Source organism: Pseudonocardia endophytica (assembly GCF_004339565.1).
In the GTDB taxonomy this organism is placed as follows: domain Bacteria; phylum Actinomycetota; class Actinomycetes; order Mycobacteriales; family Pseudonocardiaceae; genus Pseudonocardia; species Pseudonocardia endophytica.
On record NZ_SMFZ01000001.1, the window covers coordinates 2,642,836 to 2,698,601 of the forward strand.

Annotated in this window: 58 protein-coding genes and 1 tRNA gene (1 of these 59 running past the window's edge); 29 read left to right on the forward strand and 30 right to left on the reverse strand. The window is 73.0% G+C overall.

Translation table 11 applies throughout. The annotated features are described in order from the left end of the window. Positions 1–63: the end of an RNA-binding domain-containing protein gene (locus EV378_RS11945; RefSeq protein ID WP_132423971.1), read on the forward strand. It extends 1,674 nt beyond the left edge of the window; only the last 63 of its 1,737 coding nucleotides appear in the window; its start codon lies beyond the left edge, outside the window; the stop codon is at positions 61–63. A 10-nt stretch (positions 64–73) separates the two neighbouring features. Here the strand turns inward: EV378_RS11945 and ychF are convergent, their stop codons facing one another. Genes ychF through EV378_RS11960 form a run of 3 tightly spaced genes read right to left on the reverse strand, consistent with a single transcriptional unit; the run spans position 74 to position 3,025 of the window. Next, entirely contained in the window at positions 74–1,147 is a 1,074-nt protein-coding gene (ychF, locus tag EV378_RS11950; protein WP_132423974.1) for a redox-regulated ATPase YchF, read from the reverse strand. A gap of 25 nt (positions 1,148–1,172) precedes the next feature. Next, on the reverse strand, positions 1,173–1,835 hold the full coding sequence (locus EV378_RS11955) for a response regulator transcription factor (protein ID WP_132423977.1): 663 nt from the start codon (positions 1,833–1,835) through the stop codon (positions 1,173–1,175). Next, positions 1,832–3,025 carry a sensor histidine kinase gene (locus EV378_RS11960; RefSeq protein WP_243653403.1) on the reverse strand — a complete coding sequence of 398 codons (1,194 nt, stop codon included), beginning with the start codon at positions 3,023–3,025 and terminating at the stop codon, positions 1,832–1,834. Before EV378_RS11960 ends, EV378_RS11955 begins: the two co-directional genes overlap by 4 nt. Positions 3,026–3,579: 554 nt before the next feature. Here EV378_RS11960 and EV378_RS35310 point away from each other — a divergent pair. Continuing rightward, on the forward strand, positions 3,580–4,026 hold the full coding sequence (locus tag EV378_RS35310; RefSeq protein WP_165922251.1) for a hypothetical protein: 447 nt from the start codon (positions 3,580–3,582) through the stop codon (positions 4,024–4,026). 1 nt (position 4,027) lies between these two features. Here the strand turns inward: EV378_RS35310 and EV378_RS11970 are convergent, their stop codons facing one another. Then, a complete protein-coding gene (locus EV378_RS11970) occupies positions 4,028–4,804 on the reverse strand; it encodes an enoyl-CoA hydratase/isomerase family protein (protein ID WP_132423986.1) in 777 nt (258 codons plus the stop codon). 123 nt (positions 4,805–4,927) lie between these two features. On the opposite strand from EV378_RS11970, the gene EV378_RS11975 reads away from it, so the two are divergent. The 5 genes from EV378_RS11975 to EV378_RS11995 all read left to right on the forward strand — a co-directional run bounded on the left by EV378_RS11975 (position 4,928) and on the right by EV378_RS11995 (position 9,854). Next, positions 4,928–5,866, forward strand: a complete 939-nt coding sequence (locus EV378_RS11975; protein WP_207908641.1) for a DNA-3-methyladenine glycosylase family protein — start codon at positions 4,928–4,930, stop codon at positions 5,864–5,866. After that, positions 5,863–6,399 carry a methylated-DNA--[protein]-cysteine S-methyltransferase gene (locus EV378_RS11980; RefSeq protein ID WP_132423989.1) on the forward strand — a complete coding sequence of 179 codons (537 nt, stop codon included), beginning with the start codon at positions 5,863–5,865 and terminating at the stop codon, positions 6,397–6,399. The genes EV378_RS11975 and EV378_RS11980 overlap by 4 nt, the downstream gene beginning before the upstream one ends. A gap of 57 nt (positions 6,400–6,456) precedes the next feature. After that, positions 6,457–8,082, forward strand: a complete 1,626-nt coding sequence (locus EV378_RS11985; protein ID WP_243653404.1) for a DNA recombination protein RmuC — start codon at positions 6,457–6,459, stop codon at positions 8,080–8,082. Beyond that, positions 8,079–9,119 (forward strand): DUF6542 domain-containing protein, encoded by a 1,041-nt coding sequence (locus EV378_RS11990; RefSeq protein ID WP_132423995.1) that lies wholly within the window; start codon positions 8,079–8,081, stop codon positions 9,117–9,119. The genes EV378_RS11985 and EV378_RS11990 overlap by 4 nt, the downstream gene beginning before the upstream one ends. A gap of 174 nt (positions 9,120–9,293) precedes the next feature. Then, positions 9,294–9,854 (forward strand): L,D-transpeptidase, encoded by a 561-nt coding sequence (locus EV378_RS11995; RefSeq protein WP_132423998.1) that lies wholly within the window; start codon positions 9,294–9,296, stop codon positions 9,852–9,854. A 92-nt stretch (positions 9,855–9,946) separates the two neighbouring features. Here the strand turns inward: EV378_RS11995 and EV378_RS12000 are convergent, their stop codons facing one another. Next, positions 9,947–10,918, reverse strand: coding sequence for a 4-hydroxy-3-methylbut-2-enyl diphosphate reductase (locus EV378_RS12000; protein ID WP_132424001.1), 972 nt, complete (start codon positions 10,916–10,918; stop codon positions 9,947–9,949). A gap of 96 nt (positions 10,919–11,014) precedes the next feature. Between EV378_RS12000 and EV378_RS12005 the strand changes: the two genes are divergently transcribed. Genes EV378_RS12005 through EV378_RS12015 form a run of 3 tightly spaced genes read left to right on the forward strand, consistent with a single transcriptional unit; the run spans position 11,015 to position 13,265 of the window. Further along, a complete protein-coding gene (locus EV378_RS12005) occupies positions 11,015–11,566 on the forward strand; it encodes a lipid droplet-associated protein (protein ID WP_132424004.1) in 552 nt (183 codons plus the stop codon). Then, entirely contained in the window at positions 11,563–13,032 is a 1,470-nt protein-coding gene (xseA, locus tag EV378_RS12010; protein ID WP_165922252.1) for an exodeoxyribonuclease VII large subunit, read from the forward strand. Before EV378_RS12005 ends, xseA begins: the two co-directional genes overlap by 4 nt. Beyond that, positions 13,029–13,265 carry an exodeoxyribonuclease VII small subunit gene (locus EV378_RS12015; protein ID WP_132424007.1) on the forward strand — a complete coding sequence of 79 codons (237 nt, stop codon included), beginning with the start codon at positions 13,029–13,031 and terminating at the stop codon, positions 13,263–13,265. The genes xseA and EV378_RS12015 overlap by 4 nt, the downstream gene beginning before the upstream one ends. A gap of 204 nt (positions 13,266–13,469) precedes the next feature. Here EV378_RS12015 and EV378_RS12020 read toward each other — a convergent pair whose 3' ends face one another. Further along, complete coding sequence (locus tag EV378_RS12020) at positions 13,470–14,264, reverse strand: DUF4245 domain-containing protein (protein ID WP_165922253.1); 795 nt, start codon at positions 14,262–14,264, stop codon at positions 13,470–13,472. A 185-nt stretch (positions 14,265–14,449) separates the two neighbouring features. On the opposite strand from EV378_RS12020, the gene glpX reads away from it, so the two are divergent. From glpX to EV378_RS12040, 4 genes are all read left to right on the forward strand, one after another. Further along, positions 14,450–15,436 carry a class II fructose-bisphosphatase gene (gene glpX, locus EV378_RS12025; protein WP_424511238.1) on the forward strand — a complete coding sequence of 329 codons (987 nt, stop codon included), beginning with the start codon at positions 14,450–14,452 and terminating at the stop codon, positions 15,434–15,436. A 16-nt stretch (positions 15,437–15,452) separates the two neighbouring features. Then, positions 15,453–16,859: a class II fumarate hydratase gene (locus EV378_RS12030; RefSeq protein WP_132424016.1), complete on the forward strand. Its 1,407-nt coding sequence runs from the start codon at positions 15,453–15,455 to the stop codon at positions 16,857–16,859. 136 nt (positions 16,860–16,995) lie between these two features. Continuing rightward, positions 16,996–18,261: an EAL domain-containing protein gene (locus EV378_RS12035; RefSeq protein WP_165922254.1), complete on the forward strand. Its 1,266-nt coding sequence runs from the start codon at positions 16,996–16,998 to the stop codon at positions 18,259–18,261. A gap of 46 nt (positions 18,262–18,307) precedes the next feature. Continuing rightward, the gene (locus EV378_RS12040) at positions 18,308–19,867 is read left to right on the forward strand and encodes an ATP-dependent DNA ligase (RefSeq protein ID WP_132424022.1); all 1,560 of its coding nucleotides are present in this window, start codon (positions 18,308–18,310) and stop codon (positions 19,865–19,867) included. A 290-nt stretch (positions 19,868–20,157) separates the two neighbouring features. On the opposite strand, the gene EV378_RS12045 is transcribed toward EV378_RS12040, so the two are convergent. Further along, complete coding sequence (locus tag EV378_RS12045) at positions 20,158–20,913, reverse strand: GntR family transcriptional regulator (RefSeq protein WP_165922255.1); 756 nt, start codon at positions 20,911–20,913, stop codon at positions 20,158–20,160. A 127-nt stretch (positions 20,914–21,040) separates the two neighbouring features. Here EV378_RS12045 and EV378_RS12050 point away from each other — a divergent pair, with 127 nt between their 5' ends. Next, positions 21,041–22,480 (forward strand): GuaB1 family IMP dehydrogenase-related protein, encoded by a 1,440-nt coding sequence (locus EV378_RS12050; protein WP_132424028.1) that lies wholly within the window; start codon positions 21,041–21,043, stop codon positions 22,478–22,480. Between the two features lie 189 nt (positions 22,481–22,669). Here the strand turns inward: EV378_RS12050 and EV378_RS12055 are convergent, their stop codons facing one another. From EV378_RS12055 to EV378_RS12065, 3 genes are all read right to left on the reverse strand, one after another. Next, positions 22,670–24,574 (reverse strand): DICT sensory domain-containing protein, encoded by a 1,905-nt coding sequence (locus tag EV378_RS12055; protein WP_165922256.1) that lies wholly within the window; start codon positions 24,572–24,574, stop codon positions 22,670–22,672. A gap of 241 nt (positions 24,575–24,815) precedes the next feature. Then, a complete protein-coding gene (locus EV378_RS12060; RefSeq protein ID WP_132424033.1) occupies positions 24,816–26,180 on the reverse strand; it encodes an RNA 5'-3' helicase PhoH2 in 1,365 nt (454 codons plus the stop codon). Between the two features lie 396 nt (positions 26,181–26,576). Continuing rightward, positions 26,577–27,779, reverse strand: a complete 1,203-nt coding sequence (locus EV378_RS12065; RefSeq protein ID WP_132424036.1) for a DUF885 domain-containing protein — start codon at positions 27,777–27,779, stop codon at positions 26,577–26,579. Between the two features lie 246 nt (positions 27,780–28,025). Between EV378_RS12065 and EV378_RS12070 the strand changes: the two genes are divergently transcribed. Continuing rightward, positions 28,026–28,373 carry a hypothetical protein gene (locus EV378_RS12070; protein WP_132424039.1) on the forward strand — a complete coding sequence of 116 codons (348 nt, stop codon included), beginning with the start codon at positions 28,026–28,028 and terminating at the stop codon, positions 28,371–28,373. Between the two features lie 77 nt (positions 28,374–28,450). Here EV378_RS12070 and EV378_RS12075 read toward each other — a convergent pair whose 3' ends face one another. Further along, positions 28,451–29,212: an isoprenyl transferase gene (locus EV378_RS12075; protein ID WP_165922366.1), complete on the reverse strand. Its 762-nt coding sequence runs from the start codon at positions 29,210–29,212 to the stop codon at positions 28,451–28,453. Between the two features lie 116 nt (positions 29,213–29,328). Here EV378_RS12075 and trhA point away from each other — a divergent pair, with 116 nt between their 5' ends. Beyond that, positions 29,329–29,997, forward strand: a complete 669-nt coding sequence (gene trhA / locus EV378_RS12080; RefSeq protein WP_207908642.1) for a PAQR family membrane homeostasis protein TrhA — start codon at positions 29,329–29,331, stop codon at positions 29,995–29,997. Here the strand turns inward: trhA and EV378_RS12085 are convergent, their stop codons facing one another. The 3 genes from EV378_RS12085 to mca form a co-directional block, all read right to left on the reverse strand. Next, the gene (locus EV378_RS12085; protein WP_243653406.1) at positions 29,998–30,600 is read right to left on the reverse strand and encodes a hypothetical protein; all 603 of its coding nucleotides are present in this window, start codon (positions 30,598–30,600) and stop codon (positions 29,998–30,000) included. A gap of 206 nt (positions 30,601–30,806) precedes the next feature. Further along, positions 30,807–31,082, reverse strand: coding sequence for a hypothetical protein (locus EV378_RS12090; protein ID WP_207908643.1), 276 nt, complete (start codon positions 31,080–31,082; stop codon positions 30,807–30,809). Positions 31,083–31,172: 90 nt separating this feature from the next. Beyond that, complete coding sequence (mca, locus tag EV378_RS12095; RefSeq protein WP_132424045.1) at positions 31,173–32,090, reverse strand: mycothiol conjugate amidase Mca; 918 nt, start codon at positions 32,088–32,090, stop codon at positions 31,173–31,175. A gap of 479 nt (positions 32,091–32,569) precedes the next feature. Between mca and greA the strand changes: the two genes are divergently transcribed. Together greA and EV378_RS12105 are read left to right on the forward strand one after the other, a co-directional pair. Beyond that, positions 32,570–33,058 (forward strand): transcription elongation factor GreA, encoded by a 489-nt coding sequence (gene greA / locus EV378_RS12100; protein ID WP_207908644.1) that lies wholly within the window; start codon positions 32,570–32,572, stop codon positions 33,056–33,058. A gap of 109 nt (positions 33,059–33,167) precedes the next feature. Next, the gene (locus EV378_RS12105) at positions 33,168–33,401 is read left to right on the forward strand and encodes a hypothetical protein (RefSeq protein ID WP_132424051.1); all 234 of its coding nucleotides are present in this window, start codon (positions 33,168–33,170) and stop codon (positions 33,399–33,401) included. A 46-nt stretch (positions 33,402–33,447) separates the two neighbouring features. Here EV378_RS12105 and EV378_RS12110 read toward each other — a convergent pair whose 3' ends face one another. Genes EV378_RS12110 through EV378_RS12120 form a run of 3 tightly spaced genes read right to left on the reverse strand, consistent with a single transcriptional unit; the run spans position 33,448 to position 36,467 of the window. Further along, positions 33,448–34,593 carry a cystathionine gamma-synthase gene (locus EV378_RS12110; RefSeq protein WP_132424054.1) on the reverse strand — a complete coding sequence of 382 codons (1,146 nt, stop codon included), beginning with the start codon at positions 34,591–34,593 and terminating at the stop codon, positions 33,448–33,450. 28 nt (positions 34,594–34,621) lie between these two features. Continuing rightward, positions 34,622–35,989 carry a cystathionine beta-synthase gene (locus EV378_RS12115; protein ID WP_132424056.1) on the reverse strand — a complete coding sequence of 456 codons (1,368 nt, stop codon included), beginning with the start codon at positions 35,987–35,989 and terminating at the stop codon, positions 34,622–34,624. 28 nt (positions 35,990–36,017) lie between these two features. Beyond that, positions 36,018–36,467 carry a pyridoxamine 5'-phosphate oxidase family protein gene (locus tag EV378_RS12120; RefSeq protein ID WP_132424058.1) on the reverse strand — a complete coding sequence of 150 codons (450 nt, stop codon included), beginning with the start codon at positions 36,465–36,467 and terminating at the stop codon, positions 36,018–36,020. Positions 36,468–36,567: 100 nt separating this feature from the next. Here EV378_RS12120 and EV378_RS12125 point away from each other — a divergent pair, with 100 nt between their 5' ends. Continuing rightward, the gene (locus tag EV378_RS12125) at positions 36,568–37,788 is read left to right on the forward strand and encodes an acetyl-CoA C-acetyltransferase (protein WP_132424060.1); all 1,221 of its coding nucleotides are present in this window, start codon (positions 36,568–36,570) and stop codon (positions 37,786–37,788) included. Positions 37,789–37,959: 171 nt separating this feature from the next. On the opposite strand, the gene EV378_RS12130 is transcribed toward EV378_RS12125, so the two are convergent. After that, positions 37,960–38,400, reverse strand: coding sequence for a hypothetical protein (locus tag EV378_RS12130; RefSeq protein WP_132424062.1), 441 nt, complete (start codon positions 38,398–38,400; stop codon positions 37,960–37,962). A gap of 59 nt (positions 38,401–38,459) precedes the next feature. Then, positions 38,460–39,881: an MFS transporter gene (locus tag EV378_RS12135; RefSeq protein WP_132424064.1), complete on the reverse strand. Its 1,422-nt coding sequence runs from the start codon at positions 39,879–39,881 to the stop codon at positions 38,460–38,462. 359 nt (positions 39,882–40,240) lie between these two features. Between EV378_RS12135 and EV378_RS36735 the strand changes: the two genes are divergently transcribed. Beyond that, positions 40,241–40,366 carry a hypothetical protein gene (locus EV378_RS36735; protein ID WP_279389621.1) on the forward strand — a complete coding sequence of 42 codons (126 nt, stop codon included), beginning with the start codon at positions 40,241–40,243 and terminating at the stop codon, positions 40,364–40,366. A 72-nt stretch (positions 40,367–40,438) separates the two neighbouring features. Here EV378_RS36735 and EV378_RS12140 read toward each other — a convergent pair whose 3' ends face one another. The 3 genes from EV378_RS12140 to EV378_RS12150 all read right to left on the reverse strand — a co-directional run bounded on the left by EV378_RS12140 (position 40,439) and on the right by EV378_RS12150 (position 42,115). Then, positions 40,439–41,248, reverse strand: coding sequence for a Bax inhibitor-1/YccA family protein (locus EV378_RS12140; RefSeq protein ID WP_132424066.1), 810 nt, complete (start codon positions 41,246–41,248; stop codon positions 40,439–40,441). A 145-nt stretch (positions 41,249–41,393) separates the two neighbouring features. Next, positions 41,394–41,735: a hypothetical protein gene (locus tag EV378_RS12145; RefSeq protein ID WP_132424068.1), complete on the reverse strand. Its 342-nt coding sequence runs from the start codon at positions 41,733–41,735 to the stop codon at positions 41,394–41,396. A gap of 98 nt (positions 41,736–41,833) precedes the next feature. Continuing rightward, positions 41,834–42,115: a hypothetical protein gene (locus tag EV378_RS12150; RefSeq protein WP_132424070.1), complete on the reverse strand. Its 282-nt coding sequence runs from the start codon at positions 42,113–42,115 to the stop codon at positions 41,834–41,836. A 197-nt stretch (positions 42,116–42,312) separates the two neighbouring features. Here EV378_RS12150 and EV378_RS12155 point away from each other — a divergent pair, with 197 nt between their 5' ends. Both EV378_RS12155 and EV378_RS12160 read left to right on the forward strand, forming a co-directional pair. Beyond that, positions 42,313–42,546, forward strand: coding sequence for a DUF397 domain-containing protein (locus tag EV378_RS12155; protein WP_132424072.1), 234 nt, complete (start codon positions 42,313–42,315; stop codon positions 42,544–42,546). Positions 42,547–42,604: 58 nt separating this feature from the next. Then, positions 42,605–43,483, forward strand: coding sequence for a helix-turn-helix domain-containing protein (locus EV378_RS12160; RefSeq protein WP_132424074.1), 879 nt, complete (start codon positions 42,605–42,607; stop codon positions 43,481–43,483). 1 nt (position 43,484) lies between these two features. Here the strand turns inward: EV378_RS12160 and EV378_RS12165 are convergent, their stop codons facing one another. After that, entirely contained in the window at positions 43,485–44,546 is a 1,062-nt protein-coding gene (locus EV378_RS12165) for an NAD(P)H-dependent flavin oxidoreductase (RefSeq protein ID WP_243653407.1), read from the reverse strand. A 60-nt stretch (positions 44,547–44,606) separates the two neighbouring features. Between EV378_RS12165 and prcB the strand changes: the two genes are divergently transcribed. The 4 genes from prcB to EV378_RS12185 all read left to right on the forward strand — a co-directional run bounded on the left by prcB (position 44,607) and on the right by EV378_RS12185 (position 47,319). Beyond that, positions 44,607–45,410 carry a proteasome subunit beta gene (gene prcB / locus EV378_RS12170; protein WP_132424076.1) on the forward strand — a complete coding sequence of 268 codons (804 nt, stop codon included), beginning with the start codon at positions 44,607–44,609 and terminating at the stop codon, positions 45,408–45,410. Between the two features lie 145 nt (positions 45,411–45,555). Next, on the forward strand, positions 45,556–46,539 hold the full coding sequence (locus EV378_RS12175; protein WP_132424079.1) for a helix-turn-helix transcriptional regulator: 984 nt from the start codon (positions 45,556–45,558) through the stop codon (positions 46,537–46,539). 51 nt (positions 46,540–46,590) lie between these two features. Continuing rightward, the gene (locus EV378_RS12180) at positions 46,591–47,073 is read left to right on the forward strand and encodes a hypothetical protein (RefSeq protein WP_132424082.1); all 483 of its coding nucleotides are present in this window, start codon (positions 46,591–46,593) and stop codon (positions 47,071–47,073) included. Between the two features lie 21 nt (positions 47,074–47,094). Beyond that, positions 47,095–47,319: a hypothetical protein gene (locus EV378_RS12185; protein WP_132424085.1), complete on the forward strand. Its 225-nt coding sequence runs from the start codon at positions 47,095–47,097 to the stop codon at positions 47,317–47,319. Between the two features lie 149 nt (positions 47,320–47,468). Here the strand turns inward: EV378_RS12185 and EV378_RS12190 are convergent, their stop codons facing one another. From EV378_RS12190 to EV378_RS12205, 4 genes are all read right to left on the reverse strand, one after another. Beyond that, positions 47,469–47,675, reverse strand: a complete 207-nt coding sequence (locus EV378_RS12190) for a hypothetical protein (RefSeq protein WP_132424088.1) — start codon at positions 47,673–47,675, stop codon at positions 47,469–47,471. 344 nt (positions 47,676–48,019) lie between these two features. Continuing rightward, a complete protein-coding gene (locus tag EV378_RS12195; RefSeq protein ID WP_243653408.1) occupies positions 48,020–48,664 on the reverse strand; it encodes a VOC family protein in 645 nt (214 codons plus the stop codon). A gap of 541 nt (positions 48,665–49,205) precedes the next feature. Beyond that, complete coding sequence (locus tag EV378_RS12200) at positions 49,206–49,595, reverse strand: pyridoxamine 5'-phosphate oxidase family protein (protein WP_132424094.1); 390 nt, start codon at positions 49,593–49,595, stop codon at positions 49,206–49,208. Between the two features lie 137 nt (positions 49,596–49,732). Next, positions 49,733–51,112: a transposase gene (locus EV378_RS12205; RefSeq protein WP_132430147.1), complete on the reverse strand. Its 1,380-nt coding sequence runs from the start codon at positions 51,110–51,112 to the stop codon at positions 49,733–49,735. Positions 51,113–51,394: 282 nt separating this feature from the next. On the opposite strand from EV378_RS12205, the gene EV378_RS12210 reads away from it, so the two are divergent. Continuing rightward, positions 51,395–52,267 carry a CPBP family intramembrane glutamic endopeptidase gene (locus tag EV378_RS12210; RefSeq protein ID WP_132424100.1) on the forward strand — a complete coding sequence of 291 codons (873 nt, stop codon included), beginning with the start codon at positions 51,395–51,397 and terminating at the stop codon, positions 52,265–52,267. Between the two features lie 257 nt (positions 52,268–52,524). Here the strand turns inward: EV378_RS12210 and EV378_RS12215 are convergent. Continuing rightward, positions 52,525–52,597 (reverse strand) — tRNA-Leu (locus EV378_RS12215). Positions 52,598–52,666: 69 nt separating this feature from the next. Between EV378_RS12215 and EV378_RS12220 the strand changes: the two genes are divergently transcribed. Then, positions 52,667–53,497, forward strand: a complete 831-nt coding sequence (locus EV378_RS12220) for a class I SAM-dependent methyltransferase (RefSeq protein ID WP_132424103.1) — start codon at positions 52,667–52,669, stop codon at positions 53,495–53,497. Positions 53,498–53,554: 57 nt separating this feature from the next. Here EV378_RS12220 and EV378_RS12225 read toward each other — a convergent pair whose 3' ends face one another. Together EV378_RS12225 and EV378_RS12230 are read right to left on the reverse strand one after the other, a co-directional pair. Beyond that, positions 53,555–54,280 (reverse strand): uracil-DNA glycosylase, encoded by a 726-nt coding sequence (locus EV378_RS12225; RefSeq protein ID WP_132424106.1) that lies wholly within the window; start codon positions 54,278–54,280, stop codon positions 53,555–53,557. Then, complete coding sequence (locus tag EV378_RS12230) at positions 54,277–55,230, reverse strand: Ppx/GppA phosphatase family protein (RefSeq protein ID WP_132424109.1); 954 nt, start codon at positions 55,228–55,230, stop codon at positions 54,277–54,279. Before EV378_RS12230 ends, EV378_RS12225 begins: the two co-directional genes overlap by 4 nt. Positions 55,231–55,766: the final 536 nt, after the last annotated feature.

Sequence of the window (55,766 nt, forward strand, 5' to 3'; positions counted from 1 at the left end):
GGCCCGAAGGTCAAGTACGGACCCGGCTCTCAGTTCCCCGCTCGCCGGCCACGACGACGGTGAGACCGTCGATCTATACGTTGAAGCGGAACTCGACCACGTCGCCGTCGTGCATGACGTAGTCCTTGCCCTCCATCCGCACCTTGCCAGCGGCCTTGGCGGCGTTCATCGATCCGGCCGTCATGAGGTCGTCGTAGGAGACGATCTCGGCCTTGATGAAGCCCCGCTCGAAGTCGGTGTGGATCACGCCGGCGGCCTGCGGTGCGGTGGCGCCCCGCGGGATCGTCCACGCGCGGGACTCCTTGGGTCCCGCGGTGAGGTAGGTCTGCAGACCGAGCGTCGTGAAACCGGCGCGGGCCAGTGCGGCCAGGCCCGGCTCGTCCTGGCCGATCGACTCCAGCAGCTCGCGGGCGGACTCGTCGTCGAGCTCCAGAAGCTCCGCCTCGACCTTCGCGTCCAGGAACACCGCCTGCGCGGGCGCGACCAGCTCGGTCAGCTCCCTGCGCTTCGCATCGTCGGACAGGATCGCCTCGTCGGCGTTGAAGACGTAGAGGAACGGCTTCGTCGTGAGCAGCGTGAGCTCGCGGATCAACGTCGTGTCGGTGCCCGCCGAGAACAGCGTTGCGCCCTTGTCGAGGATCTTCTGCGCCTCCTGCGCGGCCTCCAGCACCGGACGCTTGTCCTTGTGCGTGCGGGCCTCCTTCTCCAGCCGTGGGAGCGCGCGCTCGAGCGTCTGCAGGTCGGCCAGCACCAGCTCGGTGGCGATCGTCTCGATGTCCGACGCGGCGTCGATGCGGCCGTCGACGTGCACCACGTCGTCGTCGGTGAACACGCGCACGACCTGGCAGATCGCGTCCGACTCGCGGATGTTCGCCAGGAACTTGTTGCCCAGGCCCGCACCCTCGGACGCGCCCTTGACGATGCCGGCGATGTCGACGAACGACACGGTGGCCGGGATGATCTTGGCCGAGGAGAACATCTCGGCCAGCTTCTCCAGGCGCGGGTCCGGCAGTGGCACGACACCGACGTTCGGCTCGATCGTCGCGAACGGGTAGTTCGCGGCGAGCACGTCGTTGCGGGTCAGCGCGTTGAACAGGGTCGACTTGCCGACGTTGGGCAGCCCGACAATGCCGAGGGTGAGGGACACGGGCGTCCAGGGTAGTCGCTCGCGCTCACCGTCCCGGTTCCAGGCGGTAGCCGGTGCCGCGGACCGTCGCGATCCGGCCCGCGCCGAGCTTGCGACGCAGGTAGCGGACGTAGACGTCGACGACGTTCGACGACGCCCCCGCGTCCGACCAGGCCAGACGCAGCAGCTGGTCGCGGGACAGCACCTGGCCCGGATGCCGGAGCAGGACCTCGGCGAGCGCGAACTCGCGCGCGGACAGCTCGACGGTGTCCCCGTGCACCGTCACGTGCCGGGTCCGCGGGTCCAGCTCCAGGCCGTGGAACGACAGCGTGTCGGCCGCCGCCGGACGCGCCCGCTCCAGCCGCAGCCGGACCCTGGCCAGCAGCTCGGCGAACTCGAACGGCTTGGCCATGTAGTCGTCAGCGCCGCCCTCCAGGCCGGCGACGGTGTCGTGCACGCTGTCCCGCGCCGTCAGGATGATCACCGGAAGGGTGCTGCCCGCCGCGCGCAGCCGTCGGAGCACCGCGAAGCCGTCCTCACCCGGCAGGCCGATGTCGAGTACCAGCAGGTCGAACCCACCGGTGACCGCGTGGTCGTACACGGCGGGACCGTCCGCGACGACGGTGACGTCGAACCCGTTGGCGGACAGTCCCTTCTTCAGGAACGACCCGATCCGCGGCTCGTCCTCGGCGACCAGGATCCGGTTCACGGACCCTCCACCGGGAGCTCGAGCGTGAACGTCGCGCCGTGGCCGGGCGTGCTCTCCAGCAGCACCCGGCCGCCGTGCGATGTGGCGATCGCCTCCACGATGGACAGTCCAAGGCCCGCCCCCTCCGAGCGAGGCCCGTACTCGCCGCGGGCGAACCGGCGGAACACCCTGGCCCGCTCGGCCGGATCGACCCCGGGGCCGTCGTCGGCGACCCAGAGCCGCAGACGGCCGTCCTCGAGCTCCGAGCCGAGCGCGATCCGGCCGTCCGTGCGGGTGTAGCGCGTGGCGTTGTCCGCCAGCGCGACGACCGCCTGCGTGATCCGCTGGCGGTCCATCCGGACGCGCACCGCGGCGACCGCCTCCAGCTGCCAGTCCCGCTCGGCCAGGCGGGTCAGCTTCCCGAACAGGTCGCGGGTGAACGTCGCGGCGTCGACGGTCTCGATCTGCAGCAACGACGGCTGCTCCGCCCTGGTGAGCGACAGCATGTCGGACACCAGCCGGTTCATCCGGTCCAGCTCGTCGTCGACGAGCTCGACGGTCTCGCGCACGTCGGCGGGATCGTTCGGGTCGACGACGTCGAGGTGCCCCCGCACGATCGTGATCGGGGTGCGCAGCTCGTGCCCGGCGTCGTCGACGAACCGGCGTTGCGACTGCGCCCCGCTCTGCACCCGGTCCAGCATCGCGTTGAGCGTCCCGGCGAGCGCGGCGATCTCGTCCGTCGGCCCGTCGCGCTGCGGGACGCGACGGGAGAGGTCGGTGCCGGTGATCGTCCGGGCGGTCGCCGCGACGTCGGCCAGCGGACGCAGGATCCGGCCGGCCACCAGATACGCCGCACCGGCGGCGAGCAACGCCGTACCGAAGCCGACCAGCAGCATCAGCCGGGCGGCCTCGTTGGCGAACGCGCGCTCCTGCTCGGTGAAGTACCCCACGACGATCACGCCCCGCCGCGGGTCGCCGGCCAGGTCCACCGGCAGCGCGGCCCAGCGGATCTCGCCGGCCGCGGTCTCGTAGCTCCCCCGGCTCGTCGTCGTCAGCGACCCGACGAGTGCGGTGAACCGGTCGTCCTCGCGCGGCAGCACCGTCGACTGCCGGCGCGACTCCCAGCGGAACCGCCCGTCCAGGTAGCCGAGGAACGTCTCGTTCGGGCGGGCGGGGTTGGCCGCGATCACCGAGCGCAGGATCTCGTCCACCGAGTGGTACGGGTCGCCGGTCGTGGGGTTGATCCCGGTGTCGGTGACCCTGGCGAACTCCTCGATCTCGGACGCGAGCGCGGTGTCGATCCGCTTGTCCGTCTCGTCGACCAGCAGCGCCCAGGTCAGGAACGTGACGACGGTGAGCGACCCCAGTACGAGCAGCAGGACCCAGCCGATGATCCGGGTGCGGGCCGTCGTGCGGCGCAGGAGGCGCTGCGCCCGGACCGGATCCTGCCGACCGTCACCCGACCCTGTCGCGGCGACGGCCGTGGCCGGTTCCGCGTGCTCGGTGGTGATGCGGGACTCCGTTCGACGCCGGGCTCCGGCCCGTCCGGCCGTTTCTTCATGATCGCGTACTTCGGCCGGTCCAGGCAGCGGCCCACATCACGTCCCTCGGACGGCCACCCGTCACTAGCCCGACCGGCCTAGGGCATACTGCTGCCACTCGCCGGAGTGACGGATCGTGAGCGACGACCCGACGCCGCTGTCACCCGGCAGGACGAGAGCCGAGCACGTCCGGGCGCACGTGCCGGGGGCGATCGAGGGGGAGCATGCGAGTTCCGGGAATCCACGTCCTGCTGACCGCCGGGGTCGTCGCGGTGACCTCGATCGGCACCGTGGCCGCGTTCTCGCTGACCGGCTCGAGCGAGGCGGAGCAGCGCCTGCCCGCGGTCGCGCCGCCCCCCGCCGTCGCCGCGCCGCTCGAGCCCGCACCGCTGCCGCCCGCCCCGCCGGCTCCGGCGTCGCCCGCTCCCGTGGTCGAGCAGGAGACCTCTGCCCCGGAGCCGACCCGGGACGCGACCCCGGAGCGCGACCGTTCCGACGACGGGGACCGCCCGACCCGCGAGCGCCGCCCGGACCCGCCGAAGGACAAGGGCGACGACAAACCCGGCAAGTCGACGGTCAAGCCGGACCGGAACGGCACGGACGAACAGAAGCTCGCCTACGCCTGCCAGGCGGGCTTCCTGCACGGCGACATCTGCAAGCGCTACACCTGACTCACCGGCCCCGGTAGACGGGGTCGCGCTTCTCGGCGAACGCGGTCGCCCCCTCGACCGCGTCGTCGGACCGCATCACGCCGATGAAGTGACCGAACTCGGTCCGCATCGCGGTGCGCTCGTCGGTCCCGATCCCGGCCAGCACGGACGCACGGGCGGCCCGGACGGCGAGCGGCCCGCGCGCGGCGATCACCTGCGCGAGCCGCACGGCCTCGGCCCGCAGGGACTCCAGCGGGACCACCCGGTTGACCAGCCCGACCCGGTGCGCCTCGGAGGCGTCGATCGGCTCGCCGGACAGGATCATCTCCATGGCGAGGCCCAGCGGCACGGCGCGCGGCAGGCGGACCGTCCCGCCCGCGCCCGGGATGATCGCCCACTTCGTCTCGGCCAGCCCGATCGTCGCGTTCGGCGACGCGAGCCGGATGTCGCAGGCCAGCGCCATCTCGCAGCCGCCGGCCAGTGCGTGACCGTTGATCGCGCCGATCATCGGCTTGGCCCGCTCGGTCGCGGTGAAGCCGCCGAAGTTCCACGGCGGCTCCTCCCCCGCCCGCACCCGGTCACGGAACGCGGGGATCAGCTTCTTCAGGTCGGCGCCCGCGGAGAACACGGTGTCCCCCGCCCCGGTCAGCACGGCGACACGCAGATCCCCGTCGGCCTCGAACTCCGCCACCGCGGCACCGAGCGCGTCCTGGTGCTCCGGGTCCAGCGCGTTGCGCGCCTCCGGGCGGTTGATCGTGATGACGGCGACGGGCCCGTCGCGTTCGACGTCGATCGGCATCGTTGCTCCCTGGGATCGGATCCGACGCGGATCCTCGCACCGACCACCGACGGAAACCGGCCGTCAGGGACGCCGGACGCGCGCGGACGGAAGAATGTCGGTGGCCGGTGGGACAGTCGTCACGTGCCCGACCACGACACCGGAGCGGTGAGCCTGCGGCTCGCCCACCGGTCCCCCTTCGACCCGCACGGGCTGCTGGAGTTCTTCGCCGCCCGCGCGGTCGACGGTGTGGAGAGCATCGCCCCGGACGGGTACCGCAGGACGTTGCGGCTGCCGCACGGGCCCGCGTCCGTGCACCTGGGACTGACGGGCGCCGGGAGCGCGGGCGGCGCCGTCGACGCGACGCTGCGGCTGGCCGACCCACGAGACCTCGAGCCGGCCGTCGCCGTTCTGCGGCGGCTCCTGGACCTGGACACCGACCCGGAGGCCGTCGACGCCGTGCTCGGAGCGGACCCGGCGCTGGCGCCGTGCGTGGCCGCGACGCCCGGTGTGCGGGTCGCCGGATCGGTGGACGCGGCGGAGACGGCTGTCCGGACCGTGCTCGGCCAGCAGGTCTCGGTCGCGGCCGCGCGCACGGCGGCGGCCCGGATGACGGCCGTGCTCGGAGAGCGGATGCCACCGGAGCTGTGCCCCGCGGAGAGTGACCCGCACCTGTTGTTCCCGGACGCCGCCACCGTGGCCGCGCGCGGGCGCGAGGTCCTCGCCGGGCCCGCGCGGCGGATCTCCACTGTCGTCGGCCTGTGCGAACGGCTCGCCTCGGGCGAGCTCGTGCTCGACGCCGGACGGGACCCCTGCGAGCTGCGCGGGGAGCTGGCCGCGCTGCCCGGCCTCGGGCCGTGGAGCGCCGGCTATCTCGCGATGCGCGTGCTCGGTGACCCGGACGAGCTCCTCGCCTCCGACCTGGCCGTGCGCCGGGGCGCGGAGGCACTCGGACTTCCCGGCGACGCGGCGGGCCTCGAGGCCCGCGCCGCGCGCTGGGCGCCGTGGCGGTCGTACGCCGCCACCCACCTGTGGAGAGCCGCCGCGAGCGCTCCCACCCCCACCCGTCGGAGGACGGCATGACCATTGAAACCACTGACATCACCGACACCACCACCGGCCGCTGGGCGGTCCGGGACACCCCGTTCGGCCCGTTCACGGCCGTCGTCGACGGCGACGGTGCGGTACTGGCCTCGGGCTGGACCGACGGCCCGGACGAGCTGACCGGCCTGATCCACGCCTCGCTGCGGCCGGCCGCGTTCGCCGAGGGGGACATCGGCCCGGTCGCCGAGGCGATCGACCGGTACCACCGCGGTGACCTGCACGCGATCGACGACGTGCGGGTCCGCCAGGTCTCCGGCGAGTTCCTGACCCATGCCTGGGACGTGCTCCGCACCGTGCCGGCGGGCGCCCCGGTGACCTATACCGAGTACGCGGCGAAGGCGGGCCGCCCGAAGGCCGTCCGGGGCGCCGCCTCGGCCTGTGCCCGGAACGCGGCGGCGCTGTTCGTACCGTGCCACCGCGTGCTGCGCACCGACGGCTCGCTCGGCGGGTTCCGCTGGGGCCTGGACGTCAAGCGGCGATTGCTCGAGCACGAGTCCGCCGGGCGCTCCTGACCCGCCACGGTCGGGTCGCCGACGGAAACTGTCGGTGCCCGGGTGCACCCTGCCGGGGTGGAACTCACAAGCGTGTTGTTCGGTCTGCTGACCGGCGTGGTGCTCGGGGCCGGGGCGGCCTGGCTGGTCGCCTCGGCCCGGTACCGGGCCGAGCTGGCCGAGGCGGCCCGCTCGGCGGCGAACACGTCGGCCACCACGCGGGCCGACGCGGCGGGCCTGCGGGCCGAGCGCACCGGGCTGCTCGAGCGGATCGAGGACCTGCACGAGCAGCTCGAGCGGGCCACCGAGCGGGCCCGGCGCGGCGAGTCGGAGGCCGCGGCGAACGGGGCCGCGCTGCACGCCGAGCGGGAGGCCCGCGCGGAGCGGGAGAGGGCCCTGTCCCGTCGCGAGGCCGAGCTGCGGGACGCGTTCGCGTCGCTGTCCCAGGAGGCGCTGGCACGCAACAACGAGCAGTTCGTCGCGCTCGCCGAAGGCCGGATCAAGGAGGTGACCGCGTCGCTGGCGGCCCGCGCCGAGGGTGACGAGCAGGCCAGGGCGCAGCGGGTCGAGGCGTTGCTGGACCCGCTGACCGCGACGCTCGGCCGGGTCGAGGGCCAGTTGAAGTCGGTGGAGAAGGACCGGGAGTCCGCCTACGCCGGGCTGCGCGAACAGGTCCGTGCGATGGCGGACAGCTCGGACCGTCTCGGTGCCGAGACCCGGTCGCTGGTCAACGCCCTGCGCGCACCGCAGGTCCGCGGCCGGTGGGGCGAGATGCAGCTCGAGCGGGTCGCGGAGATGGCCGGCATGGTCGAGCACTGCGACTTCACGACCCAGGTCAGCGCGTCCGGCGAGGACGGCGGCGTCCGGCCGGACATGGTCGTGCGGCTGGCCGGCGGCAAGCAGATCGTGGTGGACGCGAAGGTCCCGTTCGCCGCCTACCTGGAGGCCGTCGAGAGCCGGGACGAGGCCACCCGGGCCGACCGGCTCACCGCGCACGCCCGCCAGCTCCGCACGCACGTCGACCAGCTGGCCGGCAAGGCCTACTGGGAGGCGTTCGAGCCGAGCCCCGAGTTCGTCGTGCTGTTCGTGCCGGGTGACCCGTTCCTGGAGGCGGCGCTGCAGGCCGATGCGGGCCTGCTGGAGTACGCGTTCGGCCGCAACGTCGTGCTCGCCACGCCGACCACGCTGATCGCGCTGCTGCGGACGGTGGCCTACGGCTGGAAGCAGGAGGTGCTGGCGCGCAACGCAGCGCAGGTGCACCGCCTCGGCCGCGAGCTGCACGGGCGGCTGGCCACGATGGGCACGCACGTCGCGCGGCTCGGCAAGAGCCTCGAGTCCGCTGTGGACAGCTACAACCGCACGGTGTCCTCGCTGGAGGCGCGGGTGCTGGTCAGTGCGCGCAAGCTGACCGAGCTGCACGTCGCCGACGGCGACCTGGAACCGCTCTCGACGGTCGACGGCACCCCTCGGGCCGTGTCGGCGCCGGAGCTGGTCGCCTCCGCGGCCGACTCGCTCGTGTCGTTCGACGACCTCGGCCGCGGCTCGGGCAGCGCCGGCGGCGGCTCGGGCGGCCACAGCACCCACGGCAACGGGGCCGGGTCCGGCGGCGTCGGCAGCTGCGTCGGACCAGGCAGCGGGGCGACGGACGCGCCGCACGACGGTGCCGGAGAGGAGGGACCGATCCAAGCTAGGCTGAACAGGTGACGGATTCCCGCACCGCGACGGCCCGCCGGTCCGCCGCGTCGTCGAAGCCCGGGGCGTCGGCGACCCGCGAGCGCCCCGACCGTGCCCGGGCGGGCTCATGGCCGGTCCGCGAACGCTCGCTGATCGGACCGGTCCTCGGCGTCCCGCCGCTCGTCGCGGTCGCGCTGGCGGTCGGTCTCACCGCACTGGGCGTGTTCGTCGACCTGCTGCGGATCGGCACCGTCGGAACGATCTTCGAGGTCGCGTACGGCGTCGGCTGTGTCGTGGCTGTCGCCTGGGTGCGCCGCCGGAGCCTGTTCCTGCCGGCGATCCAGCCGCCGCTGCTGCTGGCCGTGGTCGTGCCGGTGCTCGCCGGCCTGGTCGGCGCGCCGTCGTCGACCGCGGGCGTCACCGAGCATCTGCTGCTGGCCGGGGCACCGCTGATCAACGCGTTCCCGGCGATGGCCGTCACCACCGTGCTCGTGCTGCTGATCGCCGGGTTCCGGCTGCTGCGCCAGCGCACCGGTCCGGACGACGCCGTCGGTCTCCTGCGGGCACGTCTGTCCGGGCGGTCCGCGTCGCCGGACGGCGACGGCGCCGCGGGCGGCCGGGGCCGGGGCCATGACGCGGAGCGTCCGGCCAAGCGCCGCTCCGGCGGGGCCGGACAGGGCGTTGGCAGGTCCGGCAGGCGCGACGGCGGGACCGCCGGGAGCGCGGCCGGCCGCGGCGGCACCGACAAGGACGCGGAGCGGAGCGCGCCGCCCCGGACCCGCGCGGACGGTGACCGCACCGGACGGTCGTCCGCGGCCCGCGACGGGGCACGCGACGAAGCCCGCGGCACCGCACGTCCGGCCCGCGGACGTGGCGGGCGGACCGACGGACGGGACACACCCCGTGCCGACGGCGCGGGCGACGCCGGGCGGAACACGGCGCGGGGCTCCGCGGGACGGGGCAAGCCGAGCTCCGGCCGCCCGGTCCGCGGCTCCGGATCGGGGTCCGGACGGCGGTCGGGCGACTCCGCACGGTCTCGGCGCACCCGGCCCTCCGACCCCGACTGATCGTCCATTAGGCTCATGCATGCGGCCGAGTGACGGAGCGTGCACGGCCGAACGGGGGAAGTCACCGAATCAGTTGGCCCCCACCCGCAACCTCGGGAGCCTCCGAGCGTCATACAGGGTGGGGACGGAGACGTCCCGCCGCTCCCCGAACTTCCGCTCCCTGGAGAACTCTTGATGCGCACCGCCCGCCGACGCCCCGGCGTGATCGTCGCCGTGCTGGTCGGGATCATCGGTCTGATCGGCGCCGGAACGGCGCTCGCGAACTCGCCCGCGGCGGCGCAGTTCGCGGAGCAGCCGCTGGTCTACGGCACCCCGTGCACGGTCACCGCGAAGGCCTGTGTCGACCTCGACTCCCGGCAGTCCTGGCTCCTGCAGGACGGCAAGATCATCAGTGGTCCGGTCCCGGTCGCCACCGGCGGCCCCGGACACGAGACCCCGGTCGGCCACTCACTGCGCGTGTACCGCAAGGAGCAGCTGCACACCAGCTCCGAGTACCGCCTGACGAACGGTGAGGGCGCCCCGATGCCGTGGGCGACGTTCTTCGAGGACGGCGGCATCGCCTTCCACGAGGGCCGCACCGACACCCCGTCCGGCGGCTGCGTGCGGCTGTCCCGCGACAACGCGATCGCCTGGTACAACCACCTGCAGATCGGCGACCAGGTTCAGGTCGTCCGGGCCACCCAGGTCCACGCGGACCGCGGCCTCGCGCCGCCGCCCCCGCCGAAGCAGTGGTGAGCTAGCCGCACGAACCCGAACGAGGGGCACCTTCGAGCAATGTGATTGCTCGAAGGTGCCCCTCGTTCGTGGGTGGGGGTGCAGGCGCAGGCTCAGCGCGCGGCGGCCTTCTTCGGGCGCAGCTCGCGGGGCAGCGAGAACGTCAGCGTCTCCTCCGCCGTGTCGACCTCCTCGACACCGTCGAAACCGCGCTCGGCCAGGTACTCGACCACGCCGCGCACCAGCACCTCCGGCACCGACGCGCCGCTGGTGACACCGATCGTCGCGACCCCGTCGAGCCACGCGTCGTCGATCTCCTTGGCGTAGTCGATCAGGTACGACGCGCCGGCGCCCGCGCCGAGGGCCACCTCCACCAGCCGCACCGAGTTCGACGAGTTGCGCGACCCGACCACGAGCACCAGGTCGCAGCGCGGGGCCATCGCCTTCACGGCGACCTGGCGGTTCTGCGTGGCGTAGCAGATGTCGTCGGACGGCGGGTTCTGCAGCGACGGGAACCGCTCGCGCAGCGCCCGCACCGTCTCCATCGTCTCGTCGACCGAGAGCGTGGTCTGGGACAGCCAGACGACCTTGTCCGGGTCGCGCACCGTCACGCTCGGCACGTCCGCGGCGGACTCGACGAGCTGGACGTGCTCCGGCGCCTCACCGGAGGTGCCCTCGACCTCCTCGTGCCCGGCGTGCCCGACGAGCAGGATGTCGTAGTCCTCGCGCGCGAACCGCTTCGCCTCCTGGTGCACCTTGGTGACCAGCGGGCAGGTCGCGTCGATCGTGCGGAGCTCGCGGCTGCGGGCCTCGTCGCGGACGGCCGGGGACACGCCGTGCGCGGAGAACACGACCATCTCGCCCTCGGGCACCTGGTCGGCCTCCTGGACGAAGACCGCGCCCTTCTCGGTGAGCGTCTCCACGACGTACTTGTTGTGCACGATCTCCTTGCGCACGTACACCGGCGCACCGTGCTGGGACAGCGCCTGCTCCACGGCCTCCACGGCCCGGTCCACGCCCGCGCAGTACCCGCGGGGCTTGGCCAGGAGGACGCGCTTGTCGGAAGCGGACTCGGATCCGGACATGCCTCCAGCGTACGGACGACGCGTGCGCGGGTCAGCCGGACGTGAGCGGTCCGACCCCGCAATGCCGCAGGTCGGCGACTCGGGAACAATGGCGGCATGTCACCGCTGCCGTACCCCGTGCGGATCGCCGCGGGCCTCGTCGTCACCGCCGTCGAACAGGCCCGGGAGCTGCCGCGGCACGCCGTCGAGCTGCCGGTCACGGCCGTGAGCCAGGCACTGCAGGTCTCCATGCGCGTGCAGCAGAAGGTCACCGAGCTCGCGATCAAGGGCGACCGCGCGCTGGGCACCCTGCGCCCCGCCGACGACGTACCCGCATGGGCGACGTTCGACGACGATCTGCCGGCCCCGGAACCGCGCAACGGGGCGAGCACCGTCGCGTCGCTGCGCCCGACCGTCACCGAGATCCCGGTCGAGCGCGCCCCGAAGGTCGTCCGCGCGCCGCAGGACCCCGGCACCGACGCCGACGCGCCGGAGCCGTCCTCGCTGCCGGAGTACCCGTCGATGACGATCCCGCAGCTGCGCGGCAAGCTCCGCTCGCTGTCCGTGGACGACCTGTCCGACCTGCTCGCGTGGGAGACCGCGCACGAGAACCGCCCGGCCTACGTCACCATGCTGACCAACCGGATCTCCACGCTGTCCGAGCAGTGAGCCCGGCGCCCGCCTCCCCGGCTCCGTCGACCTCGGAGGAGGAGCCCTGGCCGGTCCGCACCGTCGCGCGCAAGATCGCCGAGTGGGTGGACCGGCTCGGTGCGGTGTGGGTCGAGGGGCAGCTGGCGCAGGTCAACGCGCGGTCCGGCACCGCGTTCCTGACCCTGCGCGACCCGGCCGCGGACGTGTCGTTGCAGCTCACGGCACCGTCGGCACTCGTGCGCGAGTCGGCCGACGCGGTGCGCGAGGGCAGCCGGGTGATCGTGCACGGCAAGCCGTCGTTCTATCTGGGGCGCGGGACGTTGTCGCTGCGCGTGGACCGGATCCGCGCCGTCGGGCTCGGTGAGCTGCTGGCCCGGATCGAGCGTCTGCGACGGCTGCTGGCCGCCGAGGGCCTGTTCGATCCGGCCCTCAAGCGCAGGCCGCCACTGCTGCCGTCGACGATCGGCCTGGTCACCGGACGCGACTCGGCGGCAGAGCACGACGTCGTGACGAACGCGCGGTCGCGCTGGCCCGGCGTGCGGTTCCGGATCGAGAACGTCGCCGTGCAGGGCGGGCTGGCGGTCGGCCAGATCGTCGACGCGCTGCGGGCGCTGGACCGGGACCCCGGCGTCCAGGTGATCGTTCTGGCGCGGGGCGGCGGCAGCGTCGAGGACCTGCTGCCGTTCTCCGACGAGACGCTCTGCCGTGCCGTCGCCGCGTGCCGGACGCCCGTCGTGTCGGCGATCGGGCACGAGCCGGACACGCCGCTCGTCGACCACGTCGCCGACGTCCGGTGCTCCACCCCGACCGAGGCCGGCCGGAGCCTGGTGCCGGACCTGGGCGAGGAGACGGCGCGGATCGCCGGCCTGCGCGACCGTGCGCGACGGGCCCTGAGCGGCTGGGTGGACCGCGAGCAGCGGCGCCTCGGCGACCTGCGAGCCCGTCCGGTGCTGGCCGAGCCGCTGCGGATGCTGGACGCGCGACATCGGGAGGTCGCCGACGCCCGCGCCGCCGCGCATCGCGCCGTGCTGCGCCGGTTCGACCGTGCGGACGCCGAGCTGGAGCACCTGACCGCGAGGCTGACCGCGCTCGGCCCGTCGGCGACGCTGGCCCGCGGGTACGCGCTGGTCCAGCTCGCCGACTCCGCGGGCTCCGCAGGCGACGTGCCGCGGCTGCTGCACTCGACCGCGGACGCGCCCGCCGGGACCCGACTGCGTATCCGGGTCGCGGACGGGGCGCTCGCCGCGACGGTCGACTCCGGAGTGGACGGCCCCGCCGCGTCGGACGGGGACGGAGGCGTCGGGTCGGGTGGCTCGGCCGGCACGGACGAGGCCGGTACCGGCGGTACGGCGGGCGCGGACGGACGAGCCGGGACGGGTGGCGCGGCCGGGGCAGCGCGGACCGGAGGCGGGCGACGTGCCGGCCGGTCCGGGGGCGCCGGCGCTCGCGGACGGGAACGAGCCGGTGAGGAGGCAGTGGGATGAGCACCGACGAGCGACGGCCCGTCGAGGAGCTGGACTACGAGCAGGCCCGCGACGAGCTGGCCGAGGTCGTGCGGGCACTGGAGGTCGGAGGCCTCGGGCTCGACGAGTCGGTCGCACTCTGGGAGCGCGGAGAGGCCTTGGCCACGCGGTGCGAGCAGCAGCTGGCCGGGGCCAGGGAGCGGGTGAACACGGCCCTGGCCGAGGCCGAGGAGTCCGACGACGAGAACGACTGACGACGCCGGCCGGGCCGATCGGGTGTGATGCTCCGGCGGTTCGCGCCACCCCGCGACGCACCACTCGAGAGCAGCCGGCCCGTCGAGTGTGACGTTCGGGCGGCACGAGTCGCCGCAACCGACCACTCGAACCCGGGTGGCCGTCGAGCGTGACGTTCGGGCGATCGACCGGACGGCAGGTGCGGCCGTCCCCGGGCGCGCGGGTCAGTTCGTCTGCCCGCCCGGCGGGAGCACGCGGGCGCGGACGGTGGCCTCGGCGAGGGCGCGGAACTCGTCGTCGGTCCCGCTGCCGGTGATCAGCAGGCGGACCGTTGGCGAGCCGGGCAGGGTCGCGATCCGGACCGGCTCGCCGTTGTTGCCGCGGTAGGTGACCCAGTCCCGCCCGGCCGCCCGCGTGACCCCCTCCGCCGTCGAGCCCGGACCGCCCTCGGTGGCCAGCAGCCCCTCCTCGGACGCGTCGCTCTGGACGAGACGCAGGTAGCGGCCCTGCTCGGTGAGATACCCGACACGCACGGCCGTGCCGCCGCCCTGGACCGGGCCGCGGTCGGTGGAGTTCGAGCGCCACGGCACGTCCGGGACACGCAGGCCGAACGTGGACACCCGCGCGTACTCGGTGAGCCGGGCCGGGGCGTCGACGGTCGGGCCCGCGCCCGGGTCCAGCTCCGGGCCGGTGGGCGCGAACGAGCAGCCCCGCCCGACGCCGACGATCAGCAGCGCGATCGGGATCAGGATCAGCACCGCCCCGAGGATGTCCTTCATCCGCGTCTCGGTGCGCTCGGGCTTACGCATCGCCTGCGGCCCGACGACGACCGGGCGGGTGGGATCGGGCCCCGTACCGGCGGACGGCGCGGACGGCGCGGACGGCGGCGGGTCGGTCGGTCCCGGGCCCGCCGCAGCGTCCGGCCCGCCCCGCGCGACGTCCGGCGCCGTCTCCGCCGGTGCCGACCCGTCCGGCGAAGGCTCGGCGGACGGGGATCGCGGATCGGGCTCGGAACTCACGTCGTCCATGCTGCCGCAGGCCCTGGCGACGGGCGCGCGGGCATGGTCTGCGTCGCTCGTCGCACCACCACCGCGGATGAACTGGCAGGATCGGGGAAACCCGGCCGCGAACGCGACGAAGGAGCATGCCCGTGACCGAGTCCCCCGCCCCCCGGCGCCGCGAAGCCCCCGACCGCAACCTCGCCATGGAGCTGGTGCGGGTCACCGAGGCGGCGGCGATGGCGGCCGGGCGCTGGGTCGGCCGCGGGGACAAGAACGGCGGGGACGGTGCCGCCGTCGACGCGATGCGGCAGCTGATCTCGACCGTCTCGATGCGCGGCGTGGTGGTCATCGGGGAGGGCGAGAAGGACGAGGCCCCGATGCTCTTCAACGGCGAGGAGGTCGGCAACGGCCAGGGCCCGTACTGCGACGTCGCCGTCGACCCGATCGACGGCACGACGCTGATGGCCAAGGGCATGCCGAACGCGCTGGCCGTGCTCGCCGTCGCCGAGCGGGACGCGATGTTCGACCCGTCGGCCGTGTTCTACATGGAGAAGGTCGCGGTCGGCCCCGAGGCGGCGGAGGCGATCGACATCACGGCGCCGGTCGCGGAGAACGTCCGCAAGGTCGCGCGCGCCAAGGGGATCGACGTCGGCGACGTCACGGTCTGCGTGCTCGACCGCCCCCGGCACGAGGACATCGTCGCCGAGATCCGCTCGGTCGGGGCACGCATCCAGTTCATCACCGACGGCGATGTGGCGGGTGCCATCGCCGCGGCCCGCCCGGATTCCGGCGTCGACCTGCTCTACGGCATCGGCGGCACCCCGGAGGGGATCATCACCGCGGCCGCGTTGAAGTGCGTGGGCGGCGAGCTGCAGGGCCGGCTGTGGCCGAAGGACGACGAGGAGCGGGAGAAGGCGAAGGCCGCCGGGCACGACCTGGACCGCGTCCTGACGACGTCCGAGCTGGTCCGCGGCGACAACGTGTTCTTCTGCGCCACCGGGATCACCGACGGCGCGCTGCTGCGCGGGGTGCACTACCGCCCGTCCGGTGCCACCACGCAGTCGATCGTGATGCGGTCGCGCTCCGGCACGGTCCGGTTGATCGACGGCTACCACCGGATGGACAAGCTGCGCGAGTACTCCAGTGTGGACTTCGACGCAGCGGACGCGGACGCGCCGCGGCGTCCGTAGGGGCACACTCGGCTCCATGAGCGAGGAGCAGGAGTACCGCGTCGAGCACGACACGATGGGCGAGGTCCGTGTCCCGGCGGACGCCCTGTGGCGGGCGCAGACGCAGCGTGCGGTGGAGAACTTCCCGATCTCCGGACGGCCTCTGGAGCGGGCACAGATCCGGGCACTCGGCCTGGTCAAGGCCGCCGCAGCGCGGACGAACGCGGACCTCGGCGTGCTGGACGCGGACACGGCGTCGGCGATCGCCGACGCGGCCGACGCCGTGGCGCGCGGCGACCACGACGACCACTTCCCGATCGACGTGTTCCAGACCGGCTCCGGCACGTCGTCGAACATGAACGCGAACGAGGTGATCGCGTCGCTTGCCGGTCGCGCCGGTGTCGACGTGCACCCGAACGACCACGTGAACGCGTCGCAGTCGTCGAACGACGTGTTCCCGACCACGATCCACCTGGCCGCGACCGAGGCGCTCGCCACCGACGTCGCACCCGCGCTGGACCATCTCGCCGCGGCGCTGCGCCGCCGGTCCGAGGAGTGGGCCGAGGTGGTCAAGTCCGGCCGCACGCACCTGATGGACGCCGTGCCGATCACGCTCGGTCAGGAGGCGGGCGGCTGGGCCAGCCAGGCCGCGTACGGCGCCGACCGCGTCCGCGACGCGCTCCCCCGCCTGGCCGTGCTGCCGATCGGTGGCACCGCCGTCGGGACCGGCCTGAACGCGCCCGAGGGGTTCGGCGCGGGCGTCGTCGAGAAGCTCCGCGAGGCGACCGGACTCGGCGTGCTGTCCGAGGCGACCGACCACATCGAGGCGCAGGGCTCTCGCGACGGGCTGGTCGAGGGCTCCGGGGCCCTGCGCACCGTCGCCGTTTCCCTCTACAAGATCGCCAACGACCTGCGCTGGCTCTCGTCCGGCCCGCGGACCGGTCTCGCCGAGATCCACCTGCCGGACCTGCAGCCGGGCAGCTCGATCATGCCGGGCAAGGTCAACCCGGTGATCTGCGAGGCCACGATGATGGTCTGCGCGCAGGTCATGGGCAACGACGGGGTGGTCGGCTTCTCCGGTAGCCAGGGCAACCTGGAGCTGAACGTGATGATGCCGGTGATGGCGCGCAACGTGCTGGAGTCGGCACGGCTGCTGGCGAACGCGGCGCGGCTGCTGGCGGACAAGGTCGTCGACGGCATGGAGGCCGACGTCGAGCGCACCCGCGAGTACGCCGAGTCGTCGCCGTCGATCGTCACGCCGCTGAACTCCGCCCTCGGCTACGAGGAGGCCGCGAAGATCGCGAAGCAGGCGCTGGCGGAACGGCGCACGATCCGCGAGGTGGTCATCGACCGCGGCCACGTCGCGAACGGCACGTTGACCGAGGAGCAGCTGGACCGCGCACTGGACGTGCTGGCCATGGCGCACGGACGCAAGCCGGAGTGAACGCACGGCTCACCGTCCGCACTCGTGCACGCGCGGTGGGTCAGTCCGTCTACCGTTCATCCGGAGTTCCCCGTACGGTCGAGTTGGCGTGACACGGTGTCGTCACACGCTCCCCCGAACGTGCGAGGTTCCTCTGGTGCCCGGCGACCGTTTCGTGTTCGAGCCCGTCTACGACCTGCGCTCCGCCCGTGCGTGCGGATTCGAGGTCGTTCCGCGACGGGCGTCCGAGACGATCGCGCATCGGGCCCGTGAGGCCGGCTGGGGCCCGCGGCAGGTGGCCGACGTCGACGCCGGCACGGTGCTGTCCGCGCTGGCCCAGGCCCGGCGCTCGGACGCGGGCGTGCCGGTGCAGGTCGACCTCGCCGCGGACACCGTGGTGCTCGCGCGCGAGCGGCTGCGCGGCATGCTCGACGGCCGCGGTGTCGCCCCGATGCTGGAGATCGGCCCCGCGGTCGCCGCGGCGCCGCCGGACATGCTCGTCGCCGGCCTGACCGAGTTGCGCGCCTGGGGGTTCCGGATCGCGCTCGACGGGATCGCTCGCGGGTTCGGCCTCGAGCTCGTCGACGCGGTGCGCCCGGACGTCGTCAAGCTGGAGCCGGACCTGTCGGGCAACCCGGCCGTCGTCGGTGCCGTCTGCCAGGTGGCCGCGAGCGTCGGGACGCGGGTCGCCGCGACCGGCGTCACCGACCGCGGGCAGCTGGCGTCCCTGCACGCCGCGGGCGTCGAGGTGGCCCAGGGGCCGCTGCTCGGCACGGCCCGTGAGGCCCCGTTCCCCGACCCGGCCGGAGCGCCCGCCCTGCTGGGTCTCGCCGAAGCCTGCGCCCCGCGGGTCCCGTCGCGTCCGGCGATGGCCATGATGCCGTCGGGGCCGTCCGGGGCGGTCCCGCCCGCTCCACCGTCGCCGCCGGTCGGGAACGCCGCCGTGTCGGGGCCCATCCGCACACTCGGCTCGGCTGCCGTGACCGTGCGCGACGACGCGGTCGCCGACACCGTGCGGACCCTGTTCGGCGAGCACCCGGAGGCGGGCGGCGTCGTGCTCGTCGACCATCGCCATCGGCCCTCCGGCTACCTGGACCGCAGCCGGTTCCTGCTGGCCATGGCGGGGCCGTTCGGGCACGCGTTGTGGGCCAACAAGCCGGCCCGCGACATGGCCGACGCCCCCCGCATCGCCGACGAGCGCTCGTCGGTGCGCGAGGCGATGGAGATCGGCCTGTCCGGAGATCCCGCCCGGGGTTACGACGACCTCGTGCTCGTCGGTCCGGACGGTACCTGCACCGGGGTGGTCGGCATGTCCGAGCTGTGGCGCAGCGCGCTGCGCCGGGACGCCCGCCCGGTCCGTCCGGTGCCCGGCCGGGTGGTCCCGTCCCCGGTGCCCCGCGCCAGGCCCGTACAGACCGCCTGACCAGCTCGGCGAGCGAACCGTCGGTGGGTGCTGCTTCACTGCGCTCGTGCTGTTCTCCGACGTCGTCGCCACCTCCGCCGCGGTGGGCGCCACGCGCTCGCGCAAGGAGAAGTCGGCCGCGCTGGCCGAGCGCCTGACGGCCGCGGACCCGTCCGAGGTGCCCGCGGTCGTCGCGTGGCTGACGGGCGAACCGTTGCAGGGCCGGATCGGCGCCGGCTGGCGGACGTTGTCCTCGCTCGACGTCGCGCCCGCGGCCGAGGCGTCGCTCGGCGTCGCGGACGTGGACGCGCTGTTCGACGAGCTCGCCGCCACCGCCGGCAGCGGGTCCGCCGCCCGGCGCCGTGACCTGCTCGACCGCCTCTACGGCGCCGCCACCGCCGACGAGCAGCGGTTCCTGCACCGGCTGCTCACCGGCGAGCTGCGCCAGGGCGCGCTGGAGGGCGTGATGGTGGACGCGATCGCGGCGGCCGCGGACGTCGGGCTCGCGACGGTCCGGCGGGCGTTCATGCTGTCCGGCAGGCTTCCCGGCACTGCGGCCACGGCGCTCGACGGCGGCACCGCGGCGCTCGAGGAGGTCGGGCTGGAGGTCGGGCGGCCGATCCGGCCGATGCTGGCCAGTCCCGGCGACTCGCTGGACGCGGCACTCGACGCGCTCGGCGCCGACGTGACCGTCGAGCACAAGCTGGACGGCGCCCGGATCCAGGTCCACCGCGACGGCGACGAGGTGCGCGTCTGGACCCGGACGCTGCGGGAGATCACGTCCGGGGTGCCGGAGGTGATCGCGCGCGTGCGGGCCCTGCCGTGCCGCACGGCCGTCCTGGACGGGGAGACGCTCGCGCTCGACGACGACGGCCGCCCCCGCCCGTTCCAGGACACGATGAGCCGGTTCGGGTCCGAAGGTCCCGACGGAGACACACCCAGCGAGGAGGCCGTGCTCAGCCCGTTCTTCTTCGACCTGCTGCACCTCGACGGCGTGGACCTGGTGGACGAGCCGCTGGAGACCCGCCTGGACGCGCTGGCCGGGCTGCTGGCCGCCGAGGAGCACGCCCCGCTGCGGATGCCCGGCGCACGACGGCCGTCCGCCGAGGAGGCCGCCGCCGTCCTCGACGAGGCGCTCGGCCGCGGGCACGAGGGCGTCGTCGTGAAGGACCTGGCCGCCCCGTACGCCGCGGGCCGGCGCGGCAAGGCGTGGCAGAAGGTCAAACCGGTGCACACGCTGGACCTGGTCGTGCTCGGCGCGGAGTGGGGGTACGGGCGTCGGACCGGGAGCCTGTCCAACATCCATCTCGGCGCGCGCGACCCGGACGGCGGGGAGCCGGTGATGGTCGGCAAGACGTTCAAGGGGATGACCGACGAGCTGCTGGCCTGGCAGACGTCCACGTTCCCGGAGTACGCACTCGACCCCGATACGGCGCGCCCCGCGCAGCACGGCGAGGTGCTGCTCCGCCCGGCGCTCGTGGTGGAGATCGCGCTCGACGGTGCCCAGCGCAGCACCCGCTACCCGGGCGGTGTCGCTCTGCGTTTCGCGCGGGTGCTGCGCTACCGCCCGGACAAGACGCCCGCCGAGGCGGACACGCTCGACGCCGTGCGGGCGCTGCTGGCCTGACCGGCGGGCCGCGAAACGCGCACTGATCCGGCGAACGCGCGCCGCCCTGGTGAACGCGCGCCGCTCCGGCGAACGCGCGCCGCTCCGGCGAATGCGCCCGCCCGGGCGCGAGCGTTCTCCCACCATGCGCGCGTTCACCCGGACCGTGCGCGTTCGGGACCCGCTCGGCCGGCGGAGCGGGTCGGGCGGCGGAGCGGGTCGAGCGGCGGAGCGGGTCGAGCGGCGGAGCGGGTCGAGCGGCGGAGCGGGTCGGGTGGCGGAGCGGGTCGGGCGGCCCGCGGCACCGGGGGTCAGCCGGCCGCGCGGCAGTCGCCGGGCGCGGCGCCGCTACACGGGCCGGGCGGGTGCGGGTCACCGGGCGCGGCGTCGCCCGGCCGCATCCGGAGCACCGCCGCCTCGAACACCCGGCCGTCCGGGTCGCTCGCGGTCTGCTCCACGGCGAGCACCGTCGAGCCGGGCCGGACGCCGAGCAGCTCCGCGACCGACGGGTCGGCCGGCAGGTGGTCGACCTCGGCCTCGGTGCGGGCCGTCGCGAGCCCGGCGTCGTCGAGCAACGTCCGCCACCCGTCACGCATCGGGATGCCGAGCAGCTCGGCCGCCTCCGGCTGGAGCACGTAGTGCGTCTCGACGGCGGTCGGTTCGCCGTCGACCTCGGTGACGAACTCGATCCGCAGGCACGGCGCGCCCGCGGGCACGCCGAGCCAGGCCGCGAGCGGTGCCGGCGCGGCGATCCCGGTGCGGTCGAGCAGCCGGGTGTGCACACTCGCGGCGGTGGGGACGACGGCGGGAAGCGTCCGCGGCTGGCGGACGGCGCGGAACGTGCCGGGCGCTGTGAGCGGGCTGACCAGGCCCTCGTCGTGCAACAGGGACAGTGCACCGCGCACGGCCGAGCGGCTCGCGCCGAAGCCGACCATCAGCTCGCCCTCGCCGGGCAGGCGTCCGTCCGGGAAGCGGCCACCGGCGATCGCCGCCCGGAGCAGGTCGCGCAGGCGCCGGACCTCGTGCGGCTGGGACACCGCAGATGGCCTCGGCGACGGGACCGGCATGGACGCAACAGTAGGGGCTCGTAGTTGCACGGCCGTTCCCGGCCCGTGACGGGCATGTGACCGAGCGGGGTCGGGACGGTCGCCGTCACGCTGCCCGGATACCGCCGGTCGTGGCATCGTCTCGGACGTGCGTTTCCTCGACGACCGTGCCCGGGCGACCGACCTGACCTACGACGACGTGTTCCTCGTCCCCCGTCGCTCCTCGGTCGCGTCCCGCTTCGACGTCGACCTCTCGGCGACCGACGGCACCGGCTCCACGGTGCCCCTGGTCGCGGCGAACATGACGGCCGTGGCCGGACGCCGGATGGCCGAGACGCTCGCCCGCCGCGGTGCGCTGACCGTGCTGCCGCAGGACGTCGCGCCGGAGGCGGTCGCCGAGATCATCGGCTGGATCAAGTCGCGGCACCCGGTGTGGGACACGCCGCTGACGCTGCAGACCGGCGACGCCGTCGCCGACGCGCTGAACCTGCTGCCGAAACGCGCGCACGGCACCGTCGCCGTCGTCGACGAGGGTGGGCGCCCGGTCGGCACCGTCTCCGAGCAGGCGTGCCAGGGCGTCGACCGGTTCACCCGCCTGTCCGACGTGCTCGACCCGGCGCCGCTGACGCTGCCCCTGGACACGCCGCCACGGGAGGTGTTCGAGGCGCTCGGCGGCCGCCGCGCCGCGCTCGGGCTGGACGACGGGGGCCGGGTCGCCGGGCTGCTCACCGGGCTCGGCGCGATCCGGGCCGGGATCTACGACCCCGCCCTCGACGACCACGGCCGCCTGCGCACCGCGGCCGCCATCGGGATCAACGGCGACGTCGCGGTCAAGGCGAAGGCGCTGCTCGACGCCGGGGTGGACACGCTCGTGGTGGACACCGCGCACGGCCACCAGGACAAGATGCTCGACGCGCTGCGGGCCGTGCGCCGGGTCGCCACCGAGGTCGGGAGCACGGTGCCGGTCGCGGCCGGGAACGTGGTGACCGCGGAGGGCGTCGCCGACCTCGCCGAGGCCGGGGCGGACATCGTCAAGGTCGGCGTCGGCCCCGGCGCGATGTGCACGACGCGGATGATGACCGGCGTCGGACGACCCCAGTTCTCCGCCGTCGCCGAGTGCTCGGCGGCGGCCCGGGAGCACGGCGTCGTCGTGTGGGCCGACGGCGGCGTCCGGCACCCGCGGGACGTGGCGCTGGCACTGGCGGCTGGCGCGTCGTCGGTGATGATCGGGTCGTGGCTGGCCGGCACGTACGAGTCGCCGGGCGACCTGCTGCGCGACGAGCACGGGCGGCCCTACAAGGAGTCGTTCGGCATGGCCTCGAAGCGGGCGGTGAGCGCCAGGACCCGGGGGGACAACACGTTCGACCGTGCCCGCAAGGCGTTGTTCGAGGAGGGCATCTCCTCGTCGCGCCAGCGCCTCGATCCGGACCGCCCTGGCGTCGAGGACGTCCTCGACGAGATCTGCTCCGGCGTGCGCTCCGCCTGCACCTACGCCGGGGCCCGTTCGCTCGAGGAGCTGCACGAACGCGCGGTGCTGGGCGTCCAGACCGCGGCGGGCTTCACCGAGGGCACGCCGCACGGCGGCTGACCGGACCGCCACAACGTGACCACCGGTTCGCCGCACGGATCGAGCGTCACGGCACGGCGTCTCGGGGCACCGCACCGTCGCGGCCGATGCGAGCGGGTGGATCGGGAGTGACGTTCCGGTCGCGACGGCCGCGGCGTTCCACTCGATCGCGGCGGGGGCGTCGGGTGGAACGTCGCCGCCGCCGTCGGATCAGATCCGGCGGCCGAACAGGTTGCGCACCTCGTCGACGGCGGTGGACGGCGGGAGGGTGTCCTCGCGCCGCCACGGCGGGGGCTCCCGGCGGCCGTCGTGGTCGGCGCCCGGCAGCTCGACCGACGCGCCGGGTTCCTCGGTGGCGTCGGCGGCGGGGTCCTCGGCGGCGTCGGACCCGTCTCCGGAGGGGAGCTCGGTGTCCCAGGACGGCCGGTCCCACGACGACGGCGGCGTGGCGTCGCCGGGCTCGTCGTCCAGGCCGTGGCGCGCGCCGGAGGCGGCGCCGAGCCCTGCCGTGCGCTCGACGGAGTTCCCGGAGTCCTCCGCCTCGGGCGCGGGGGTGGCGGCCGGCGACGACCCACCCAGGATGTCGTCGCCGCGCGGGGTCCCGCCGAGCGCGGCGCCCCACGACGGGGCGGGGTCCCGCTCCGGGGCGCGGCCACCGGAGGCCGATGCGGAGGCGGACTCCCCGCGAGCGGGCGGGAACGGACGCGGGAAGCGTCCGTGCCCGATCACCTGCTGCCCGCTGGTCTCCGGGGCCGGGGCCGACGCGCCGTCGGTGTCGCGGTCGACGGAGGGGGACGGCTCGTCCTCGGACGACGCCGGTCGCGTCGCGCAGACCACGATCGCGTCGCCGCCCGCCGTCGCACCCGCCGCGCGGGGGCCGGGGTCGGACTCGGCGTCGATCCCGGCGAGCGCGTCGCGCAGCCCGCGCAGCGGGAGCGGGCGGTTCCGGGTGACGGTCGTGGCCAGGCGCCCGGCGAGCGGCACGTTCGGGTAGCCGTCGGACAGCAGCGTGAGCTGCTCCAGGATGTCGTCGCAGACCCGGGCGAGGTGCAGCTCGGACGCGCCGGGCACGACGATCAGGAACTCGCGCTCGGACATCCGGACGGCCGCGTCCACCGGGCCGAGCGGCTGGGTCACGGCGGACGCGATGCGGCGGGCCGCGTGGTAGGCCGCGCGGGTGTCGGTGCCGCCGCGGCTCGCCTCGGAGACGGCGGGCAGGTCGAACAGCGCGAGCCCGACCGGCAGCACCGTCGTGCCGTCGCCGTCCGACCACCGGTGCAGGAAGTCCGGCGTGGTCAGGCCGCTCTGCGGGTCGGTGCCCGCGGCGTGCCGGGCGGCGGCCGCGGCGTGCGCGTCGCCGAGCTGGGCCCGCAGCCGTGCGCTGCCGGAACGGGCGGACACCAGTCGCTCCGCGAGGTGGAACGCCGCGCTCGTCGCCCACACCTCCTGCGGCGTGCCCGCCGAGCTGGCCGGGTCGGCGCCCGCCGACATCGTCTCGCCGAGCAGGCGGTCGATCGTGCGGACCATGTCCTCTGGCAGGCGTCCGCCGATGACCAGGCGCAGCCGCGCCAGCTCGACGGTGGCCTGCACCCGCGAGAAGCCCCACCGGCTGCGGAACCGCCGACCGGCCTCCAGCGAGGATGCTCCCGGCTCGATGCCGTGCTGGTCGGTGGCCACCAGGAACGCGCCGGCCTCCGGGGTCACCGCGACGACCGACCACTCGTTGACCAGCGCCTCGGCCGGGTCGAGCAGCACCTGGGCGACGCCGTCGGGCAGCTCGTGCTGCGGCCCGTCGCAGAACCCGATCGCGACGCGCGCGCCGGTCCTGGCGATCCGCTCGTACGTGGCCCGCTCGCGCTCGAAGTACTCCATCCGCTGGAACAGCGCGAGCACGATCGTCGGCTCGGCGTGCGGCGCGGCGAGGACCGCCCGCTCGATGGCGTGCGAGACGGCGACGAGCGAGCGCTTCGTCGTCAGCTCCGGCCGCTGCCCGGACACCTGCTCCAGCACCCGGGCGGCGTCGACGGCGTTCGGTGCCGCGCGCGCACCGGCCCACGCGCTGAGCCGCTCGGCGATCGGCGCACCTCCGGTCCGGTCACCGTCTCGTCCGGTCATGCCGCGCCCCCACGTGTCGCTCCGCTGTGGCGTCGGCGTCGTGGTGCGAGCCGAACGCATCCACAAGTTCTGGTCCGATCACCGGCGATCGGACCAGAAATCACCGGCCGGATCGACTCGGGACCGGGGTCCGCCGACGAGAGGGCTACTGCGTTCGGCGGACGGCGACCTGCGCATACGCAGCGCGGCGCGACCGTCACGTGGGGTCGACGGTCGCGCCGGCGTGCGTACTACGAGGGGGTCAGGATCCGGGGCCCTCCAGCATCTCGGTCACCAGCGCCGCGATCGGGCTGCGCTCGCTGCGGGTGAGCGTCACGTGGGCGAACAACGGGTGGCCCTTCAGCTTCTCGATCACCGCGGCGACGCCGTCGTGCCGACCGACCCGCAGGTTGTCCCGCTGCGCGACGTCGTGCGTGAGCACCACCCGGCTCGCCGCGCCCAGCCGGGAGAGCACCGTGAGCAGCACGTTGCGCTCCAACGACTGCGCCTCGTCGACGATCACGAACGTGTCGTGCAGCGAACGGCCGCGGATGTGCGTGAGCGGCAGGACCTCCAGCAGCCCGCGGGCGATCACCTCGTCGATCACGTCCTGGCTGACGAGCGCGCCGAGCGTGTCGAACACGGCCTGCGCCCAGGGCGCCATCTTCTCGCTCTCGCTGCCGGGCAGGTAACCGAGATCCTGGCCACCGACGGCGTAGAGCGGGCGGAAGACGACGATCCGCCGGTGCTGCTGGCGCTCCAGCACGGCCTCGAGACCGGCGCACAGCGCGAGCGCCGACTTCCCGGTGCCGGCCCGGCCGCCCAGCGACACGATCCCGACCTCGTTGTCCAGCAACAGGTCCAGCGCAATCCGCTGCTCCGCGGAGCGTCCGTGCAGGCCGAACGCCTCCCGGTCGCCGCGCACGAGCTTGATCCGCTTGTCCGCGGTCACCCGTCCGAGCGCGTTGGACGTCCCGGTGAGCCGCAGACCGGTGTTGCAGGGCAGGTCGCGCGCCGCGTCGTGGTCGACGACGCCGTCCCGGAACAGCGTGTCGACGTCCTCGGCGGACACCTCGATCTCGCTCATCCCGGTCCAGCCGGTGGAGAGCACGTCCTGACCGTGGTACTCGTCGGCCTCGAGGCCGACGGCGGCGGCCTTGACCCGCAGCGGGATGTCCTTCGTGACGAGCACGACCTCGCCGTGCACCGACGCGTCGGCGCGCAGGTTCAGCGCGCAGGCCAGGATCCGGCTGTCGTTGGAGTCCGTGCGGAACCCGGCCGGGAGCACCATCGGGTCCGAGTGGTTCAGCTCGACGTGCAGCGTGCCGCCGGAGTTCCCGACCGGGATCGGGGCGTCCAGCCGGCCGTGCTTGACGCGCAGGTCGTCGAGCTCGCGCAACGCGGTGCGGGCGAACCAGCCGAGCTCGGGGTGGTGGCGCTTGGCCTCCAGCTCGGAGATCACCACGAGCGGCAGGACGACCTGGTGCTCGTCGAAGCGCAGCAGCGACCAGGGGTCGGACAGCAGCACGGAGGTGTCGAGGACGTAGCAGCGGGCAGGGGTGCCCGACGAGGTGGAACCAGACGGGACGTCGGCGCCGGTGGACGGCGCGGGACGACTATCGGTCACGGGTGCTCCCTCGCGGACGCGGCACCACGCCCACTCTGCGCTGGGCCGGCCGGTCCCGGTGCGGTCGCGACGGCGTCGGCGGACCGCAGAGGGTCCTCCGGCCGGCACGCCCGCGAGGGCCGGGTGCCGGCCCTCTCGGGTGCGTGTGACACCACGTCCAGGGCCTCCCGGACGGTCCGCATGGGGTGCGTCCCGTCCATGCGGACGCTACTAGTGGTCACCCTGGTGCGGTCAACAGTGACTCGCGGCGTCGAGTGGACGGAGAACCCCGTTGGAACAACGGCCACCTACCGTTCATCGCAAGATCGCCACCGTCCGCCGTCATCGGGACCTGCGCGAACACGACCGGTTGCCGACCGTGCGGGCCAACCGGTCACCCGCTGAACGGCCCCGCGCTCACCCCGCCGCGCGGGCGAGATCGTCGCGGAGATCGCCCGGGGTGATCGGCTCGTCGAGCAGCCTGCGCAGCCCGTCGACCGGGTCCGTACCGGGCCGCCGGAGCCATTCCGTGACCAGCGGGCGGCCCTCCGCGTACGCCGTCGCGTAGGTCCGCCAGTGCGGGTGGTCGAGAAACCCGAGCATGCGACGGGCGCGCGCCTCGTCGATCAGCAGCCAGCGTCTCAAGTGGGCCAGCACCTCGTCGGGGCCCGCGCCGCGGGCGTACCGCAGCACGGCGGCGTCCTGCCGCACCCGGCCCAGATCGTCCAGCGCGTCCTCGACGGCCTCGGCGAGACCGCCGTCCAGCGGAAGGCCGATGCCGGCCAGCACGTGCTCGGCGTCCGATCCCCATCCGGGGCCGGGCAGCACGTGGTGCGCGGCCTCCGCAGCGCCCTCGGCGAGCAGCCCCTGCGGGCTGTGCACCAGGCGCAGCCGCAGCTCCGGCAGCGAGTCCCCGGCCGCGGCCGCGTGGCAGTACTGGGTGTGGTGTCCGGGGTACGCCTCGTGCGCGACCAGCGGCAGGAGCTGCCCCCGGCGCAGGTGCGCGGACGCGTCGACCGCGATCCGGCTGCGGCCGCCGCCGAGATGGTGGGTGAACGCGGTCCACGGCCTGCCGTCGGCGACCTCCCAGGTCACCGACTCCCCGTCCGGCAGGCCGATCCGATCGACGACCGGCTCGCGCAGATGCGCCGCCATCGCCTCGACGGCGTCGGCCAGCCGATCCGGAGGGATCCGGTCGGCCTCCCGGTGGGCGGAGAGCCTGCTTGCGAGCGGCCCGCGGCCGGGCAGCAGCTCGGCGAGCCTGCGGTGGGCCGCCCGGTACCGGTCCGGGTCCTCGCACCGCACGTCGACCCCGTAGGTGGCCGCGACCTCGTCGGCGAACCCGACGTCGTCGCCCGCGACCAGCCGGGCACGGCACTCGAGCGCCCTCAGCTGCGCCTCGACGTACCGGGCACGCCGGGGCGGCAGGCCGGACGCGGGGAGCTCCGCGACGAGTGTCCGGGCCCGGCGCGCGAGCAGGCGCGGGTCCGCGGCCGGCTCGTCGGCGACGTGGCGCGCCAGCGCGGCGTCCGGCACCGGTCCGTCGAGCAGTCCGGGGACGAGCCGGTCGAGCCGCAGCGCGAGCAGCATCACGTCGCGCATGACGAGTCCGGACACCATGAGAACCCTACGGCGCGGACGCCGTCATCACCGACGGTCGTCGGCGATCGTTTGCGAGCCCCGGTCCCCGGCCACGACCGAGATCTCCCGGAACTGCCGGATCCGTCGCTGAGTAATCCTTTTACACGATGTGATTCACGGGTTTGTCCGGGTTGCCGATCTCGGGATACGTTTTCTCACAGCCGACGCGGGCTCCCTCGTTTTCGTGCGTCGGCAAGGTTCCCCGAAACCCACTGGAGAGAAACTGTGCTGAAGAAGGCTGGGCTCATCGTCGCGGCGTCCGCCGCGTCCATCGTCGCCCTGAGCCCGCTGGCGTTCGCCACCGACGACCACGGCCACGGAGACCAGAACTCCTCCGGCGTCGTCAACGGCCTGAACGGCAACAACCTGAACGCGCCGATCCAGGCCTGCAACAACGACATCCAGGGTCAGGTCGGCCTCGTCCCTGTCCAGGACGTCGCCGAGAACCCGACGGTGCCGCTGAACGGCGCGGCCGGCCTGCTGGGCGACGCCAAGGCGCACCAGGACTCCGACTCCGCCAACGCGCGCACCTGCGGACAGGACTCCGGCGGCGCGGGCTACGGCAACAACTGAGCCCTCCGGCGTAGCCGTGGAACGGGCCTCGGAGCCACCGCTCCGGGGTCCGTTCCGCTCTTTCGAAACCGCCTGAATCAGTTCCCGAATCTGCGGTGCCGCGCCGAGAACGAGCGCAGGGCCCGCAGGAAATCGACGCGCCGGAACTCCGGCCAGTAGGCCTCGCAGAACCAGAACTCGGAATGCGCGGACTGCCACAGCAGGAACCCGGACAGCCGCTGCTCGCCGCTGGTCCGGATGACCAGGTCCGGGTCCGGCTGGCCCGACGTGTAGAGGTGCTCGGCGATGTGGTCGACGTCGAGCGTCTCGGCCAGCTCCTCGATCGTCCGTCCGGCCTCCGCCTCGGCGAGCAACATCTTGCGCACCGCGTCGGCGATCTCCTGCCGCCCCCCGTAACCGACGGCGACGTTGAGCTGCAGCCCGCGCCGCCCGGTCGTCCGCGCCGCGGCGGCGGCCAGCCGCTCGGCCAGCGCGGGCGGCAGCAGCTCCATCGCGCCCACGACGCGCAGGCGCCACGGCGTCGACGGACCGGACAGGTCGTCCACGACCGTCCCGATGATCTCCAGGAGGGGCTCGAGCTCCCGCGGCGGGCGGGTGAGGTTGTCCGTGGACAGCAGGAACAGCGTGACGACCTCGACGCCCGCCTCGGAACACCATCCGAGCAGGTCGGCGATCTTCGCCGCGCCGGCCCGGTGACCCTCGTTGACGTCGACGATTCCGGCGTCGCGAGCCCATCGCCGGTTGCCGTCCAGGATCAGTGCGACGTGGCGGGGGCTCTCCGCGCCGGCGATCTGACGCAGGATCCTCCGCTCGTACACGGAGTACAGCAGGTCGCGCACGGCCACGTGGCGGAGCCTAGACCCCCTCGCCGGGACTCCCCCGGTCGAAGGTCGCGGTTGTGGCGTGAGTCCGGTTCGGCCGACAGGAACCCGGCCGTGCTCGTACCGTCGCAGACGTGAGCACGGACGTCGCCCCGCCGCCCGTCAAGCCGCTCCTGCGCGGACGGCTCCACCAATGTAGCTTCGTCGCCTCCGCGATCGCGTGTGCGGTGCTCACCGTCGTGGCCGCGACGGTCGCCGGCTCGGACGCCGCGGTGTCCACGGCCGTGTACGGCGTGACGATCCTCGGCCTGTTCGGCGTCAGCGCGCTCTACCACCGGCGCACCTGGACGGTGCCCCGCCACCGCGCACTGATGAAGCGCCTCGACCACTCGATGATCTTCCTGTTCATCGCGGGCACCTACACGCCGGTGTCCGTGCTGGCCCTCCCCCGGCCGACCGCGACCTGGGTGCTGGCCGTCGTCTGGGTCGGCGCCCTGCTCGGCGTGGTGCTCACGACGGCGTGGCCGAACGCCCCCTCGTGGGTCGGCGTGCCGATCTACATAGCCCTGGGCTGGGTGGCCGTGTTCGTGCTCCCGGCGCTGCTGCGTGGCGGCGGCGTCGCCGCCCTGGTGCTGCTGCTCGCCGGTGGGCTGCTCTACACGGTGGGCGGGGTCGTCTACGCCCTGCGGCGCCCGAACCCCTGGCCCGCCACGTTCGGCTATCACGAGGTGTTCCACGCGGCCACCGTGCTGGCGGCCGCGTGTCACCACATCGCGATCTGGATGGTCGTGCTGCCGGGCTGATCAGCCGTCGGAGTCCCGGTCGGCGTCCGGCCCACCGGCCCGCAGGTCGTCGACCCGCGCCATCGCTGCGCGCAGCTCGGACAGCCAGTCGTCGGCGTGCCTGCCGACCAGCCGTACCGCCCAGGCCAGCGCGTCCGAGCGGGACCGGGCCACCCCGGCGTCCACGAGCGTGTCCAGCACGATCCGCTCCGGCTGCCGCAGCCGGGTCATGACCGGCACCGACGCCGTCGTGAACAGCTCGGTCGTCCCGCCGATCCTTGCTCCCCAGGCGACCTTGCGGTGGTAGCGGGCCTCGGCCTGCTGGGCGATCTCGATCCGCTCGTCGCGGGTCTGCTCCCGGAACCGGGAGATCCGCCCGACCTCGGCGGCGGCGCGGTCGGCGCGGCCGGCGTCGGTGTCCGGATACTCCTCGGTCAGCGGCGGCAGGTCTCCGACGACGACGATCTCGTCCTTGTCCGCCGTCACGTCCGGCGACCCGGCGAACCAGCCGTCCGGCAGGCGCCCGGCGAACCAGCCGGACACGTCGTCGGTCGACGGGAGATCCGCCTGCTGCCAGCCTCCGCGTCCGCCGCCAGGGCGTCCGCGGTGCATCCGTCCCCTCATGTCCGTGCTCCCTCGTCTGCGATGCAGTGTGTTGCAGTACTTACATGCTTACACACTTTCGTTCGCGCAGGTGTTCTCCGAGAACGAACAGCGAGGTTCTGGCGCTAGGCAGCGCAGCACGTCGTCGAGGGACATGACCGGCCGGTCGCCGGCGCGAAGCGGTTCGGCATCGGGTCACCCTCCCGGCCGGGAAAGTGACCGGCAGGTCAGCTCCGGCTCTCCGAGCCCGTCGCGCTGGTGTCGCCCGACGTGCCGTCGGTGTCCTCCGGGGACCCGGAACCGGGCTCGTCGAACGACGCCGGGAGCTTGCGGATCCGCTTGCTCATCGACCGGATCAGCATGGCGGTGGCGATCAGCAACAGGAGGACGACGACGAGGCCGACCACCGACGCGTTGCCGAACTCCGGGCCCTTGCCGGGCGGGGGCGCGGGGTCCTGCGCCGGGACCGACACCACCGCCGTGGTCGCACCCGGCCCGGTCACCGCTCCCACCAGCACCGTCCGCCGCCCTTCCGTTGTCCGGCGCCGCTCCGGCACCGGACGACCAGGCTACCCGCCGGCACGGGGGGGGGCTCAGCCGGCACGCCGCTGTTCGGCGGCCTCCTCGATGCCGGCGAACAGGTCGGTCTCCGGCACGGAGGTCTCGACGAGCGACTGGACCAGCTCGTAGTCCTCGGTCGGCCACACGCGCGTCTGGACCTCCAGCGGCGTCTGGAACCAGCGGCTCGTCGGGTCCACCTGCGTGGCGTGCGCGCGCAGGGCGTCGTCCCGCTGCGGGAAGTAGTCGCCGCAGACGACCTTCGTGGTCACGCGCTCACCGGGGTCCGGACGGTCCGACCAGTTCGTCAGCCACTCCTCGTACGGCGACTCCTGACCGCTGGCCAGGATCGCCTCGTGGAACGCGGTGATCCGCGCCTTGGAGAAGCCGTGCCCGTAGTAGAGCTTCAACGGCTGCCACGGCGCACCGGCGTCCGGGAAGCGCTCCGGGTCCCCTGCCGCCTCCCACGCCGCCATCGACACCTCGTGGGTACGGATGTGGTCCGGGTGCGGGTATCCGCCGTTCTCGTCGTAGGTGACGATCACGTGCGGGCGGAACTCGCGGATCACGCGGACCAGCGCCTCGGCCTGCTCCTCGATGTCACCGAGCGCGAAGCATCCCTCCGGCAGCGGCGGCTTCGGGTCCCCCTCCGGCAGGCCGGAGTCCACGAAGCCGAGCCAGCGGTGCTGCACGCCGAGGATCTCGGCGGCCCGGGCCATCTCGGCGCGACGGATGGCGGTCATGTCCGCGAGGACGTCCGGCCGGTCCATCGCCGGGTTCAGGATGCTGCCGCGCTCCCCGCCGGTGCAGGTCACGACCATCACGTCGTGCCCCTCGGCCACGTAGCGGGCGCTGCTCGCGGCGCCCTTGCTGGACTCGTCGTCCGGGTGCGCGTGCACGGTCATCAGCCGTGGCCGCTCACCGGGGGCGAGGACGGCGTCGCTCGGGCTCATCAGGTGCGGTTCCCTCCACCGATCACGACCGGGGTGGCCGGTCGGTCCGGATCGAATACTTGCAGAGCGGTACGACAGTTTCCGGCGGGGCCGTCGGAGGCCCACCGCCAGACACCAACACCGCCGGTCGGGAACCTCTTCCCGGCGGCGCGTGACGGCCGCGCGGACGGGTGGCCGACGAGCGGTGCCGCCGTGCACACGACACCTGCCCCGTGCAGATGCACACGCCGTTCGCAAGGCCTCTACCTGCGACGACGGGCCGGTCGGGAACTCCGGGGAGTTCCCGACCGTTCGACGAAAGACTGCGACGAGCGGCATGGCCCGTGCTAAGGTGTGTCGCACACGGCCCGCAGGCGGGTCGTGTTTTTCCTTACTCGGGGCCACGACGCTCGAGCGGAGTCGCACCCCCGTGTGTCCGCTGTGCGCAGCGTGACCAGGTGGCGACGACAGTGCCCTGTTCCTTCCAAGGAGTGATGACGGTGACCGATACCCAGGCGACCTGGTTGACCCAGGAGGCCTTCGACCGGCTGAAGTCCGAGCTGGACGAGCTCATCGCGAACCGCCCCGTCATCGCCGCCGAGATCAACGCCCGGCGCGAGGAGGGCGACCTCAAGGAGAACGGCGGGTACCACGCCGCGCGCGAGGAGCAGGGCCAGCAGGAGGCACGGATCCGCCAGCTGCAGGAGCTCCTGCGCACCGCCCAGGTCGGCACGTCACCGACCAGCCTGGACGAGGCCGCCCCCGGAACCGTGCTCACGATCAAGTACGAGGACGACGAGGACACCGAGAAGGTCCTGCTGGGCTCCCGCGAGGAGGGCAGCCACGGCGACCTCCAGGTCATCTCCCCGAACTCCCCGCTCGGTGCCGCCCTGATCGGCGCCAAGCCCGGCGACACCCGCTCCTACCAGCTCCCCGACGGCGGCAGCATGGAGGTCAGCCTCGTGACGGTCGAGCCGTTCACCGGCTGATCCCCGCACCCGATCGGACGGCCATGAGGGCGGCCGCCGAACGTCGGAGGTAGCCTCGCGGTTCCGGACCCGCGACCAGCGATGGGCCCGGACTCCCGAGAGGACGATCATGACGCGGCTGCGCACCGCGGCACCGCTGCTGGCGGCCGCCGGCCTGGCCGCGCTCGCCGTCGTCTCGATCCGGACCGCGGGCTGCGACGACCCCGGGCGCTACGAAGCCCTCCCGGACGGCACGTACGCGCTGGTCGGCGGTTGTCTGGAGCCGGGCGACCTGGTCGTGCCGCCGCCAGCGCCGCTGCCGGAGCCCCCGCCGGTTCCGGCGCCCGTCCCGTCCCGGAGCTGACGGCCGGGCCCCTCGCGGAGCCCGACCGGGTGGGGACCGACGCGCGTCAGCGCACCGCGTCCAGCGCCGCGCGCAGGTCGTCGACCAGGTCGTCGCCGTCCTCGATGCCGACCGAGACCCGGACCAGGTTGTCCGGCACCTCCAGCATCGAGCCGGCGACCGACAGGTGCGTCATCTGCCCGGGGTGCTCGATCAGCGACTCGACGCCGCCGAGCGACTCGGCGAGCGTGAAGAGCTTCGTCGTCGCGCAGATCCGCAGCGCCGCTCCGGAACCACCCGCGGCCAGGAACGACACCATGCCGCCGAACCGGCGCATCTGCTTGGCCGCGATCTCGTGGCCGGGGTGCTCGGGCAGCCCGGGGTAGAGCACGCGCTCGACGGCCGGGTGCGCGGTCAGCAGCTCGGCGATCCGCTCGGCGTTGTCGCTGTGGCGCTCCATCCGGACGGCCAGTGTCTTCGCCCCGCGCAGCGTGAGCCATGCGTCGAACGGGCTCGGCACCGAGCCGACCGCGTTCTGCGTGAACCTCACCTGCTCGGCCAGCTCGTCGTCCGAGGTGATCAGCGCACCGCCGACGACGTCGGAGTGCCCGCCGACGTACTTCGTCGTGGAGTGCAGCACCACGTCCGCGCCGAGCGCGAGCGGCTGCTGCAGGTAGGGCGAGGCGAACGTGTTGTCCACGACGAGCTTCGCGCCCGCCCCGTGCGCGATCTCGGCGGAGGCGGGGATGTCCGCGATGCCCAGCAGCGGGTTCGTCGGGGACTCCGCCCAGACGACCGTCGTGGTCGGGCGCACGGCCTCCCGCAACGCCCGCGGGTCGGCCAGGTCGACCGGCGTGTACTCGATCCCCCAGTGCTTGAGCACCTTGTCCACCAGGCGGAACGTACCGCCGTACGCGTCGTGCGGGATGACGACGTGGTCGCCGGGACGCATCAGGACCCGCAGCAGCGTGTCCGACGCGCCCATGCCGCTGCCGAACGCGAACGCGTGCCGCCCGCCCTCGAGCGCGGCCAGCTGCTCCTGCAGCGCGGTCCGGGTCGGGTTCGCGGCGCGCGAGTACTCGTACCCGCCGCGCGTCCCGCCGACGCCGTCCTGCGCGTACGTCGAGCTCGGGTGGATCGGGGGGATGACCGCGCCGGTCGTCGGGTCGGGGTCCTGACCGGCGTGGATCGCGCGCGTGGAGAAGCCCTGCATGCCCCGGAACGCTACGCCGTCCGGGAGATCAGCCGTTGCCCAGGAACCCCAGCACGTCCGAGCGGGTCACCACACCGGCCGGCTTGCCGTCGACCAGCACCAGCGCGGCGTCCGCCGAGGCGAACGCGGACATCGCGTCCTGCAGCGGCTCGCCCGCGCCGAGCACCGGTAGCGGCGGGGACATGTGGTCCTCCAGCCGGTCCGCGAGCTGGGCGCGGCCGGTGAACAGCGCGTCCAGGATGTCCCGCTCCACGACGGCGCCGACCACCTCCGCGGCCATCACCGGCGGCTCGGCCTTGACGACCGGCATCTGCGAGACACCGAACTCGCGCAGGTACTGCGCGCCGTCGGCGACCGTCTCGTTCGGGTGCGCGTGCACCAGCGCCGGGATCGTGCCGTCCTTGCCGCGCAGCACGTCGCCGATCGTGAAGCCCTCGGCGGGCGGCAGGAACCCGTAGCTGGACATCCACCGGTCGTTGAAGACCTTGCCGAGGTAGCCGCGACCGCCGTCCGGCAGCAGCACGACGATCACCGAGTCGGCGGGCGCCTGCTCAGCGACCCGCAGCGCCGCGACCGTCGCCATCCCACAGGATCCCCCGACCAGCAGCGCCTCCTCCCTCGCGAGCCGCCGCGTCATCGCGAACGAGTCCGCGTCGGAGACCGCGACGATCTCGTCGCAGACGTCCTTGTCGTACGTGGTCGGCCAGAAGTCCTCACCGACGCCCTCGACCAGGTAGGGCCGCCCGCTGCCGCCGGAGTACACCGAGCCCTCCGGGTCGGCGCCGACGATCCGCACCGACCCGCCGGAGACCTCCTTGAGGTACCGGCCGATGCCGGAGATCGTCCCGCCGGTGCCGATGCCGGCGACGAAGTGCGTGATCTTTCCGTCGGTCTGCTCCCAGATCTCCGGCCCGGTGCCGAGGTAGTGCGACTCCGGGTTGGCCCGGTTCGCGTACTGGTTCGGCTTCCACGCCCCGTCCATCTCCTCGACGAGCCGGTCGGACGTCCGGTAGTAGGAGTCCGGGTGGTCCGGGTCCACCGCCGTCGGGCACACGACGACCTCGGCGCCGTACGCCTTGAGCACGTTGCGCTTGTCCTCGCCGACCTTGTCCGGGCAGACGAACACGCAGTGGTAGCCCTTGCGCTGGGCGACCATCGCGAGCCCGACGCCGGTGTTGCCGGAGGTCGGCTCGACGATCGTCCCGCCCGGCCGCAGCTCGCCGGAGGCCTCCGCCGCCTCGACCATCCGCAGCGCGATCCGGTCCTTCACGCTGCCGCCGGGGTTGAAGTACTCCACCTTCGCCAGCACCGGGGGCACGATGCCCTCGGCCACCGCCCCCAGCCGGACGAGTGGGGTGTTCCCGACCAGGTCGGCGACGTGCTCGACGTAGCGCATGCGGCAATCGTGCCATCCACCGCCGCGATCACTCGCGCTCGATCCGCCGCACCTCCTCCCCCGGCCGCCACCACCGGACGACGAGCCGGTCCCGCGCGTCGTTCAGCCCGGTCCAGACGACCTCGGTGATGTCCGCGCGGAACCCGTCGCCCTCGGTCTCCCCGGTGAGGTCGCCGGTCGGCACGGCCCGGCCGGAGACCTTCACGTCGCCGTCGCCCAGCGACCCGTCGGACTGGTCGGCGGGTGCGCAGTGCAACGCGAACCGCGGGTCCCGCCGCAGGTCCGCCCCCTTGCGGGCGTGCGGCATCGAGCCGAACGCGAGCTGCCCGTCGGAGACCACCGCGTCGAATCCGGACACCCGCGGCGACCCGTCCGCGCGCAGCGTCGCGACGATCTTCGTGATCGAGCGGTCCAGGCACCGCTGCACCAGCGCCGCGAACTCCGGCTCGTCGGCGGCGAACTCTTCCCATGTGGCCACGGCCACAGGATGACGGGTATCCCTGACAGTTCCGGTCGGGTTCATGGTTACCCGCGAGTAGAGTCACCGGCGAGGACACCCCGTTCACTGGAGGATGACGATGCCCGAAGCCGTGATCGTCGCCGCGGCCCGCTCGCCGATCGGCCGCGCGAACAAGGGCTCGCTGGCCGGCATGCGCCCGGACGACCTGACCGTGCAGATGGTCCGCGCGGCCCTGGACCAGGTCCCCGCGCTCGACCCGGCCGAGATCGACGACCTGATGCTGGGTTGCGGCCTGCCGGGCGGCGAGCAGGGCAACAACATGGCCCGCGTCGTCGCCGTCCAGCTGGGCTACGACGGGCTGCCGGGCACCACGATCACCCGGTACTGCTCGTCGTCGCTGCAGACCACGCGGATGGCGCTGCACGCCATCAAGGCGGGCGAGGGCGACGTGTTCGTCTCGGCAGGCGTGGAGACCGTGTCCCGGTTCGCGAAGGGCACGTCGGACTCCTGGCCGGACACGCACAACCCGCTGTTCGCCGACGCCGAGGCCCGCACGGCGCACACGGCCGAGACCGGCGCGGACGCCTGGACCGACCCGCGCGCCGCCGCGATGCTCCCGGACGCCTACATCGCGATGGGTCAGACCGCGGAGAACCTGGCGCGCTACAAGGACGTGTCCCGCGAGGACATGGACCATTTCGCCGTCCGGTCGCAGAACCTGGCCGAGAAGGCGATCGCGAACGGCTTCTTCGCGAACGAGATCACACCGGTCACGCTGCCCGACGGCACGGTCGTCGCCGCCGACGACGGCCCCCGTGCGGGCACCACGTACGAGAAGATCTCCGAGCTCAAGCCCGTGTTCCGTCCGGACGGGCGGATCACGGCCGGCAACGCGTGCCCGCTCAACGACGGCGCCGCCGCACTGGTGGTCATGTCCGACACGAAGGCCGGTCAGCTCGGCATCACGCCGCTGGCACGGGTGGTCTCCACCGGCGTCACCGGCCTGTCTCCGGAGATCATGGGCTACGGACCGGTGGAGGCGTCGAAGCAGGCACTCGGCCGCGCCGGGCTGACGATCGACGACATCGACCTCGTCGAGATCAACGAGGCGTTCGCGGCCCAGGTCCTGCCGAGCGCCCGTGACCTGGGCATCGACGAGGAGAAGCTGAACGTGCACGGCGGGGCGATCGCGCTCGGCCACCCGTTCGGCATGACCGGCGCCCGGATCACCACCACGCTGCTGAACGGCCTGCGCGAGCGCGACGGGCGCTACGGCCTGGAGACGATGTGTGTCGGCGGTGGCCAGGGCATGGCGATGGTGATCGAGCGCCTGAGCTGACCGCGGACGACCCGGCTCCGCACCTGCCCCGCTGGTCGACGATCAGCGGGGCAGCTCGTCGTCGGGTCCCGCACGAGATCGTGACGCCGGGGAGGACGACCTGAGCGTGGCGCGAGCGCCCTGGTGCCGCGGCGCCCGATCCGCGGCACCTCCGTCGTCAGCGGCGCCGGATCACGCCGCGGCCGGCGGATCCAGCGCGATCCCGGCCTCCTGCACCGCGGCTTCTGCCCGCAACCGGGCCAGCCCGCGGTCCGGGTCCAACGCGCCCGCCGTCCCGCCCGCCGCGACCGCGGCACCCAGCGGCGGGTCGCTCACCCCGACGGCGCGGCACACGGACAGCAGCACGTCGTCGTAGGCGGCGAGCAGCGCCGTGCGCCGCACCCGCGTCGGCGGCGCGGGCCCGCAGATCTCGCGGTGCAGCCGTCGCAGATCCGCCACGAGCGACTCCAGCGGGAGCCCCGACGGGCGCGGCGCCGGCTCCGGGCGAACACGTTCCCAGACCCATCGCACGACACGCGGCAGGCGCAGCAGCGTCCAGAGCCCGACGGCCGGGCCGAAGGCGATGGCCGCGAACAGGAGTACTCCGGTGAGTACCGACCCGTCCGCGGCCATGCCACGATGCTAGACGTGATGCAGGCCACCCGGGGCCGTCCGAACGGCCCCGGCAACCCCTAGACCTTCCCGGCCGCGACCAGCTCGCGCGCCTCCTCGACGGTCGACACCGCTGGCTGGCCCCCGAACAGCGGCCTCCCGGCCGTCTCGGTCAGCTTCCACGTGGCCAGCGCGCCGACGATGCCGGCCGCCATCAGGTAGTAGCCGGGCCAGAACGCGTGGCCGGTGCCGAGCACCAGCGCCGTCATGTACAGACCGGTCGGCCCCGCGAACGCGGACACGAAGATGTTGAACGAGATCGACAGTCCGCCGTAGCGGATCGCGGTCGGGAACAGCGCGGGCAGCGTCGACGGGCACGTCGCCGAGAAGCAGATCAGCAACAGACCCATGACGACCAGGCCGAGGATCACGGCCAGCACGTTGCCGCTCTTCAGCAGGAAGATCAGCGGCACGCCGAGCACGATCAGCCCGATCGACCCCGTCCACAGCAGTGGCTTGCGCCCGATCCGCTCACTGAGCAGGCCGAGGAACGGGATGATGATCACCAGGGCCCACAGGAGCGCGATCTGGCTCCATGCCGAGGTGTTCGACGAGATCGCCGTCCCGCCGACCTCCTTCACGTCGGACTTCAGATACGTCGGCATGTAGCTGGTGAGCATGTAGTTCGTGACGTTCCAGGCCACCACCAGCGCGCCGCACGTGAGCATGGCCGGCGCGTACTTGGTGAACATCTGTTTCACCGCGACCTTGGCCTCGGTGCCCTCACGTTTCTCGGACTCGTCGAGGAGGTTCTGGAACGACGGCGTCTCCTCCAGCTTGGTCCGCAGGTAGACACCCGCGATACCGAGCGGCAGCGCCACGAAGAACGGGATCCGCCAGCCCCATGTGCTCGTGAAGTCCTCGGAGGCGATCAGCGGGACGACGGTGGCGATCGTCGCACCCAGCGCGTACCCGATGAACGTCCCGCATTCGAGGAAGCTGCCGAAGAACCCGCGCCTGCGGTCCGGGGCGTACTCGGCGATGAACGTCATCGCGCCCGCGTACTCACCACCGGTGGAGAAGCCCTGTACCACCCGGCAGAGGATCAGCAGGATCGGCGCGAGGATGCCGATCGAGGCGTACGACGGGATGAGCCCCATCAGGAACGTCCCGACCGCCATCATGATCACGGTGATCGACAGGACCTTGGTCCGCCCGATCCGGTCGCCCAGCGGGCCGAAGAACAGCCCACCCAGCGGCCGCACGCCGAACGAGACCGCGAAGCCGGCGAACGCACCGATGTGCTGCAGCGTGGGGTTGCCGGGTGGGAAGAACTGCTCCGCGATGGTCGTCTCGAGGTAGCCGTACACACCGAAGTCGAACCACTCGGTGATGTTCCCGATCGCGGCCGCCCCGACGGCACGCTTCATCACGGCCGGCTCGGTCACCGTCACGCCCGGCGGCGGGTCACCACCCGCGCCCCGGTCCATCGTCTCGACCATCTGATCCCCCTTCCCGAACGGGCATGGCATCGCAATTCGCCAGAAACGGACATTCGCTCCCCAAGCGGATCACGAGCCACCCGAAAACGGTCGCTTCGTGGTTGCTGTAGCTAAATGTCCGATTTTCCCGTCAATTTCAAGAACCCTAATCGAGAAGACGGAGCGGCGCGGGATGGGCGCACGGGATGGCATAGGTCACGCAGATCGACGTCACCGGAATGAAACACATCCCGAGATCCACGCGTCATACAGGGTGAGTGCAGACAGCACTGATGAGTCCGCAAGCTCCGTCGGACGGACCGGGTCAACCGGACCCGACCATCCGCCGCGGTGCGTGCATGTGGTGAGGAGGGGCCGCTATGACGGCTGTGTTCGTGGCGATGGTTCTGAGCGCCGGTGTGGGAGTCGGAGTGGCCTCGAGCCTCGCCGCCTACGCGCAGCGGAACTGGACCAAGCCCGCCGAGGTGCAGGCACAGGAGGCCTGAGCACCCGGGAGACACGACGAAGGGCCCATCCCGCGCGCGGGATGGGCCCTTCGTCGTGTGTGGTGCCGGGTGTCAGTCCCCGCGCAGGTACGTCAGCAGGCGCAGGATCTCGATGTAGAGCCAGACCAGGGTGGTCATCAGGCCGAACGCGATATACCAGGCGAACTTGGCGGGCGCCTGGCCGCGGACGGCCTGGTCGGCCGCGTCGAAGTCGAGCAGAAGGCTGAACGCCGCCACGCCGATGATCACCAGGCTGATCACGATCGAGAGGAAGCCGCCGCTGCTCATCGGGTTGCCCGGGAAGAAGATGTCGCCGACCAGGCGCACCAGCACGAGCACGACGACACCGACCAGGGCGCCCATCATGAACTTCTGGAACCGGGGAGTGACCCGGACGGCGCCCGTCTTGTAGACGATCAGCATCCCGATGAACACGCCCGCCGTTCCGACGAGCGCCTGGAACGCGATGCCGGGGTAGACGTTGTTGATCATGCCGGCGATGCCGCCGAGCGCGATGCCCATCGCCACCGAGTAGGTGACCACCAGCGCCGGACTGACGGTCTTCTTGAACATCACCACGAGCGAGACGACGAACCCGACGATGAACGCGGGGAGCGCCAGAATGTAGAGCCCGCTCAGGGCCGTGGCGAGGCCCGCGGCGACCGCGAGACCTCCGCAGATCGCGGTCTTCTGGACGATGTCGTCGACCGTGATGGGCCGGTCGCCGGTACCGGCGCGGCCGTAGTCGCTTCGCTGTGACGCCTGGGTGTCGGCATAGGCGGCGCCACCGCCCATCAGCCCACCGCCCGAGCTGCCGAACGAGGCGTAGCCGCCCTGCCCGCTGGGCAGGTTGCGGAACGCCGGGTTGCTGGTGGAGCGCACCTTGATCCTCCTCGACGTGCGATCAGGACCCCTGACGACGACAGGCGGCCGGGGTGTCCGCCCGTTCAACGCGCGGTGACCTCGGAGGGTTCCCGCTCGGTAAAACCGACTTTACCCCAGCACCGGAGATCGCCACGGGCACGCCTCATCGCCGGTCGGGGCGCTCCACCACCGGCAGCCCGCGGGTGACCACCGGGATGTCCGGCGTCGTCTCCCCGACGTTCCGGCGGACCGGGCGGACCCCGGCCCCTGGGGCACCGACGGCGTCGAGAACCTCGGTGTCCGCACCGGGGCCGACGCCGTCGACACCGAGCGGAGCCGCTCCGCGCAGCTCGGCCCGGATCCGCCCCGGCCACCGCGCCATCTGGCCGGCGATCACGGCCACCGCGTCACGTCCGGCGGGCAACGCCACCACGAGCACCACGAGCAGCGCCACCACCGTCATGGCGACGGTCGCGGGCACTCCCATCCCGAACAGTCCCGGCACGACGACTCCTCACGACCGGTGGGGAACTCCTCACCGGGGTACAACGACCGGACGTCCCGCCGGTCACCGTCGGGCGGGCGCCGGGGTTCCGCGACGCGTCAGGTGCGCAGGCGGCCGAGTCCCCGGTTGCGACGGACCCGCTGGCGCGCGGGCCGCAGCGCGCGGTCCAGCTCGTCACAGCGGGGGCACCGGGCGCCGTCCGGCTCGATCAACGGAGCCGGGGCGATCAGGTGCCCGCACAGCGCCTCGTAGCGGCCCATCCGCATCGCGTGCGGCGAGGACAGCTCCACGTCGGTCACCATGTGCGCGCGACTGTCGATCACCGAGGTGAGCGACACGATGTCGTACTCGGTGGCCTCCTGGCCCTGACCGGCGCTCACGACACGCCCGTCCCGACGGCTGTCCTCATCGCGGACCGGCGCATCAACAGGGCTCCTCGCGTGGTGTATGCATCCCATCGTGGCGAATGCAGGTACCGTTTGCAACCTCAGATGCAAGAACGTTTGTTACGCTCCGCGCTGAATCGCTCGGCTCGTTGCTCCGGGTGCCCGTGACTGCTGCGTCGTACGGAGGTCCCATGAGTCACCCCAACGGTGTGCCCGCCGCGGACCTCGGCGGCGTCGTCTGGCGCCGGAGCTCGGAGAGCAACGCGACCGGCGAGTGCGTCGAGTTCGCCGTGCTCGACGGCGGGCACGTCGCCGTCCGCAACTCCCGCGACCCGCAGGGCCCCGCGCTGGTCTACACGCCCGCCGAGATCTCCGCGTTCGTGCACGGCGTCAAGGCCGGGGAGTTCGACGACCTGGTCCGGTGATCCCCGGAACCGGCATCACCGCAGGCAGGGCGCCCGCAACGGCGGTACGGTCGTCGCCGTGAGCGATGCCGGGGGCGACGACGCGCTGTCCGCCGACCCCACCGCTCTGCGGATCATCCTGGGGACGCAGTTGCGCCGCCTGCGCGAGTCGGTCGGGATCACGCCGCAGGCCGCGGGCAACGCCATCCGGGCGTCCCACGCCAAGATCAGCCGTCTGGAGCTGGGGCGGGTCGGGCTCAAGGAGCGCGACGTCGTCGACCTGCTCGGTCTCTACGGCGTCACCGACGCCGACGAGCAGCGGCACTGGATCGGCCTGGTCCGGCGGGCCAACACGCCCGGCTGGTGGCAGTCCTACTCGGACATCCTGCCGTCCTGGTTCGAGCCCTACCTCCGCCTCGAGCAGGCCGCCCAGGTCATCCGCACGTACCAGGTCCAGCTCGTCCCGGGGCTGCTGCAGTCCGAGCCGTACGCCCGCGCGGTCACCGCGCTGGCCGACGACCGCGAGGACGCGAACGAGCTCGAGCGCCGGGTGCACGTCCGGATGACCCGCCAGAAGCTCCTCGCCGAGCCGGACTCGCCGACCCTGTGGGCCGTCGTCGAGGAGGCCGCGTTGCGCAGGCTCACCGACACGCCGTCGCTGCTGCGCAGCCAGGTCGAGCACCTCCTCACGCTGTCCGCGCTGCCGGCGGTCACGCTGCAGGTGATGCCGCTGCAGGCAGGCGGTCACCCAGGTGCGGGCGGGCCGTTCACGATCCTGCGCTTCGCCGAGGCCGACCTGCCCGACGTCGTCTACCTCGAGCAGCTGACCAGTTCGCTGTACCTGGACAAGCGCTCCGACGTGGAGCGGCACATCCAGGTGATGGACCGGATCTGCGTGCAGGCCCGGACGCCGGAGGCGTCCACCGACCTGCTGCACGGTCTGCTGCGGAGCGCCTGACTCATCCGAGAAGAGCGCGTGCCTCGCTCCACATCCGGGTCACGATCTCCCCGGCCGGGTCGGTCGTGGCCAGCGCGGCGTTCTGCCCGGCCCAGTGGTTCGCCCGATCCACCGTCCCCGGCTCCCCCGCCCGCATCCTGGCCACCAGACCGCGCTGCTGCGGGTACGGCGCGGGCAGCGGGGCGCCGTCGTCGTTCCACGCGGTGACGTAGCGGGTCGGTGCGGCACGGCCGAGGCGGCCGCTGTACGCGCGGGTCGGGACGGTGCGCTCAGGCGCGAGTCCCACGAGTGCGGCCGACCAGCCGGGGTCGATGCCGGTCTCCGGCGCGCGCAGCAGCGCGGTGCCCACCTGGACCGCACTGGCGCCGAGCGTCAGCGCCGCGGCCAGGCACCGACCGTCGGCGATCCCGCCGGCCGCGACGATCGGCACGTCCAGCACGTCGGCCATCCGCGGCAGCAGCGCGAACAACGAGACGACGGTGCTCTCGGCGTCCGCCGGGTCGGTCGTGCCGCGGTGCCCGCCCGCCTCCATCCCCTGTGCGACGACGGCGTCGGCGCCCGCGTCCTGCGCGGCGAGCGCGTCGTCCACGGTCGTGGCGCAGGCGAACCACGCGATGCCCGCGCCGTGCAGGCGGCGCACGTACGCGTCGTCGAACCGGCCCATGATCGACGAGACCACGGTCGGCCGGGCCCCGAGCATCGCCGCGCACTGCTCGTCGAAGTCGGGGGGTGGGCCCTTCGGGTCGCCGATCGAGCCCATCGTGGACAGGAACCGCTCCGCGGCGGCGACCCGCTCCGGGTCGTCCACCGGCGGGTCCGGGACCCACACGTTGAGCTGCACCGGGCCGCTCGAGCCGGCCCGGAACGTCTCCATCCATTCCGCGATGCGGGCGGGCGGGTCGTTGACCACGCCGTTCGCACCCATCCCGCCCGCCCCGGCGACGGCGACGGCCAGCGCGGGCGGACACGCCCCCGCCATCGGCGCCTCCACCACCGGCACCGTCATGCCGTACCGGGCACAGAACCGCTCGGCCCGCTGCAGCGGGCTCCCCGAGACCGTCACGACCGGCAGTCTGCCGCCCGCTGTGGACCCCTGTCCGCCCGACGGGCAGGATCGGCGGACATGATCGGTGACACGTCGTTCGTCGAGTACCTGCGCGAGCACGCGCCGCAGAAGCTCCCGAGCCGGCTGCCCCGCGACCCGGCGCTGCGCGTCGACGGCGGCCTGCGTGCACCGCACGGCACCACGATCATCGCGTTCACCTGGGCCGACGGCGTCCTCCTCGCCGGCGACCGCCGCGCCACGTCGGGCAACGTCATCGCGCAGAAGGATCTGGAGAAGGTCGTCGTCGTCGACGAGTTCTCCGCCGCAGGGTTCGCCGGCTCGGTCGGGCACGCGCTCGAGATGCTGAAGCTGTTCGTCGCCGAGGTCGAGCAGTACGAGAAGCTCGAGGGCGGACCGCTCAGTATCGAGGGCAAGACCCGCAGGCTGTCCACCGTGGTCCGGGAGAACCTGCCGGCCGCGATGCAGGGCTTCCTCGCCCTCCCGCTGTTCGCGGGCTTCGACCCGACGGTCCCGGACCCGGCCGCCGCGTCCTGGATCGTGTCCTACGACCCGACCGGCGACACGGTCCGCGACCGGCAGGGCTACGAGTCGATCGGCTCCGGTTCGGTGTACGCGAAGTCGGCGCTCAAGAAGCGGCACGACCCGTCCGCCGGCCGGGACACCGCCGTCGCCACCGCCGTCGAGGCCCTCTGGGACGCGGCCGACGACGACAGCGCGACCGGCGGGCCGGACCTGATCAGGGACCTCCTCCCCAACCTGGTCACGGTGACCGCCCGCGGCACGGAGAGGGTTCCGGACGGCGAGGTGCGGGCCGCGACCGAACACATGCTCGCCCGGCGGGCACAGCGTCCGGGCGGCTGACCGCTGCGCGTCCGCCGTCGACCGTCGGGCTCACGCGGCGGGTCTCCTGCTGGCCGCCCGGGCGCACGCGGTCACGACCAGTTGCCGGGTCAGGTCACGGGACAGTAACTTCTCCTCCCGTACTTCAAGGTCACGGGGGACCACGGTGGCGACATCGGCGCACGTCGAGCGGGTCGAGATCCGGACGACCGACCCGGAGCGGGCGCACGAGACGCTGACCTCCATGTACGCCGCGCACACGCCCCGCCTGCACGGCAGCCGGGAACGCTTCCGGTTCCGGATCTCCGGCGCCGGCACCGACGTCCTGCGCGTCGACGAGCTGGCGCACAGCATGGGGCTGGACTCGCGCCAGGACGCCCCGTACGACGCGCTGATCGCGGTGGAGCTGCTCAGCGGGCAGATCGACTTCGCCAACGGCCGGACGTCGATGGTCCCCGCCGTCGGCGGCGTCCTGCTCGGGGACCCGCACCGGCCGAACCGCGTGCACTGGTCCGACGTGGTCGTCCGCACGACCCGGCTCGACCTCGCGGCGGCGCGGCGTGTCGTCGAGGACCTGACCGGCATGCCGGCGGCCCGGGTCGATTTCGAGCTGTCCGCGCCGGTGAGCGCCTCCGCCGCCCGCTACTTCCGGGCCGTCGTCGAGCGCGTCCGGCGCGACGTGCTGCCGGACGACGAGCTGCTGGCCCAGCCGCTGGTGCGGAGCGAGGTGTTCCGCCAGCTCGTCGTGGCGTTCCTGTCCACGTTCCCGAACAGCGCCTCGCGGGCGCAGGAGGACCGCCCGGAGCCGCACAGCCTTGGCGCGGAGCCCGCCGTGGTCCGGCGGGCCGTGGGCTTCGTCGAGTCCAACGCGCACCGCGACATCGGCCTCGGCGAGATCGCGCAGGCGGCCCGGATCGGCCCGCGCGGCCTGCAGCACGCGTTCCGCAAGCACCGCGGCTGCGCACCGACCGAGTACCTGCGCCAGGTCCGGATGGACTACGCCCACCAGGAGCTGCTGGCCGCCGACCCGAGCCACGGGGACACCGTCGCCGCGATCGCCGCACGCTGGGGATTCCTGCACGCGGGCCGGTTCTCGATCGGCTACCGCTCGATGTACGGGCGCTCTCCCAGCGACACGCTGCGGCACTGAGCCGGCCCTTCTCGCGCCGAAACTGTCGGTGCCCCGCCCTACGGTGCGCCCATGGATTCGACGGCCCCTCAGCAGGACGATCCGGTCATGACGCGGATCGGCGAGGCCGTGCAGCTCGGCCACGCCGGGGACGCGGCGGGCGCGCGCCGGCGGTTCGCGGAGATCTGGGAGGACGTCGGGGCGGGCGGCGATCCGCTGCACCGCTGCGCGCTGGCGCACTACGCCGCCGACGTGCAGGAGGACCCGGACGAGGAGCTGCGGTGGGACCGGCTGGCCCTGGCGGCGGCCGACGAGCTCGGAGACGGCCGGGCCCGCGCGTTCCACCCCGCGCTCGATGTGACCGCCTTCTACCCGTCGCTGCACCTGAACCTGGCCGACGTGCTCCGCAGGCTGGGCGACGCCGCGCAGGCCGGTCACCATCTCCAGCAGGCCCGTGCGGCGGTGGGCAGGCTTCCGGACGACGGGTACGGACAGATGATCCGCAGCGGCGTCGAGCGGTGCGCAGCGCGCCTCGAGGCCGGGGACGCGTCGTGACCACGCGCTACCCTGCGGCGCATGGGGACACTGGTCGGGGCGACGGCGGTCGTCGTGCTGTTCGCCGTCGTCCTCGGTGGGCTCGCGTGGGCGGCCGGACGGGTCCGGCGCCGCGGCGGCGGCGAGTCGTTGATGCAGCCGTTCGACGAGATCTGGCACCCGGCGGCACACCACGCGCGCGTGCACGTCGAGACACAGGAGGAGGTGCCGGCACCGGCACCGTCTCCCGGCGACAGGCTGGTCTGACGGCCGGCCCCGCGGAGAGGCGGCGGCGATGAGCGGGTTCGTGCTCCCGGACGGCGGTGGCGACGCCTACGCGTGGCGGGGCGCCGAGGTCCGGATCGAGGCGTCGGCCAGTACCGGATCCACACTGGACACCTCGGTGGGCCACCGGCCTAGCTCGCACCCGACCGCCGCAGTTCGGCGCCGGTGAACAGCGCCGTTGTCGAGAGCCCTTCTGCGGCCAGGTTCTGGCTCCCGCCCTCCTCGCGATCGACGACACACAGGACGTGCTCGACCAGTGCCCCGCGTTCGCGCAGGGCCGCTGTCGACAGGAGGACCTGACGGCACACCCGCCTGACCGCGGCCGTCCTCGCCGTCATCGGGAACACCCCCGGCCCGGTCGAGCGCGCGGCCCGCGCCCTGCGCCTCGAGCATCTGCACTCCCGACGGGCCCGCTGGTGGCCGTCCTGACCCGCTCTACCGATCCCGGGCGTGCCGTTCGTCGCCATCAACGCCGCGATCCGCGCCGGGCACGAGGAGTCCGCCCGCTTCCGGGCTCGGGGAGAACCCCGATGCATGAAACGTCAGCGCCTCTTCAGCGTGGCCGCCCGCTGCGGGCCGGTCATCTCACGGAAAGTCACGATCGCGGCCTGACGCTCCAACTTCGGCACGGCGTCTCGTGCCGGGCCGGCTACGCCCGGCCGCGGAGCTCCATCGCGGAGACTCACTCGCGGCCCAGTTCGGTACAGATGCAGACCGTGTTCCCGTCCGGATCTGCGAGCACGACGAAGGCCGGAGAACGACCGTCGTCGACGACGCTTCCTCCCGCCGCAACCGCCGCGGCGATCCGTTCCCCGGCGACCTCCGGAGGGACGGTGACGTCGAGATGGAAGCGCTGCCGATCAGGGGCAGTCGAGTCCGTTGCCTGGAACCACATCGACGGGAGCCCCTGGGCGGGATCGACAACGTCCCTGCCTTCGTCGTGTCCGGCAAGGACCGCCGCCCAGAACGGTCGCACCGAGTCGGAGACGGGAGTGTCCAGCGCCAACTCCATCACCTGCACACGCTGTGGTCGTGATGTCAGATCCCGATCACGAGCGAGGAGGCTGATCCGCTCGGCCAGGAGGACGTCCTGCTGGGTGACCCCACCTACGTCGGCAGTGCGTAGCGCGATCCGGACATGTCCGGCGCGCAGATCCACGTGTAGATGGTCATCGTCCGCACCGGCGGCCTCCGCGACCACATCGACGAACGTGGCCCCGTCGCGAAACGAACGGGTGTCGAAGTGGGCGTGCAGCGCTCCCAGCAACCACCGCCAGTCCGTCAGGTCGACCTCATGAACACCGAGACGAGCTGCGACCTGTTCCACACCGCGACCGTAGGCCGTCAGGTCGCGACCGAGTCGCGTACGATCCGCGACGCAAGTCGGTGGTGGATTTACAGGGAGCTGCCTTACCCGCTCTGACCTGCGGCGGAGTAGCGGACCACCCGTCGGCGTCCGCGTACAGTCCGCAGGTCGCATCGGCCGGGGTTGTAGCCCACTCCTCCCCCGTCTCCCTCGTCCTGGCCGCACTGCTCGTCGTGGTGTCGGGGGCCACGGGTGGCGGATCGCCGATGCGCTCGGGGAGCCGGACCGTGGCTGGGACTTCGACACGTATTCGACACAGGCACCCGGCCAGGACCGCTCAGGGCCGGGACGCCCGGACAACATCATCCGCCGCGTTGTGCGCATCCGCGCTGGTCAGAGCAACAAGACCGGACTCAGGACCGGTGCCCCCGGTGGGACTCGAACCCACACTGGGACCCCTTTAAGGGGGCCGCGCGCTCTCTGCCACCTGGACTCTCACTTGCGATGATCCGCGGTCCGGGCATCAGCCGATCGGAACTTCGGCACGTACTCGGCGCACGTCCTACGGAGCCGTCCCCCACAGAAGCCACCGAGTGGTCGTCACCTTGATAAGAGCACGAGGGCCTGAGCCGTCGTCCGCCTCGACGTCCCATCGGTATTTCTCACCGAGCCTCGCTACGACCTCGGGAGGGAACTCTGCCGCCAGGACGGATGCGGTGCCCTCTGCCACGACCGGAGCGCGACCACCGTCGAGCGCTACCGCGACCGCCGGGTTCACCCGGCAGTTCCGGGCCTTGACCGACCTCGCGTTGCAGCCGATCCACCAGACCCCGTTGTCGAAGACGAACCAGACCGGGGTGATGTGAGGGGTTCGGTCCCGGCGCACGGTCGTCAGCCATGCGATCTCGTCGTCCTGCAGTCGGCTTCGGACCAGCGCGTCGCCGTCGTCCATCGAGGAAGTATCACGTCGCCAGTGCTGACGGCTTTACAGAGAGGAGCCTGTTGCGCAAAGGAGCTGACGGTGGGATCTCAGGCTGGCTGGTGGTGATCCGGATGGCGCGCTCGGTGGTGTCCGGTGCGGGTCGGTGTTCAGATGGCAGTGGCGCGGTAGAGCTTGAGCAGGTTGTGGGTGGCGGCGATGAGCTTCCACTCGGCTCGGGCGGCGACCAGCCCGCGGCGGGATAGCTGTCGGATCCCGCGGCCGTGTTTGATCTGTCCGAAAACCGGCTCAACGCTGGTCGAGCGCATCCGCATCATCTTCTTGCCGGTGTCGGTCTTGAGGCGGGCGGTCATCTGTTCGACCAGCGCCGTGGTGGTGGCCTCGCTCGGTTTGCCATCTTGTCGGGGTTTACCGCGCCGGCCGTGTCGTGCGACCGCGATGTAGAGCGTCGGACCATCGGGGCGTGCGAGGTCGGGGTGGGAGGCGTTGACGTTCTCGGCGCGCCAGTAGCCGGCGTCGGCGACCAGAGCATCGATCGGCTCGGTGATCCCGGCGGCGGTCAGCCCGGCGCGGGTGGCGCTCAGCATTGGTGCGAGTTGGGCGACGTCGTTGCTGTCGGTGCTGACCTCGGCGGCCACGATGATCTGCCCGGCGGTCGTGACGGTCTGGGCGTTGAAGCCTTGGACTCGGCCATGGCGAGACTGCATCGGGCGACTGTCCGGGTCGGTCAGATTCGTCGTCGTTCCCGGCTTGGGTGCCTCGTCGCGAGCTCGGGGCCGGAACTGGCGCGGCGGCTGTCCTTTCGCCGCGCGGGCGGCGTTGAGCTGGGCGGAACGGGCCTCGAACCGAGCAGCGCGGTCAGCGGCGACGACCTCGAGCCGCGTCCGAGCCGCTTCGAGTCGCTGGCGTGCTGCGTCGAGCGCGGCCCGACGGAGCGCCGGATCCACCGCCGGTCCCGACTCGCTCTGGTGGTCCTGATCGGACGCCGCGTCCTCGGCGGCATCGATCTCGGCGGCCTCCGCGAGGATCGCGGAGATCTGTTTGCCGAGTTCCTCACTGGTCCGGTTGCGATCGATCGAGGCGTTCGCGGCGATCTTCGTGCCGTCCACGGCGATCGCGCCGAGCGAGACCAGCCCGGCCTCGGCGCACAGCCGTAGGGAGTCCACGAACACCGCGGCCAGCGCGTCGGCGTGGCGGGCCCGAAACCTGGCCAGGGTGACGTGGTCCGGGGCCAGGCCGGCGGCCAGGATCCGATAGTCGATCTGTTCGAGGCAGCGGCGCTGGATCTGGCGACTCGAGCGCACACCGGTGCAATAGGCGTACAGCAGCACCGCCACCATCACCGCAGGGTCGTAGGCGGCACGACCGTGCCCGTCAGCTCGGTAGGAGCGGTGGAACGCGTCCAGGTCGAGAGCCTCGACGACGTCGATCACGAACCAGCACAGGTGCTCCGGGGCCAGCCAGTCCCGCATGTCCGGCGCCAGCAGAAACCGCTGCTCACGATCACCCGTGACGTAGTTCAAACCCACCCGCCGATCCTGCCACCAAAGATCAACAGAGCGTTGGCCGGTAGGTAGTTTCTGCAACAGGCTCAGAGCTGTCAAACCGCCTTTGACCTGCGATTCAGTAACGGCCCACTCACTTGCGTCCGCAGATAGTCCGCAGCTCGCCCGGGAGGGTCTGTAGCCGCTCCTCCCCCGTCCCCCTTGTCCTGGCCGCTCTGCTCGTCGTGGTGTCGGGGGCAAGGGTGGCGTAGCCATCGCGTAGCGACGCCGTCAGGCGCCCTTGCGGCCGACGCCACGTCGTGGACCATGTCGGCCAAGGGGGACAGCATGACGCGAACGGAAGTCGAGTATCTGCCTGAACGGCGCGGTCTGGCCCGGCTGATCCAGCGCCGACCGGTGATCGCGTTCTGTGTGTTGCTGGCGGCGGCCAGCTGGCCGGTCCAGATCGTGGTGCCGGGCTCGCTGTTGTTGAGCCTGGTTGGTCCGAGCGTGTGCGCATTCGTCGTGGTCGCCATCGCGAACGGCCGTGCGGGCGCTGGGCAGCTCTGGCGTCGGGTGCTGCGCTGGCAGGTCGGAGTCGGCTACTACCTGTTCGCCGTGATCGGGCTGGGCGTCTACCTGCTCGTCGTAACCTACTCCGTGGGGACTGCGCTGTTCCCCGACCAGATCGCTACGCCGACGGCCGCTCTCGCAGTCTCGATCGCGGTGAACCTGGTGCTGCAGTTCGTACTGGTCGGGCTCGCCGAGGAGTTCGGGTGGCGTGGGTTCCTGCTGCCCCGGTTCCAGCGCCGGTATGGCCCGATGCGAGCGGCCCTCGTGGTCGGCGCCCTGTGGTGGGTGTGGCATCTGCCGTTGCGCGTCGTCTCGGGCGACAGCTCGATGCGACTGGCCTGGTTCGCCGTCGGGGTCCTGGCTGCGTCGGTCGTCTACGCCTGGCTGTTCAACAGCGCGGGCGGGAGCGTCCTGTTGGTCGCGCTCCTCCATGCCGGTGAGAACAGCTGGACCGGTGTCCCGTTCCAGACCCTGTTCCGGGTCTCGCCGCAGGACTTCGACGTGCTGTCGGCGGCGTCCCAGATCGCGTACGTGGTCCTGGCGCTGGTCATCGTGACCGCGACCCGGCTGGTGTTGGCGCAGTGGCGGAACCGCGTCGATGGTCTGCAGCCTGCCGAGGCCTCATGAGCACACGGGCGACCCGTGCGGTGGGGGGCGGGTAGCCGGTCCCGGCGCCGCGAACGGGCCGGAGGTGTAGTGAGCGAAGCGACGGGGCCGGCGTGGCCGGCCCGGCGCCGCCGGAGGTGGCGCCTTGATTTTCAGCACGTATTCAGCACAGGTACCCGCCGCGGCTCGGTGAGCGCCGGTCACACCCGGACAACATCAACGCGGCCACCGATGGCGTCGTCGCTGGTCAGGGCAGGGTTTCGCGGGTCGTGTCGGGGTGCCCCCGGTGGGACTCGAACCCACACTGGGACCCTTTTAAGGGGCCTGCCTCTGCCGTTGGGCTACGGGGGCGCCGGGCCAGCGTAGCCACGCGATCGCGCGCCGCCGGGTGCACACTGCCCCTGAACCGGGAGGTGGCCCATGACCGCGGAAAAGGTCGATCTGCGCGGAGCGGCGGCGACACTGTTGCTCACGTTGTACATGCGGGCGTGGGACGCGCGGCAGCGCAACCCGATCCTCGGCGACCGGTACGCCGTCGAGGTGATGGAGCGCATCGACGTGGATCGCCGGCTCCTGTTCCTCGCGTCCGGCGACGCGTCCGCTGTCACCTGCCGAGCGCGGACCCTCGACGGGTGGACCCGGGAGTTCCTCGCCGCGCACCCGGACGACGCGCAGGTCCTGCATCTCGGGTGCGGGTTGGACAGCAGGCCGTTGCGGGTCGAGGTCCCGGAGAGCTGCCGCTGGCTCGACGTCGACCAGCCCGAGGTGATCGACCTGCGGCGCAGGCTCTACGCGCTGCCCGATCACGTCGAGACGATCCCGTCCTCGGTCTCCGACGACGGGTGGTGGTCCCATGTCGCGACTGACCGCCCGACGCTCGCGATCGCCGAGGGCCTGTTCATGTACGTGCCCGGCGGGGACGTCCACCGCGCCGTCGACCGGCTCACCGACACCGCATCGGAGGGTGAGCTGGCGTTCGACGCCGTCGCGCCGTGGACCGTGTTCGCATCCGGGATGGCCCCCTCGTTCCGCACGGCAGGGGCGCGATTCCGGTGGTCGTGGGACGGGACGGACTTCGCGAAGCGCCACCCACGGCTCTGGGAGGTCGACGACGTCTCGGTCTACGACATGGCCGCGATCTCCGAGCCGCGCGTCTACCTGCGACCGTTGCTGAGCCTGGCCGGTCTCGTCCCGGCGATGCGGGACTCGATGCGCCTGCACCGCTTCCGATTCAGCGGCATAACCTCATGATCCACGGTCGTGGCGCGCGACGTTCGTTCCCCGAACGGTCCGCGCCGGGACCGGTGATCACTGCCCCCGCAGCCCGGCCGACCGCGCGGTGTCGGCCAGCACCTGCTCCACCATGGATGGTGTGAGACGACCGGTGAACGTGTTCTGCTGGCTGACGTGGTAGCAGCCGTGCAGGTGCAGCGGCGCGCGGTCGTCACGGGCCGGCTCGAGCGTCACGTGCACGCCGTGGCCGAACACCGGCCGGGGCCGGGGAATCTCCCAGCCCGCCCCGGCCAGCACCGGAAGCAGTGCCTGCCAGCCGAACCCGCCGAGCACCATCACCGAGCGGACCGTCGGCGACAGCAGGTCGAGCTCGCGCTCCAGCCACGTGCGGCAGGTGTCGCGTTCGGACGGTGTGGGCTTGTTCGCCGGCGGTGCACAGTGGACCGGGGCGGTGATCCGCACGCCGTGGAGCTCCAGCCCGTCGCCGCGCTGGACCGCCGTCGGCTGCGACCCGAGACCGACGGCATGCATCGCCGCGTACAGCACGTCGCCGCTGCGGTCGCCGGTGAACATGCGCCCGGTCCGGTTCGCTCCGTGCGCCGCGGGCGCGAGCCCGACGACGAGCATCCGCGCGTCCGCAGGCCCGAAGCCGGGCACCGGCCGTCCCCAGTAGGTCCAGTCGCGGTACGCCGCGCGTTTCTCCCGCGCGACCTGCTCGCGCCAGGCGACGAGCCGCGGACACGCCCGGCACTCGGACACCCGCCGGTCCAGCTCGGCGACCGTGGCCGGGGGCGCGTTCATGCGATCGATCGCGCGATGCCGTCCAGGATGTCGTGCTCCGAGACGATCACCTGCTCGATCCCGGCCCTGGTGTGCAGCTCGTCGGCCAGCGCCTCGACGACGAGCGACCCGGCGCCGATCACGTCGACCCGCCCCGGGTGCAGCGCACCGTGCTTCTCCCGCTCCTCGCGGCCGGACGTGATCAGCATCTGGGCGACGCGGTGCAGCTCGTCGCGGGACAGCCGCGACAGATGCACGGCCTCCGGGTCGTACTCCGCGAGCTCCTGCGCGATACCGGACAGCGTGGTGATCGTCCCGGCCACGCCGACCCACGTCCGCGCCGTCTCCACCGGCACGGCCGCGAACGCCTCGTCGAGGACGCCGGCGGCCACCTCCCGTGCTGAGGAGATCTGCGACGACGACGGCGGGTCGTCCGGCAGGCACCGCTCGGTCAGGCGCACAGAGCCGATGTCGACCGACTTCGCGGCCGTGACCTGCACCGCCCCGTCCACCAGCGAACCGATGACGACCTCGGTGGAGCCGCCACCGACGTCGGTGACGACGAACGGCCCGTCGTTCGGGTCGAGATCGCCGACGGCGCCGGAGAACGACAGCCGCGCCTCCTCGTCGCCGGTGATCACCTCGGCGTCGACACCGAGCGTGTCCCGCACCATGGAGAAGAAGTCCTCGCGGTTCGACGCGTCGCGGGTCGCCGACGTCGCGACCATCCGGACCCGCTCGGCACCCTTGCGACGGGCCGCCACGGCGTAGTCGACGAGTGCGACCCGCGTCCGCTCCAACGCCTCCGGATCGAGACGGCCGGTGGCGTCCACGCCCTTGCCGAGCCGGACGATTCGCATCTCGCGGTGCAGGTCCCGCAGGTCCACGGCCCCGTCGAAGGACGTCGTGACGTCCGCGACGAGCAGTCGGATCGAGTTCGTCCCGCAGTCGATGGCGGCCACGCGCGACATGCCGATCACGGTACGCGCCGCCCGGTCCGCCCTTCCGTGCGCCGGTCTCCGACGAGCCGCCGCACCCCATACCGGCGTGTCGCACCTGTTGCGACGGGTGCGACACGCCGAGACGGGGTGCGTGGCCAGGTTTCGAGGTGCGCAGCCGAGGCCGGGTATGGCGCCGGGCCCGGAGGGCGAGGTCGGCGGTGGACGTCGGGCGGAGAACGGTGCTCGGCAGCCGGGTCCGGATCAGAGCGGGGATCCTCCCTTGTCCGGACCCTCCCGCCGGCGGCGTCCGCGGCGCGGCGGGCGGCGCGGGCATCACCGGCCGGGCCGGACGATGCGAACCCTGCCGGTCCGGACGAGCCGTGCCGACCACCATCGCCGGCCGGTGCACGGTGATCCGTAGAACGCGCGGCCTTCCGGCGAACGCCCCAGCCCGGACACGTGCGTTCACCACGATCCCGTGCGCCCACCGCCGTCGCGCGCGTCCACCACGGCCGTGTGCGTCCACCATGGACCAGCGCCATCTCCACGAACGCGTACGCCCACCA

Bases quoted from the DNA above. Each gene is read 5' to 3' on its own strand.
- EV378_RS12200 (WP_132424094.1), bottom strand. From the start codon at position 49,595: ATGGACGACGGCGACGCGCTGGTCCGAAGCCGACTGCAGGACGACGAG.
- EV378_RS12210 (WP_132424100.1), top strand. From the start codon at position 51,395: ATGTCGGCCAAGGGGGACAGCATGACGCGAACGGAAGTCGAGTATCTG.
- mca (WP_132424045.1), bottom strand. From the start codon at position 32,090: ATGAGCCCGAGCGACGCCGTCCTCGCCCCCGGTGAGCGGCCACGGCTG.
- EV378_RS35310 (WP_165922251.1), top strand. From the start codon at position 3,580: ATGCGAGTTCCGGGAATCCACGTCCTGCTGACCGCCGGGGTCGTCGCG.
- EV378_RS12005 (WP_132424004.1), top strand. From the start codon at position 11,015: ATGTCACCGCTGCCGTACCCCGTGCGGATCGCCGCGGGCCTCGTCGTC.
- EV378_RS12115 (WP_132424056.1), bottom strand. From the start codon at position 35,989: ATGCGCTACGTCGAGCACGTCGCCGACCTGGTCGGGAACACCCCACTC.
- EV378_RS12230 (WP_132424109.1), bottom strand. From the start codon at position 55,230: ATGTCGCGCGTGGCCGCCATCGACTGCGGGACGAACTCGATCCGACTG.
- EV378_RS12220 (WP_132424103.1), top strand. From the start codon at position 52,667: ATGACCGCGGAAAAGGTCGATCTGCGCGGAGCGGCGGCGACACTGTTG.
- glpX (WP_424511238.1), top strand. From the start codon at position 14,450: ATGGAGCTGGTGCGGGTCACCGAGGCGGCGGCGATGGCGGCCGGGCGC.
- EV378_RS12015 (WP_132424007.1), top strand. From the start codon at position 13,029: ATGAGCACCGACGAGCGACGGCCCGTCGAGGAGCTGGACTACGAGCAG.
- EV378_RS12000 (WP_132424001.1), bottom strand. From the start codon at position 10,918: ATGTCCGGATCCGAGTCCGCTTCCGACAAGCGCGTCCTCCTGGCCAAG.
- EV378_RS12110 (WP_132424054.1), bottom strand. From the start codon at position 34,593: ATGCAGGGCTTCTCCACGCGCGCGATCCACGCCGGTCAGGACCCCGAC.
- EV378_RS12225 (WP_132424106.1), bottom strand. From the start codon at position 54,280: ATGAACGCGCCCCCGGCCACGGTCGCCGAGCTGGACCGGCGGGTGTCC.
- EV378_RS12065 (WP_132424036.1), bottom strand. From the start codon at position 27,779: ATGGTGTCCGGACTCGTCATGCGCGACGTGATGCTGCTCGCGCTGCGG.
- EV378_RS11995 (WP_132423998.1), top strand. From the start codon at position 9,294: ATGCGCACCGCCCGCCGACGCCCCGGCGTGATCGTCGCCGTGCTGGTC.
- EV378_RS11980 (WP_132423989.1), top strand. From the start codon at position 5,863: ATGACCATTGAAACCACTGACATCACCGACACCACCACCGGCCGCTGG.
- EV378_RS11970 (WP_132423986.1), bottom strand. From the start codon at position 4,804: ATGCCGATCGACGTCGAACGCGACGGGCCCGTCGCCGTCATCACGATC.
- EV378_RS12135 (WP_132424064.1), bottom strand. From the start codon at position 39,881: ATGGTCGAGACGATGGACCGGGGCGCGGGTGGTGACCCGCCGCCGGGC.
- EV378_RS12180 (WP_132424082.1), top strand. From the start codon at position 46,591: ATGGATTCGACGGCCCCTCAGCAGGACGATCCGGTCATGACGCGGATC.
- EV378_RS12030 (WP_132424016.1), top strand. From the start codon at position 15,453: ATGAGCGAGGAGCAGGAGTACCGCGTCGAGCACGACACGATGGGCGAG.
- EV378_RS12045 (WP_165922255.1), bottom strand. From the start codon at position 20,913: ATGCCGGTCCCGTCGCCGAGGCCATCTGCGGTGTCCCAGCCGCACGAG.
- EV378_RS12185 (WP_132424085.1), top strand. From the start codon at position 47,095: ATGGGGACACTGGTCGGGGCGACGGCGGTCGTCGTGCTGTTCGCCGTC.
- EV378_RS36735 (WP_279389621.1), top strand. From the start codon at position 40,241: ATGACGGCTGTGTTCGTGGCGATGGTTCTGAGCGCCGGTGTGGGAGTC.
- prcB (WP_132424076.1), top strand. From the start codon at position 44,607: ATGATCGGTGACACGTCGTTCGTCGAGTACCTGCGCGAGCACGCGCCG.
- EV378_RS12055 (WP_165922256.1), bottom strand. From the start codon at position 24,574: ATGACCGGACGAGACGGTGACCGGACCGGAGGTGCGCCGATCGCCGAG.
- EV378_RS12190 (WP_132424088.1), bottom strand. From the start codon at position 47,675: ATGACGGCGAGGACGGCCGCGGTCAGGCGGGTGTGCCGTCAGGTCCTC.
- EV378_RS12105 (WP_132424051.1), top strand. From the start codon at position 33,168: ATGACGCGGCTGCGCACCGCGGCACCGCTGCTGGCGGCCGCCGGCCTG.
- EV378_RS12125 (WP_132424060.1), top strand. From the start codon at position 36,568: ATGCCCGAAGCCGTGATCGTCGCCGCGGCCCGCTCGCCGATCGGCCGC.
- EV378_RS12130 (WP_132424062.1), bottom strand. From the start codon at position 38,400: ATGGCCGCGGACGGGTCGGTACTCACCGGAGTACTCCTGTTCGCGGCC.
- EV378_RS12155 (WP_132424072.1), top strand. From the start codon at position 42,313: ATGAGTCACCCCAACGGTGTGCCCGCCGCGGACCTCGGCGGCGTCGTC.
- EV378_RS12085 (WP_243653406.1), bottom strand. From the start codon at position 30,600: ATGAGGGGACGGATGCACCGCGGACGCCCTGGCGGCGGACGCGGAGGC.